This is a genomic window from Paradesulfitobacterium ferrireducens, assembly GCF_017310645.1.
Classification (GTDB): Bacteria; Bacillota; Desulfitobacteriia; order Desulfitobacteriales; family Desulfitobacteriaceae; genus Paradesulfitobacterium; species Paradesulfitobacterium ferrireducens.
Map to the genome: position 1 here is coordinate 57672 of NZ_JAFLRH010000002.1, position 57671 is coordinate 115342.

At 48.4% G+C, this 57671-nt stretch carries 61 protein-coding genes (2 of these 61 cut by a window edge); 59 read left to right on the forward strand and 2 right to left on the reverse strand.

Annotated features, from left to right (window positions below):
* The 24 genes from J0X21_RS00395 to J0X21_RS00510 form a co-directional block, all read left to right on the forward strand.
* On the forward strand, positions 1–468 hold the 3' portion of the coding sequence (locus J0X21_RS00395) for a branched-chain amino acid ABC transporter permease (RefSeq protein WP_206808523.1). Its footprint begins 420 nt before the window's first position; only the last 468 of its 888 coding nucleotides appear in the window; its start codon lies off the left edge, out of view; the stop codon is at positions 466–468.
* Positions 465–1475, forward strand: coding sequence for a branched-chain amino acid ABC transporter permease (locus J0X21_RS00400; RefSeq protein WP_206808525.1), 1011 nt, complete (start codon positions 465–467; stop codon positions 1473–1475). The genes J0X21_RS00395 and J0X21_RS00400 overlap by 4 nt, the downstream gene beginning before the upstream one ends.
* A complete protein-coding gene (locus J0X21_RS00405; RefSeq protein WP_206808528.1) occupies positions 1459–2181 on the forward strand; it encodes an ABC transporter ATP-binding protein in 723 nt (240 codons plus the stop codon). Before J0X21_RS00400 ends, J0X21_RS00405 begins: the two co-directional genes overlap by 17 nt.
* Positions 2174–2878, forward strand: a complete 705-nt coding sequence (locus J0X21_RS00410; RefSeq protein ID WP_206808530.1) for an ABC transporter ATP-binding protein — start codon at positions 2174–2176, stop codon at positions 2876–2878. The genes J0X21_RS00405 and J0X21_RS00410 overlap by 8 nt, the downstream gene beginning before the upstream one ends.
* A gap of 7 nt (positions 2879–2885) precedes the next feature.
* The gene (locus tag J0X21_RS00415; protein WP_206808532.1) at positions 2886–3887 is read left to right on the forward strand and encodes a zinc-dependent alcohol dehydrogenase; all 1002 of its coding nucleotides are present in this window, start codon (positions 2886–2888) and stop codon (positions 3885–3887) included.
* Between the two features lie 25 nt (positions 3888–3912).
* Positions 3913–4665, forward strand: coding sequence for an oxygen-insensitive NADPH nitroreductase (gene nfsA, locus J0X21_RS00420; RefSeq protein ID WP_206808533.1), 753 nt, complete (start codon positions 3913–3915; stop codon positions 4663–4665).
* A gap of 27 nt (positions 4666–4692) precedes the next feature.
* Positions 4693–5439, forward strand: a complete 747-nt coding sequence (locus J0X21_RS00425) for an SDR family oxidoreductase (protein ID WP_206808534.1) — start codon at positions 4693–4695, stop codon at positions 5437–5439.
* Between the two features lie 126 nt (positions 5440–5565).
* Positions 5566–6282 (forward strand): DUF3784 domain-containing protein, encoded by a 717-nt coding sequence (locus tag J0X21_RS00430; protein WP_206808541.1) that lies wholly within the window; start codon positions 5566–5568, stop codon positions 6280–6282.
* Between the two features lie 53 nt (positions 6283–6335).
* Positions 6336–6587, forward strand: coding sequence for a hypothetical protein (locus tag J0X21_RS00435; RefSeq protein WP_206808542.1), 252 nt, complete (start codon positions 6336–6338; stop codon positions 6585–6587).
* Between the two features lie 204 nt (positions 6588–6791).
* The gene (locus tag J0X21_RS00440) at positions 6792–8141 is read left to right on the forward strand and encodes an MFS transporter (RefSeq protein WP_328811925.1); all 1350 of its coding nucleotides are present in this window, start codon (positions 6792–6794) and stop codon (positions 8139–8141) included.
* Between the two features lie 324 nt (positions 8142–8465).
* Positions 8466–9107, forward strand: coding sequence for a TetR/AcrR family transcriptional regulator (locus J0X21_RS00445; RefSeq protein WP_206808543.1), 642 nt, complete (start codon positions 8466–8468; stop codon positions 9105–9107).
* Between the two features lie 158 nt (positions 9108–9265).
* Positions 9266–10498 carry a substrate-binding domain-containing protein gene (locus J0X21_RS00450; RefSeq protein ID WP_206808544.1) on the forward strand — a complete coding sequence of 411 codons (1233 nt, stop codon included), beginning with the start codon at positions 9266–9268 and terminating at the stop codon, positions 10496–10498.
* Positions 10499–10551: 53 nt separating this feature from the next.
* Entirely contained in the window at positions 10552–11307 is a 756-nt protein-coding gene (locus J0X21_RS00455; protein WP_206809368.1) for an ABC transporter ATP-binding protein, read from the forward strand.
* On the forward strand, positions 11304–12032 hold the full coding sequence (locus tag J0X21_RS00460; RefSeq protein ID WP_206808545.1) for an ABC transporter ATP-binding protein: 729 nt from the start codon (positions 11304–11306) through the stop codon (positions 12030–12032). Before J0X21_RS00455 ends, J0X21_RS00460 begins: the two co-directional genes overlap by 4 nt.
* Before the next feature lie 2 nt (positions 12033–12034).
* A complete protein-coding gene (locus tag J0X21_RS00465; protein ID WP_206808547.1) occupies positions 12035–12907 on the forward strand; it encodes a branched-chain amino acid ABC transporter permease in 873 nt (290 codons plus the stop codon).
* The gene (locus J0X21_RS00470) at positions 12900–13931 is read left to right on the forward strand and encodes a branched-chain amino acid ABC transporter permease (RefSeq protein WP_206808548.1); all 1032 of its coding nucleotides are present in this window, start codon (positions 12900–12902) and stop codon (positions 13929–13931) included. The genes J0X21_RS00465 and J0X21_RS00470 overlap by 8 nt, the downstream gene beginning before the upstream one ends.
* 34 nt (positions 13932–13965) lie before the next feature.
* The gene (gene fabG, locus J0X21_RS00475; RefSeq protein ID WP_206808549.1) at positions 13966–14706 is read left to right on the forward strand and encodes a 3-oxoacyl-[acyl-carrier-protein] reductase; all 741 of its coding nucleotides are present in this window, start codon (positions 13966–13968) and stop codon (positions 14704–14706) included.
* A 24-nt stretch (positions 14707–14730) separates the two neighbouring features.
* The gene (locus J0X21_RS00480; protein WP_206808553.1) at positions 14731–16314 is read left to right on the forward strand and encodes a class I adenylate-forming enzyme family protein; all 1584 of its coding nucleotides are present in this window, start codon (positions 14731–14733) and stop codon (positions 16312–16314) included.
* A gap of 34 nt (positions 16315–16348) precedes the next feature.
* Entirely contained in the window at positions 16349–17422 is a 1074-nt protein-coding gene (locus tag J0X21_RS00485; RefSeq protein ID WP_206808554.1) for a 3-oxoacyl-ACP synthase, read from the forward strand.
* A 14-nt stretch (positions 17423–17436) separates the two neighbouring features.
* Positions 17437–18051, forward strand: a complete 615-nt coding sequence (locus J0X21_RS00490) for a flavodoxin family protein (protein WP_206808556.1) — start codon at positions 17437–17439, stop codon at positions 18049–18051.
* 37 nt (positions 18052–18088) lie between these two features.
* Complete coding sequence (locus J0X21_RS00495; RefSeq protein WP_206808566.1) at positions 18089–18895, forward strand: alpha/beta fold hydrolase; 807 nt, start codon at positions 18089–18091, stop codon at positions 18893–18895.
* Between the two features lie 106 nt (positions 18896–19001).
* Positions 19002–20585: a class I adenylate-forming enzyme family protein gene (locus tag J0X21_RS00500; protein WP_206808567.1), complete on the forward strand. Its 1584-nt coding sequence runs from the start codon at positions 19002–19004 to the stop codon at positions 20583–20585.
* Positions 20586–20693: 108 nt separating this feature from the next.
* Positions 20694–22538 carry a 6-bladed beta-propeller gene (locus tag J0X21_RS00505; RefSeq protein WP_206808569.1) on the forward strand — a complete coding sequence of 615 codons (1845 nt, stop codon included), beginning with the start codon at positions 20694–20696 and terminating at the stop codon, positions 22536–22538.
* 207 nt (positions 22539–22745) lie between these two features.
* Entirely contained in the window at positions 22746–23666 is a 921-nt protein-coding gene (locus tag J0X21_RS00510) for a ketopantoate reductase family protein (protein ID WP_206808571.1), read from the forward strand.
* 19 nt (positions 23667–23685) lie between these two features.
* Here J0X21_RS00510 and J0X21_RS00515 read toward each other — a convergent pair whose 3' ends face one another.
* On the reverse strand, positions 23686–24513 hold the full coding sequence (locus tag J0X21_RS00515; RefSeq protein ID WP_206808573.1) for an anti-sigma factor family protein: 828 nt from the start codon (positions 24511–24513) through the stop codon (positions 23686–23688).
* 17 nt (positions 24514–24530) lie between these two features.
* A complete protein-coding gene (locus J0X21_RS00520; protein WP_206808575.1) occupies positions 24531–25055 on the reverse strand; it encodes an RNA polymerase sigma factor in 525 nt (174 codons plus the stop codon).
* Between the two features lie 210 nt (positions 25056–25265).
* On the opposite strand from J0X21_RS00520, the gene J0X21_RS00525 reads away from it, so the two are divergent.
* The 35 genes from J0X21_RS00525 to J0X21_RS00695 form a co-directional block, all read left to right on the forward strand.
* Positions 25266–25535, forward strand: a complete 270-nt coding sequence (locus J0X21_RS00525; protein ID WP_206808576.1) for a type II toxin-antitoxin system Phd/YefM family antitoxin — start codon at positions 25266–25268, stop codon at positions 25533–25535.
* On the forward strand, positions 25522–25827 hold the full coding sequence (locus J0X21_RS00530) for a type II toxin-antitoxin system RelE/ParE family toxin (RefSeq protein ID WP_206808578.1): 306 nt from the start codon (positions 25522–25524) through the stop codon (positions 25825–25827). The genes J0X21_RS00525 and J0X21_RS00530 overlap by 14 nt, the downstream gene beginning before the upstream one ends.
* Before the next feature lie 215 nt (positions 25828–26042).
* Positions 26043–27524, forward strand: coding sequence for a Mur ligase family protein (locus J0X21_RS00535; protein WP_206808580.1), 1482 nt, complete (start codon positions 26043–26045; stop codon positions 27522–27524).
* Between the two features lie 11 nt (positions 27525–27535).
* Positions 27536–28294, forward strand: a complete 759-nt coding sequence (locus J0X21_RS00540; RefSeq protein WP_206809370.1) for a type 1 glutamine amidotransferase — start codon at positions 27536–27538, stop codon at positions 28292–28294.
* 327 nt (positions 28295–28621) lie between these two features.
* Complete coding sequence (locus tag J0X21_RS00545) at positions 28622–28897, forward strand: CopG family ribbon-helix-helix protein (protein WP_206808582.1); 276 nt, start codon at positions 28622–28624, stop codon at positions 28895–28897.
* Positions 28897–29247, forward strand: coding sequence for a type II toxin-antitoxin system PemK/MazF family toxin (locus J0X21_RS00550; protein WP_206808583.1), 351 nt, complete (start codon positions 28897–28899; stop codon positions 29245–29247). The genes J0X21_RS00545 and J0X21_RS00550 overlap by 1 nt, the downstream gene beginning before the upstream one ends.
* 468 nt (positions 29248–29715) lie before the next feature.
* A complete protein-coding gene (locus J0X21_RS00555; protein WP_206808586.1) occupies positions 29716–30114 on the forward strand; it encodes a PaaI family thioesterase in 399 nt (132 codons plus the stop codon).
* Positions 30115–30171: 57 nt separating this feature from the next.
* Positions 30172–30879, forward strand: a complete 708-nt coding sequence (locus tag J0X21_RS00560) for a gamma-glutamyl-gamma-aminobutyrate hydrolase family protein (protein WP_206808587.1) — start codon at positions 30172–30174, stop codon at positions 30877–30879.
* Positions 30880–30931: 52 nt separating this feature from the next.
* On the forward strand, positions 30932–31132 hold the full coding sequence (locus J0X21_RS00565) for a hypothetical protein (protein WP_206808589.1): 201 nt from the start codon (positions 30932–30934) through the stop codon (positions 31130–31132).
* Between the two features lie 293 nt (positions 31133–31425).
* Positions 31426–32064 carry a GntR family transcriptional regulator gene (locus J0X21_RS00570; protein ID WP_206808591.1) on the forward strand — a complete coding sequence of 213 codons (639 nt, stop codon included), beginning with the start codon at positions 31426–31428 and terminating at the stop codon, positions 32062–32064.
* Positions 32065–32146: 82 nt separating this feature from the next.
* Positions 32147–33334 (forward strand): ABC transporter substrate-binding protein, encoded by a 1188-nt coding sequence (locus J0X21_RS00575; RefSeq protein WP_206808593.1) that lies wholly within the window; start codon positions 32147–32149, stop codon positions 33332–33334.
* A 122-nt stretch (positions 33335–33456) separates the two neighbouring features.
* Positions 33457–34329 carry a branched-chain amino acid ABC transporter permease gene (locus J0X21_RS00580; RefSeq protein ID WP_206808594.1) on the forward strand — a complete coding sequence of 291 codons (873 nt, stop codon included), beginning with the start codon at positions 33457–33459 and terminating at the stop codon, positions 34327–34329.
* Entirely contained in the window at positions 34326–35315 is a 990-nt protein-coding gene (locus tag J0X21_RS00585) for a branched-chain amino acid ABC transporter permease (protein WP_206808595.1), read from the forward strand. The genes J0X21_RS00580 and J0X21_RS00585 overlap by 4 nt, the downstream gene beginning before the upstream one ends.
* Positions 35312–36085 carry an ABC transporter ATP-binding protein gene (locus tag J0X21_RS00590; protein ID WP_206809372.1) on the forward strand — a complete coding sequence of 258 codons (774 nt, stop codon included), beginning with the start codon at positions 35312–35314 and terminating at the stop codon, positions 36083–36085. Before J0X21_RS00585 ends, J0X21_RS00590 begins: the two co-directional genes overlap by 4 nt.
* A complete protein-coding gene (locus J0X21_RS00595; protein ID WP_206808596.1) occupies positions 36078–36782 on the forward strand; it encodes an ABC transporter ATP-binding protein in 705 nt (234 codons plus the stop codon). Before J0X21_RS00590 ends, J0X21_RS00595 begins: the two co-directional genes overlap by 8 nt.
* A gap of 21 nt (positions 36783–36803) precedes the next feature.
* A complete protein-coding gene (locus tag J0X21_RS00600) occupies positions 36804–37766 on the forward strand; it encodes a D-2-hydroxyacid dehydrogenase (RefSeq protein ID WP_206808597.1) in 963 nt (320 codons plus the stop codon).
* Positions 37767–37832: 66 nt separating this feature from the next.
* Positions 37833–39488 carry a M20/M25/M40 family metallo-hydrolase gene (locus J0X21_RS00605; protein ID WP_206808598.1) on the forward strand — a complete coding sequence of 552 codons (1656 nt, stop codon included), beginning with the start codon at positions 37833–37835 and terminating at the stop codon, positions 39486–39488.
* 94 nt (positions 39489–39582) lie between these two features.
* Positions 39583–40866, forward strand: coding sequence for an aspartate aminotransferase family protein (locus J0X21_RS00610; protein ID WP_206808600.1), 1284 nt, complete (start codon positions 39583–39585; stop codon positions 40864–40866).
* A 166-nt stretch (positions 40867–41032) separates the two neighbouring features.
* Positions 41033–41743 carry a FadR/GntR family transcriptional regulator gene (locus J0X21_RS00615; protein ID WP_206808601.1) on the forward strand — a complete coding sequence of 237 codons (711 nt, stop codon included), beginning with the start codon at positions 41033–41035 and terminating at the stop codon, positions 41741–41743.
* 181 nt (positions 41744–41924) lie between these two features.
* The gene (locus J0X21_RS00620) at positions 41925–43187 is read left to right on the forward strand and encodes a Glu/Leu/Phe/Val family dehydrogenase (protein WP_206808603.1); all 1263 of its coding nucleotides are present in this window, start codon (positions 41925–41927) and stop codon (positions 43185–43187) included.
* On the forward strand, positions 43184–44572 hold the full coding sequence (locus J0X21_RS00625) for an FAD-binding oxidoreductase (protein WP_206808604.1): 1389 nt from the start codon (positions 43184–43186) through the stop codon (positions 44570–44572). The genes J0X21_RS00620 and J0X21_RS00625 overlap by 4 nt, the downstream gene beginning before the upstream one ends.
* A gap of 16 nt (positions 44573–44588) precedes the next feature.
* A complete protein-coding gene (locus tag J0X21_RS00630; RefSeq protein ID WP_206808606.1) occupies positions 44589–45803 on the forward strand; it encodes a (Fe-S)-binding protein in 1215 nt (404 codons plus the stop codon).
* 388 nt (positions 45804–46191) lie between these two features.
* A complete protein-coding gene (locus tag J0X21_RS00635; RefSeq protein WP_206808617.1) occupies positions 46192–47466 on the forward strand; it encodes a nickel pincer cofactor-dependent isomerase, group 22 in 1275 nt (424 codons plus the stop codon).
* A gap of 27 nt (positions 47467–47493) precedes the next feature.
* Positions 47494–47715, forward strand: a complete 222-nt coding sequence (locus tag J0X21_RS00640) for a 4Fe-4S binding protein (protein WP_206808634.1) — start codon at positions 47494–47496, stop codon at positions 47713–47715.
* Positions 47708–48886 carry a 2-oxoacid:acceptor oxidoreductase subunit alpha gene (locus J0X21_RS00645; protein ID WP_206808635.1) on the forward strand — a complete coding sequence of 393 codons (1179 nt, stop codon included), beginning with the start codon at positions 47708–47710 and terminating at the stop codon, positions 48884–48886. Before J0X21_RS00640 ends, J0X21_RS00645 begins: the two co-directional genes overlap by 8 nt.
* Positions 48887–49705: a 2-oxoacid:ferredoxin oxidoreductase subunit beta gene (locus J0X21_RS00650; protein WP_206808636.1), complete on the forward strand. Its 819-nt coding sequence runs from the start codon at positions 48887–48889 to the stop codon at positions 49703–49705.
* Positions 49686–50279 carry a 2-oxoacid:acceptor oxidoreductase family protein gene (locus J0X21_RS00655; RefSeq protein ID WP_328811939.1) on the forward strand — a complete coding sequence of 198 codons (594 nt, stop codon included), beginning with the start codon at positions 49686–49688 and terminating at the stop codon, positions 50277–50279. Before J0X21_RS00650 ends, J0X21_RS00655 begins: the two co-directional genes overlap by 20 nt.
* Before the next feature lie 90 nt (positions 50280–50369).
* Positions 50370–51095, forward strand: coding sequence for a GntR family transcriptional regulator (locus J0X21_RS00660; protein WP_206808637.1), 726 nt, complete (start codon positions 50370–50372; stop codon positions 51093–51095).
* A gap of 27 nt (positions 51096–51122) precedes the next feature.
* A complete protein-coding gene (gene sucC, locus J0X21_RS00665) occupies positions 51123–52244 on the forward strand; it encodes an ADP-forming succinate--CoA ligase subunit beta (protein ID WP_206808639.1) in 1122 nt (373 codons plus the stop codon).
* Positions 52244–53113 (forward strand): succinate--CoA ligase subunit alpha, encoded by an 870-nt coding sequence (gene sucD, locus J0X21_RS00670; RefSeq protein WP_206808641.1) that lies wholly within the window; start codon positions 52244–52246, stop codon positions 53111–53113. Before sucC ends, sucD begins: the two co-directional genes overlap by 1 nt.
* 104 nt (positions 53114–53217) lie before the next feature.
* Positions 53218–54633, forward strand: a complete 1416-nt coding sequence (locus J0X21_RS00675) for a sigma-54 interaction domain-containing protein (RefSeq protein ID WP_206808649.1) — start codon at positions 53218–53220, stop codon at positions 54631–54633.
* A gap of 214 nt (positions 54634–54847) precedes the next feature.
* Positions 54848–55501, forward strand: a complete 654-nt coding sequence (locus J0X21_RS00680; RefSeq protein ID WP_206808652.1) for an ABC transporter permease — start codon at positions 54848–54850, stop codon at positions 55499–55501.
* Between the two features lie 121 nt (positions 55502–55622).
* Entirely contained in the window at positions 55623–56744 is a 1122-nt protein-coding gene (locus J0X21_RS00685; protein ID WP_206808660.1) for an ABC transporter ATP-binding protein, read from the forward strand.
* Positions 56745–57395, forward strand: coding sequence for an ABC transporter permease (locus J0X21_RS00690; protein WP_236005988.1), 651 nt, complete (start codon positions 56745–56747; stop codon positions 57393–57395).
* Positions 57396–57494: 99 nt separating this feature from the next.
* Positions 57495–57671, forward strand: the 5' end (the start) of a protein-coding gene (locus J0X21_RS00695; RefSeq protein WP_206808662.1) for a glycine betaine ABC transporter substrate-binding protein. It continues 771 nt past the right edge of the window; only the first 177 of its 948 coding nucleotides appear in the window; its start codon is at positions 57495–57497; its stop codon lies off the right edge, out of view.

Sequence of the window (57671 nt, forward strand, 5' to 3'; positions counted from 1 at the left end):
AGGTTAATTGCGTTTATCGTGGCTATTATCGTGGCACTCGGAATGTATCTGTTTTTGAATAAAACATTGGTTGGGAAAGCCATTCGGGCTGTAGCAATGGAAAAAAGAGCAGCAGCTTTAATGGGCATAAACGTAAAGAGAATTTATCTGCTGGCCTTTGCAATTGGTTCGGCAATTGTAGGCTTAGCCGGTGCGTTATTAATACCGATTTACTACGTTTTCCCAACAGTCGGAACACTCTTTGTCTTGATATCTTTCGTAGTCGTTGTCCTGGGTGGAATGGGCAGCATGTTGGGAGCCTTTCTTGGAGGAATAATCATTGGTCTGGTGGAAGCGATAGCAGGTGTGGTAATTGCTCCGGGACTTAAAGAGGCAGTGTATTTTATCATCTTTATCTTAGTCCTTCTGTTTCGGCCCTCAGGGTTATTTAGCTTAGGGAAAGGTTCAGAGGAGGTAGGGTTGAAATGAGAGGATTATTATCTAAAAAATCAATCTTTCTGTTTATCTTACTGATTGCAGCCTTCGCTCTGCCCAATTTTCTTAAGAATAAATTTTATATGAATATTGTCATAATGGTTATTTTCTACGCAGCACTCAGTGGTTCATGGAATATTTTGGCAGGATATGCCGGTCAATTATCTTTGGGGCATTCGATTTTTTTCGGCCTCGGCGCGTATACCTCGACTCTCTTATTAGTAAAAATGGGAGTTTCACCTTGGCTGGGTATTATTGCTGCTTTAATCATGAGCATGGCTGTTGGCGCTCTGATCGGTTACCCTGCGTTTCGGTTAAAAGGGCCGTTCTTTACACTCGCAACCCTGGCGTTTTCCGAGGTAATTCGATATATAGCCTCTTTTTGGAAAGAGCTTACTAACGGTGCCATGGGTATCAACATACCGTTTAAGCCTGGTTTAGCCACGATGATGTTTCGTACGAAAGAACCTTATTATTTTATAGCTCTGGGGATGCTCCTGTTAATTATCTTAATTACCTTTTTCATCGACCGTTCAAAAATGGGATCCTATTTTATTGCTATCCGGGAAAACGAAGATGCGGCTGAAGTTTTGGGCATTCCTATCACTCGGTACAAGATGTATTCGATGCTGATCAGTTCCGGATTAGCTGCCTTAACCGGCGTATTTTATGCTCAATACATTTTGTTTATCGAACCGGAAGCAGTGTTCAATATTAACTTTTCGAGCCAAATCGCCTTAATGTCTATTATCGGAGGGATGGGCACTATCTTCGGGCCTATTGTGGGAGCGGTCCTTTTAGTTCCGTTAAACGAAATCATGAGATCGGCGTTTTCCAGCTTAAACGGACTTAACTTTTTTATCTACGGAATTGTCCTAATAATTGTGGTTTCCTGGATGCCCAACGGAATTCTGCCGACCATTACTAATCAAGTGAAAAAACGGGGCTTAAAAGTGAGTACGGACAGAAAGGGGGCTGGAAAAATTGATACTGCAAATTAACAGTGCCAGAAAAGATTTCGGAGGAGTTACAGCTGTTAATAATGTTAGCTTTGATGTGAAACAGCAAGAGATAGTGGGAATTATTGGACCTAACGGAGCAGGGAAGACCACACTCTTTAACCTTATTTCCGGAGCCCTTCCCCTTTCTGCCGGTAAGATCATATTTAAAGGTGAGGATATTACGAATCAAAAGCCAGATTTGATCTGCAAGAAAGGAGTTGGCAGGACATTTCAGGAGGTTAAACCTTTTGGGAACATCAGTGTTTTGGAAAATGTGCAGACCGGAGCTTATAATCGTCTTTCCCGCAGGAAAGAAGCCAGGGAATTCGCGGAACATGTCTTGGAAAAAGTGCGCTTAATCCATAGAAAGGACGTCACAGCCAAAAGTTTAACGATTGCGGACAAAAAGAGATTGGAAGTAGCCAGAGCCTTGGCGACAAAACCGGAACTTTTACTCTTGGATGAAGTGATGGCCGGCCTTAACACAAGTGAAATTCAAGAGATCATTCCGTTAATCAGAAGTTTGGCGGAAGAAGGAATTACCCTCATCGTAATCGAGCACATCATGGAAGTAATTATTCAATTGTCCCATCGGGTGATTGTGATTCAGCATGGAGAAAAGATTGCAGAAGGAACCCCAACGGAAGTTATAAATAACAAGAGAGTCATTGAAGCTTACCTCGGGGAGGAGATAACCATTGCTTAAGTGTGAATCGATGAATTTGTTTTATGGTGAAGTTCAAGCTCTCTGGGATGTTAATCTTGAAGTAAAAGAAGGAGAAATTGTCGCACTTTTGGGAGCAAACGCAGCCGGGAAGTCAACTACAATCAATGCCATATCGGGACTTGAAAAATTATCATCCGGCAAGATTCTTTTTGAAGGAACTGAAATCCAGAAAAAAGATCCTCATGAAATTGTTGAGATGGGTATCGTTCAGGTTCCGGAGGGACGCAAGCTATTTTCTTATATGACGATTGAAGAAAATTTAGAGTTAGGGGCCTATTCCAAAAGGGCAAGGGCTAACTTCAAGCAAAATCTCGAGACAGTTTTTGAACTTTTCCCAATCTTAAAGGAAAGAAGAAAACAGTTGGCCGGTTCAATGAGTGGGGGGCAGCAACAAATGTGTGCTGTTGCCAGGGGTTTAATGGGAAATCCCAAATTTTTAATGATAGATGAACTCTCACTAGGCCTCGCGCCGCTTGTAGTGAAGCAATTGTTTGAAGTGTTAACCCAGATTTCAAAACGGGGAATCACCATTTTGCTCGTGGAGCAAAATGTCAAGCAATCCCTGGCCATTGCAAATTCAGCCTTTGTTCTCAAGAACGGCCGGCTTGCTTTATCCGGGAAAGCTTCAGAAGTGGCGAATGATCCGACTTTGCATCAGGCTTATTTAGGAAAGTAGGTCAAACATGCAGGCATTAATAAAAACACCCAATGTTAAGGAATTGATCATTCAGGATGTAGCACTGCCTGAGCCGGCGCCAGGGGAGGCCCTGATAAAAGTTGGGTACTGCGGGGTTTGTGGAAGTGATCTGCATGCGTATCATCACGCCCCTGGATATGAATTCGTGGAGATGCCGCGTATCTTGGGTCATGAACTTGTTGGGACAGTTGTCTCAGCCTTAGGACAGGATTCAGGAAATTGGTTGAACAAAAAAGTGGTGGCAGAATCAATCCAACATTGTGGAACCTGCGCACAATGTCAGGAGCAAAGAACAAATATCTGCGAGCATACGCAAGTTATGGGATTGCACTTTGATGGGGGCATGGCCGAATATGTGAAGTGCAAGCTCAAATACTTGAAGGAGATCCCGGCAAACCTGCCGGATGCTATTGCTGTTCTCACTGAGCCGATGACGATTGCTGTGCACGCGGTAGAAACTGTTGGTCAGGTGAAAAATGGAGATGCTGTGCTGGTACAGGGGCCGGGTATAATCGGCTTTTTTGTGGCACTCGTTTGTAAAGCCCTAGGGGCAAAAGTCAGATTGTCCGGACTTAAACGGGATTACAAAGCCCGCTTAAGCCTTGCGCAAGATTTTGGGATTGAGACATTTACAGTGGATGAGGGTGAAAACCTTCGGGAACAAGTGGACATTCTGTTTGAATGTTCGGGATCCTCAAGAGCGGTCAATCCCGGATTGCAGAGTCTCAAAAAGGGAGGAAAGGCGGTGTTCGTGGCCCTCTACGAAAGCTCCACCGACCTTTTCCTTACGCAAGCGGTGCGCAATGAATGGGCACTGCTGACAAGCTATGGTTCGAAGCCGGAGGATTATACACGGGCATTTGAGATCTTAGACATGTTCAGCTCACAGCTGGAAAGTTTGGTATCCCTTTATGAATTGAATAATGCGAAAAATGCTTTTGAAGATGCAATGGAACAGAAAGTGCTTAAACCTGTTCTGGTGCTTTAGATTGCTAAAGTTGAGGTGGGGAGTCTTGGACAGCAACAACAAGACAGAGACAATAAAAATAATGCAGAATCATCGTTCGATCAGAAAGTTTACAAAGGATCCAATTCCTGAAAACGATTTAGTGGAGATAATCAAGGCCGGGCAAGGAGCTCCTTCATCTAATTTTGTCCAAGCCTATTCCGTAATTCACATCGCCAATGAGGATAGGAAGCAAAAAATCGGGGCTTTGGCAAATAACCTCGATACTGTTGCCGGAAGTGCAGTGTTTTTGCTTTTCTGTGTTGATATGAAGAGATTGGAAGTCGCGTGTACTAAACAAGGGGTCGAGATGCGCTATGATACGCTGGAAAATTTTATAGTAGGAATTATTGATGCGTCTTTGATTGCCCAAAATATCCTGACGGCTGCTGAATCTTTGGGCTACGGGGGCTGCTATATCGGAGGAGTGCGCAATAATCCTGAAGCAATCAGCGAAATTGTCGGTCTCCCGGATAAAGTGTTCCCGGTATTCGGTATGGCTTTAGGCATACCGGCCGAAGAACAAATAGTAAAACCCAGGTTACCGCTTGAAGGTGTTTTTCAAGTAGACGAATATGATCAGAAACAACATCCAGTCATCATTAACCAATATGACGAGATCATGGAGCAGTATTATATTTCTCGTTTAAGCAATAACAAGAAAAGCAACTGGTCGCAAGCCATGGCGGATTTTTATCGCGAAAACCGCAGAATGCATATGAAGAAATTCTTAGAAGACAAAGGATTTACCTTAAAATAAGGTTTGATGGGGTGGGGGGATACGCCAATGAGAAATTCGATAGCGATTGTTACGGGTGCGGGCAGGGGCATTGGCAAAGCAATCGCTAAAGGATTGGTTAATCAGGGAATCCATGTTATTGTTAATGACTTTGATGAAAACCTGGCACGGCAGGCCGTAGAGGAGATCGGACAATCTTCTTCTTACTATGTATGTGATGTTTCCGATTACAATTTGGTTTCCAGGTTTATTTCAGATGTCAAAACAGTTTATGGTCAAATTGATATACTCGTGAACAATGCCGGCATATCTCCTAAAAAGATGGGCAATAAAGTTCCGATATATGAGATGGACCCGGGTGAGTGGCAAAGAGTTGTAGAGATTAACCTGAATGGGGCGTTCTATATGACAAGGTTAGTTACCCCGCTCATGATCGAACAGAAATTCGGGCGGATTATCAACATGTCCTCAATTGCTGCCAAAAGCTATATTGATATTACAGGAAGCCATTATGCTGCGACCAAAGCAGGGTTAATCGGGCTGACGAAAGCTGCGGCGGGAGAGTTGGCCCCGTATGGGATAACTGTTAATGCGATTGCCCCGGGAAGAATAAGAACTGAAATGATGGAAGGGGTAAGCTCAAAGGACAATGAATTGATTTTAGCCCAGATAGCATCAGGTAAATTTGGAGAAGTGGAAGATGTCGCCGGAGTGGTCGAGTTCTTAGCCAGTGATAAGGCATCTTATATTACCGGGGCAGTCATTAATGTCGATGGTGGTTGGGTTATGGCGTAGGAATGTAAAAGAAGAGTGTTGAATTTCGATTACTACAGATGTAAAATATAGGAAATACCTGCTCTGGATATAACCGCTGGGAATTGATCTTAGCGGTTTCTGTTTTAATGAGAGGAGCGATATTTTATGTATATTATCCTAGGGGTTGCCCTGATCCTGATCGTCATCGGGATTTTAGTCAAATACCGAAAATGGTATTGGCTTATTTCAGGGTACAATACCTTGTCGGCAGCCGAGAAGGATAAAGTGGACATCAAACGTTTGGGCAATCTCACCGGTAATTTGCTGTTTGGGCTTGCCGGAATCTTTATCATTAGCTTTGTGCTAAGCCTAACGGGGTACCGCACCGCATCCATTGCAGTGATTCTGTTCGTGTTTCCGGCGGCCGTCTTCGGTACGATTAAAAGCCAAAGATACACTCCAAGTAGCGAGGGGCGTAAGGCAGCGCTAATCGTGGTCGGTATATCCAGTGTGATTTTCGTAGCCATTATCGGCCTACTCATCTGGGGCAGCCGTGAGCAAACCGTGATTGTCAGCGCCGAAAATATTAAGGTCACCGGAATGTATGGCACCCAAATTCCCCTTAACGAGATTAAAAATGTGAGTCTAAAAGAAGGAATTCCCAACGTCCTGCGCAAAACCAGCGGGCTGGATAACGGCAAAATCTTAAAAGGAAATTTTGATACCCTGCAGTACGGCAAGGTCAAGTTATTCCTTAATATCAAGCAGAATACATACGTTTTAATATACACCCGGGGAGGACAGTATTACCTGATAAATTTTAGCGATGGGCAGAGGACAAAGGATCTTTATCAAAATATCCTGCTGTTTTGGCACGGGTAACGTCTAAAACCTCCTCCCTCCTCATAAGATGTTCATGAGAGGGGGGAGGGGGCGTGCTCAATCTTACGACTTGGCTAACTTACGGGTTTTTCGTTTTGTGTCTGGTCTTAGGTTGGAGTGCCGCCGCTGTTCTGGACTATGATGGGATTTTACGCCGTTCAACGTCTCGCTGGGGCCGTCTCCTTCTCCGTCTCGGCGTAACCTTAGTCTTAGCGGAGGGTTTCCGCATTTTCTTAAGCTATGTCATAGGACCGCTCTTAGATCTCTTGGTCAATCGGAGTATTAATGGATTTCGGACGTTCTGATTTTTTGGCGATATAAAAGTAATATGGAACGAAACGAGACTGTTGACGCAGAGACCCGATGGGAATCTGTGTCATATTTTTTTACGCATATTTATTTTCTATAAAGAATTGAAAAAATACTTACTGTCCGTGTTGAGTTAAGAGGTAATAACGGTTAAAATATACACAAATTGTACATATTTGTGAATATGGGGGAGAGATCAAGTGAATATTTCACAACGGATTGACCGTTTGCCGGTTACAGGCATGCTCTGGCAGGTTCTCATCTTTACCGGGATTGGGTGGCTCTTTGACGCTATGGACCAAGGGATGGTTGCTGGGGTGATGGCTGCCATCGGAAGTGAGTGGCAGCTCCAGCCGTCGCAGCTGGGGCTTCTCGGGAGTGCCGGGGCCGTGGGCATGGCTATAGGGGCAGCACTGGCCGGCATGGCTTCAGATAAGTGGGGGCGGCGGACGGTGATCCTCTTAACGCTCGTTTTATATGGGGTAGCCAGCGGGCTTTCCGGATTGGCTCAAGGATTCGGCATGCTTTTGGTTTTCCGGTTTTTGACCGGTTTAGGCTTAGGGGGAGAACTTCCGGCAGCATCAACTTTAGTAAGCGAGTTTTCTCCGGCGACGGCCCGCGGGCGCATGGTTGTACTCTTAGAAAGTTTTTGGGCCTGGGGCTGGATTTTGGCCGCTTTGATTGCTTATATGGTCATTCCCGTTTATGGCTGGCGCGTTGCCTTTTTCTTAGGAGCAGTACCGGCCTTATACGCAGCTTACCTGAGACGGTCAGTTCCGGAATCTCCCCGGTATTTGGAGCAGACTGGAAATATCGGGGAAGCGGATGCAATCGTAAGCCGGATGGAGAGTCAAGCTGGACTGGCCCCTCTGAAAGCCCATGAAAAAAGTCCGGCTCCTCCCAAATCCCGCCGGCTCTCGTTGCTGGAATTATGGTCTCCAGCTTACCGGCGGCGCACCTTGGTGCTTTGGATCTTGTGGCTGGGGATCAATTTCGGGTATTACGGGTTTGTGCTTTGGATACCCACACTAATGATCGGGAAAGGCTTTGTGCTGATTAAGAGTTTGCAGTTTACTTTAATCATGAGCTTGGCCCAGCTTCCGGGGTATTACAGTGCGGCTTATTTGATTGAAAAAATCGGCCGCAAGGCGGTGCTGGTCATTTATTTGGCGGGGACCGCGCTGGCTGCTTATCTATTCGGGCAAAGTGTGACGATCAATCAGATCCTTATCTTTGGCTCGCTTCTTTATTTCTTTAGCCTGGGAGCATGGGGCGCAGTCTACGCCTACACACCGGAAATGTACCCGACGGTGGCCCGCGGGAGCGGTACCGGCTGGGCGGCTGCCGTAGGAAGAATCGGGATGATAGCCGCACCCTATGCAGTAGGGGTCATTTATCAGACGTATGGTAAGGTAACGGGATACACCTATGTGTTTGGGATGTTGACTGCCGTTTTTGCGGTGGTGGCAGTAGCAGTGCTTATTTTAGGCATCGAGACCAAAGGCAAGAGTTTGGAAGAGCTGGCGGAGACTTCGCAGGCAGCGAGATGATATTTTCTTTTCGCCGGCTTGCAGGATAGATCACGTCAGAGTATATATTAGAGGACTACATAATAAACAAGCATAAGATTACGATATTACACGTTGCTCGTGAGGACATGGCTGAAATCTAAAGACTACAATTAAAGGCCGCCGAATAATACTACGGCGGCCTTTCTGATTGGGTCAAGTTTCTGTTCAAGCAGCAATAACTTCAATTCAAGTACAAAATCCAACCGTTGAGGTTCAATTTATAGACTTCAATGTTATTTCCCAGTATATTGAAGTTGAGAGTTGATTCATGTTACAAGTTTTATTGCAAATGGAGTGAATAAAGTGTCAGGTAAGAATTGGGGTCTTGAAGAAGTGAATATTACAAGTAAGTCATTTCAGGCGAAAACGAGCAGAGGGGAAGCAACAAGGCAAAAATTGCTGGCGGCGGCGGAAGAAATTTTTGGGACCAAAGGTTACTTTCGCACATCTGTAGTGGATATTACCCTGAAAGCCGGAGTGGCCCAGGGAACATTCTATGTATATTTTCCGGGGAAGAAAGACATATTTGAGGAACTGGTTAAGGAATTGAGCCATAATTTGCGTCAAGAAATAAGTCAGGCAGTAACAAGTGTGAAAAACCGGATGGAAGCAGAAGAACGGGGGTTAGCCGCATTTTTTGCTTTTATCAAGGAACACCGCAATCTTTACCGGATTGTACAAGAGGCCCAGTTTGTAGACGAGGAATTATATAAATGGTATTATCGCCGCTTTGCCCAAGGGTACATTAAAGGGTTGGAAGGGGCAATGGCTTCAGGAGAATTTCGTAATTTAGATGCAGAAACTGTTGCTTATGCACTGATCGGGATGGCTGAGTTCTTAGGAAGACGCTGGGTATTGTGGGAAGAAAGAGAGATGCCGCAAGAGGCTTTGGAGACTGCCTTAACTTTGGCCATGCAAGGATTGCTGCCGCGGGTAAAGAGCTAACAAGAGGTAACAAAAGGGGGGGTGCTGCTTCATTATAGCCGCAGAGGCATTGCAGTGGGGTACGAAAATGAAAGGAGGTTGTTTTTCCCTGGAGTTTTCATGTACGGTCGGTTCAAAAATATAATATCCAGAATCTTATGAATTGGGAGGGTTATCGGATGAATCCTAAGAATCTCAAGCGAGTAAAAGTTGGCATCGTAAGCATACTTGGACTTACCCTGCTTCTATCCGGTTGTGGCTCGCAGCCGTCTGCCAACTCCGGTGGGCAAGGGGGAGCAGAGAAAGCACCTATAAAAATTGGAATTGTTACATCTCAGACCGGTGCTTTGGAGGGGTATGGAAAACAGCACATCAAGGGGTTTGAACTTGGTCTGGAATATGCAACAAAGGGCAGTAAGCAAGTAGGAGGACGGCCCATTCAAGTCATTGTCGAAGATACCCAAACCAAACCGGAAGTGGCGAAACAAAAAGCAATTAAACTTTTGGAAGAAGACAAAGTGGATCTGTTAGTAGGTAGTGCCAGTTCGACCGACGCCTTGGCCGTTGTGCCCCTGGCACAGGAGTACAAAAAGATCATGGTGGTCGAACCGGCTGTGGCTGATTCGATTACCGGTGCGCAGTGGAACCGGTACATTTTCCGCACTGCCCGGAACTCTTCCCAAGATGCGATAGCGGGAGCCGCTGCTATTGCTAAACCAGGAGGAAAGATTGCCATCTTGGCTCCGGACAGTGCTTACGGACGCGATGGGGCGAAAGCTTTCAAACCGGCGGCCGAAAAATTGGGCGCCAAAATTGTGCTCGAAGAGTATCAGGCTACTAATAATCCGGATTTTACGGCAATTTTACAGCGGATTATTGCTGAAAAACCAGATTATCTCTATGTTATTTGGGCAGGAGCCAATGCTCCTTGGCAACAGATTTCCGATCTGAAAGTGCCGGAGAAGGGTATTAAGGTTTCCACCGGAGTACCGGACATTGCTGCCCTAAAAACTATGTGGAGCATTGTCGGGATGGAAGGGCTTGGGTTGTACTATTATGAATTGCCCAAAAATTCGGTAAACGACTGGCTGGTTCAAGCACATCAAAAGAAATACAATGAGCCACCTGATCTTTTTACTGCGGGGGGTATGACTGCAGCCATGGCTATCGTGCAGGCCCTGGAAAAAACCGGTGGTGATGCCGATGCGGAAAAACTCATTGCCACCATGGAAGGAATGTCTTTTGATTCACCGAAAGGCAAAATGACTTTCCGCCAGGAAGATCATCAGGCTTTGCAGGCACTTTATGCTGTCCGGTTGGAGAAAAAAGAAGGTGTGGCCTGGCCGGTGCCGGTGCTCTTACGGGAAATGACTCCGGAAGAAACTGCGCCGCCAATACTTAATAAGAGATAAGAAATATAAAGTCGCAAGAAAAATTGATTCGATTTTTGTACAGGAGGAAAGCCATGGCTGAGCCGATTATACGCACTCAGGATTTAACCATCATGTTTGGGGGGCATACGGCAGTTGACCATGTTAACCTGGATATCATGCCTAACAAGTTTGTCTCGATTATTGGACCCAACGGCGCGGGTAAAACCACTTTTTTTAACTTGTTGAGCGGACAGTTTTTCCCGACCTCCGGCAGGATCCTCTTTAAGGGGCATGACGTAACTGATATTCCGGCTCACCTGAGGACAAGACTTGGAATGGGGCGCAACTTTCAAATCAGCAACATCTTTCCGGACCTAACAGTACTGGAAAATGTGCGTTTGGCTGTCCAGGCCCGCTCAGGGATACATTACCAGATTTTGCGCCATCATCGCAAGTACAGCCGGTTTTCGGATCAGGCCATGGCTCTTCTGGAATCTGTAAAGCTTAGCGGAAAGGCTGCCCAGCCTTCCCGTTTCCTCGCCCACGGAGAAAAACGCAAATTGGAAATAGCCATCATCCTTGCATTGGAGCCCGAGGTTTTGCTTCTGGATGAGCCGACCGCAGGGATGGCGGTGGAGGAAGTGCCTGCAATCCTGGAACTGCTTGCGCGTTTGAAGACGGACAAACGGACGATTCTACTGGTTGAACATAAGATCGATATGGTCATGTCCCTCTCGGATACGCTAGTGGTTTTAGCCAATGGGAGACTGCTGGCTCAAGGGAACCCAAGGCAAATTATGGAGAATGAACAGGTTCAGGCTGCCTATCTGGGAGGGATCGCCCCATGATATTATCTTTAGCTGCGGTTGAGACATTTATCGGGCAATTCCATATCTTGCAGGATATTAACCTGGAAGTGCCCGAAGGTGGGGTTACAGTTATTTTAGGTCGCAATGGGGCAGGTAAGACCACTACCCTGAGAACCATTATGGGGCTCACTCCTCCGTCCCGGGGCAGTATTACCTATCGAGGAAAAAGCATTAAGGGGTTGCCCCCTTACGCTATAGCCCGTAAAGGAATTGGGTTTATTCCGGAAGATCAGGGGATTTTTACTGATTTAACCGTGGAAGAAAATCTTCTATTGTCCACGCGTAAAAAGGATGATGAGACTAAATCCCGCTGGCACATGGTCATGGACATCTTTCCGGATCTAAAAGAGAAACTCAAGCAAAAAAGCGGTGGTTTAAGCGGGGGACAGAAACAAATGCTGGCAATCGCCAGGACTTTGCTTAATGATAATCAGCTGCTCCTCATTGACGAACCAAGCAAAGGATTGGCGCCGATCGTGGTCGCCAGGCTGGCGGACGTGATCCGCGAGCTTAAAAAGCATACAACCGTAGTGCTGGTGGAGCAAAACTTTGCGTTAGCTCTGGCTGTTGGGGAGAGATACATTATTATCGATGATGGAAGCACCGTAAAATCAGGGGTTATGAGTGAATTGGGGAAAAATAAAGAGCTTCAGCGCCGCTATTTAGGAATCACGGCTCCGAGCCACGGCGGGAAGGTGGTGTGAGGATGGATACTTTTGTTAATCTCACCTTAAACGGCCTGGCCACGGGTATGATGATATTTTTGGTAGCATCCGGCCTGTCTTTGATCTTTGGGCTTATGGGAGTCTTGAATTTTGCGCATGGCAGCATCTTTATGGCAGGTGCTTATTCCGGAGTATGGGCATACTCCAAAACCCAGAGTTTTACCCTTGCTCTGCTGGCAGGAATGGCTGTGGGGATAGTGGTCGGATATTTGGCTGAGTTAACGACCGTAAGGAGGGTCTATGGTAAGCCGGTGGCCCAGGTACTGATAACCACAGGGTTAATGTTAGTCTTAAATGAAGTACTTAAAGCAGTTTTTGGTCCTAATATCATTGCGGTATCTGTTCCGCCTCTTTTAGCCGGAAGTTGGGATCTAGGCGGTATTATTATTGTCAAGTACCGGATCTTTACGATTATTGTCGGTCTGGTGGTGGCAGTTGCAGGCCATTTCATTCTGACCCGCACACGCATCGGGATGATCGTACGGGCAGGAGTGCAGAATCAAGAAATGGTACAGGTGCTGGCAATCAACATTCGCCGTACGTTTAGCCTGGTCTTCGTAAGCGGGGCAGCGTTGGCTGCCTTGGGAGGAATTATGATGGCCCCGGCACTCGGAGCTGTAAATCCCAATATGGGTCTTGAGAATCAGATGCTGGCGTTTATCGTGGTCGTGATCGGCGGGATGGGAAGTTTTGTAGGTTCTGCTCTGGGAGGCATCTTAGTGGGTTTGGCGGGAGCATATACTGCCTGGGTTTTTCCGGAGGCTTCGCTGGCGGTAAATGTAATCCTTATGGCTATTGTGCTTTTGCTTAAACCGAATGGACTTTTCGGCATGGGAGGTGGGCGCAATGCCTGATGTTTCCTTGCCGACACGGATGCATAAAATACGCGGTCTTCTGTCCCTTCCCCGTTCATCCCGTACAGTTCCTATTCTCTTGCTGCTTATCTTGGTTGCTGTTCCACTCATTACACCGTCACGCAGTATGCTTAACCTTTTGACTGAAATCTTCATTATGGGTATTTTCGCTATGAGTTATGATATTCTGCTCGGGTATACCGGAATCGTTTCGTTTGGACACGCTTTGTTCTTCGGTACCGGAGCCTATATGACAGGGCTGATCTTTGCCCGCACAGGCCCCAAACTAGGCTATCTGTTCCTCGCAATTGGCGGCGGCATTTTGTTGGTGACGGTTATGGCACTGATCATCGGTTACTTGTCACTGCGCTTGAAAGATGTTTACTATGCCATGATCACGTTGGCTTTTGCCGAGCTGTTTTTTATCATCGCCGAGAAATGGCGCAGTGTGACCAACGGAGCCGATGGTTTCAGTTTCAACGTTCCGGCCGTTCTTCAGGACCGGGTAGTGTACTATTATGTTAGTTTGGTCTTGCTCGCATTAATTGTGGTTTTCCTGAGGCGTTTTATTGAATCTCCTACAGGGAAAGTCTTGCAAGCGATTAGGGAAAACGAAAAACGTGCGGAATTTCTGGGGTATGATGTCTTAAAGTTCAAACTGATCTCAAACGTAATTGCCGGAGTGGTTGCCAGCTTTGCCGGAGTAGCCTGGGCTCTGCAACAGCGCTTTGTCAGTACCGGGGTGATGACCGTGGACAAAACGATTGACGCTTTGCTCATGACGACTATCGGCGGTACCGGAACCCTCTATGGAGCATTGCTCGGCTCCGGTATCACCGGCATGGCCAAAAACTGGCTGTCTGAACTGGCGAAAGTGCATCCCATTTTCGAACGGTGGTACATCATTTTCGGACTGCTCTATATCGGTATTGTGCTCTTTTTTCCGGGAGGGATATTAGGAACGCTCATGCGTATCCGGAGTACCAAAAACAAGCCTTCCGTAACTATAAGTGCAGGCGACTAAAGCAAGTATCTGAGCAAAGGAGAGAAGGGAATTCATGCGTCTTAAGGATAAGGTTGCGATTATTACCGGCGGGGCCAAGGGAATCGGGAAAGAAACAGCGTGGCTTTTTCTCGATGAAGGGGCAAAGGTAGTTGTGGCAGATACCGAGCGGGTTGCGGGTGAAGCACTGGTGCAAGAAATGCAGGCGATGGGCGGGGCAAGTTTTTTCTGCTCAGTGGATGTAACGGATGAAAGGCAAACCCAGGATATGGTAGAGAGTGTCGTTCAAAGGTTTGGACAGGTTGATATTCTGATTAACAATGCCGGGATCACGAGCGATGCCTTACTCACTAAAATCAGCAGTGAACAATGGAAAAAGGTAATTGCGGTTAACCTGACGGGTGTATTCAACTGTACTAAGGCGATAGTGCCTGTGATGGCGGCCCAGGGATATGGGCGTATTATAAATGCTTCATCGGTTGTAGGATTATATGGAAATATCGGCCAAACCAATTATGCTGCTACCAAAGCCGGGGTTATCGGTCTGACAAAATCATGGGCCAAAGAACTAGGAAAAAGAGGAATTACCGTCAATGCGGTAGCCCCCGGTTTTATTGTGACAGATATGACGGCAAAGGTTCCGGAAAAGGTACTTAAACTAATGGAAGAAAAAACTCCTGTCGGGCGTTTGGGCCAGGTGCGTGATGTTGCCTATGCTTATCTTTTTCTGGCGTCTGAGGAAGCAGGCTATATTAACGGGACAGTATTAAGTGTTGATGGGGGTTTAGTGGTATAAGGCTTGGAGGAGGGAGGATATCAAGTGGTACATGAGGATTGGGAATGGCTGGGGGATTTGATTGGCCGCATGGCAATGCTAAATCCTAAACGGGAAGCATTAGTCGATCTGGATAGCGGTATCCCCTATACTTACAGGGACTTAAACGAGCGGGCCAACCGCCTGGCTAATTACTTGGCTGAACAGTTAGGGATTGAGAAAGGGGACAGAATCGCTTTCCTTTCCAGGAACCGGGTGGAAATGTTTGATGCCTTCTTCGCGTGCGGGAAACTAGGAGCAATTTTTGTCCCTTACAACATTCGGCTCACTCCCGGAGAATTGGCCAAACTTATGGAAAACGAAGAACCCAAAATCTTGTTTTATGAAGACTTTTTTGATCCGCTCGTACAAGAATTGAGAGAGAGCCTTCCCAGGTTGAAACATTACGCAGTATTAGCAGAGACAAGTGTGGATGGAAATCTTGCCTACACGGAAATCATGAATTATCCCAATACCAAACCCAGACGTTGCCAGGGACTGAAATTGGAGGATATCTATTTGCTGGTGCACACCGGCGGCACCACAGGACTCCCCAAAGGGGCTATGATTTCCCATAGGGCTGTGCTCTATAACCAATTGAATAATATTTTGGACTGGGAATTAGACTCGGATAAAACCTTTCATCTCTTATTGCCTTTATTCCATACCGGCGGCTGGAACTTACTGACTCTGGGAATGTTGGCGATAGGGGGGCGGGTGCTTATTAACCGCTCATTTGATCCCGGCCTCGCTTTGCGGGTTGTTGCAGAATATAAACCAAATTATGTTTTTGGAGCGGCTACTATTTTCCGTATGATCGCAGATCAAGCAGAGTTTGACATCACGGATTGGTCATCGGTGGAGTGGGTTATGTCCGGGGCTGCTTCCACACCCGTACAACTGATGGAGAAGTTCTGGGACAAAGGGATAAAAATGTGCCTTGGTTATGGTTTAACCGAGGGAGGCCCTACCAATTTGTGTGCGCCGGTTAAGTTTATGAATTTTGAACAACTCAAACTTAAACATGCTTCGGTGGGAAAACCTTTTTACTTTACCGTTGCCAAAATCGTTAATGAAGAAGGGGACGAAGTAGGTGCAGGGGAAGCAGGCGAACTTATTTTTAGCGGCCCTCAGATCTTCTCCGGTTATTGGCGCAATGAGCAAGAAACGAAGAAGACCTTAAAAAATGGCTGGGTCTATACCGGGGATATGGCTCAAAAGGACGAAGACGGCTTCTATTATATTGTCGGCAGGAAGAAAAACATGTTCATTAGCGGAGGTGAAAACGTATTCCCCCCGGAAATTGAGACTATTCTTTATGAAATTCCCGAAGTCCATGAGTGCTGCGTTATTGGAGTGCCTGATTCCAAGTGGGGAGAGGTCGGTAAGGCTATCATTGCCCCCAAGCCGGGTATGAGCATCTCTAAAGAGCAGGTAGTAAATTTTCTCAAGACAAAGCTTGCCCCGTATAAAGTCCCAAGATATGTGGCGTTTGTCCCTGAAGTGCCGAAAAACTCGGTGGGTAAAATTGTGGCCCAAGAAGCGGTGCGTCTATATGGACAGCCCCGGGATGAGGGCCTTCTGCCCTGAAGTCTGAATATTTGAATAGAAGAGGCTAAAAATCATGGCAAAGATAATTACAAAAGTGCCTATCGGGATTCGTAACATAGGAGTGTATTATCCGGATACTATCATTACCAGTTCGGAAATAGCTGAGCGCAGTGGAATTCCCGAAGATGTGATTAGGGATAAATTTGGCATAGAGTCCAAACGCAAGGCTGCGCCGGAGGATACGGTTTCCGAAATGTGTGTCAAGGCAGCCCGTGCCTGTATTAGGGATATTATTGAGCCTGAAGAGGTAGATCTTCTGATCTACCATGGCAGTGAATATCGTGACTATTATGTGTATAACTGTTCAGCCCAAATTCAACACAAACTGGGTGCCGTAAACGCCAAGTCTTTCGAACTGCATAACCTGTGCTCCTCCGGTCCGCTGGCCTTACAACTGGCTAAATCATTAATGCTGGTTCACCCGGAAATCAAAAATGCTCTCTTAGTTGTCGGAACGAGGGAATCTGACCTCATAGATTACCAAAACGAACGCGCCAGGTTTATGTTTAATTTTGCTGATGGGGCGGCGGCCTGCCTCCTCCAAAGAAACTATGAATGCAATGAAGTGCTGGAAACCGAAATGATCACGGACGGGAGCTTTGCTACGGATGTAGCGGTGTATGCTGTCGGTAATGTCTCCTACCCTCAAAACCTTCGGATAGAACAGGATTTCGGAAGATATGAAACCGAGAAAGCCCGCGGGTCCAAGGTTTCTTATTACGGTTTGGATGTGCTCGATCCGGTTTCCATGAAAGACCGCTTGGATGCGGTATCATTAACAAATTTTGTTAAGGTAATCCGGGGAGCTGCTGAGAAAAGCGGCTATAGCCCTGGCGAAATTAAATTTTTGGCCCCTATCTTCATGAAGAGTTCAATCCTAGATTATATTCTCAAACAGTTCGATATGACGCCGGAACAGTCCTTTATCCTTAAAAACTTCGGACATGTTCAATCTGCTGACGCTTATATTTCGCTATACGAGGGTTTAAAATTGGGGCGTATTCAGGACGGGGATTTAGCAATCATGCTGGGTGCCGGTACAGGATACTCCTGGGTCGCAACTGCCGTCAAATGGGGATCGAATTAAAGGAGGTATCATCTATGAAGGTAGTTGGTTTTTGTGGAAGTCCAAGGGTTAAAGGGAATACAGAGTTTTTAGTCGGGACGGCGCTTGAACAACTGCAGAAGCAAGGGATCGAGACAGAATTAATCCGTTTGGCAGATAAAAAAATTGACCAGTGCAGCGGTTGTTATGCTTGTGTTAACACGAAAGAATGCAGCATCGAGGATGACTTTCAAGAGCTGTTTCAGAAAATGATGGAGGCGGATGGGCTTATCCTAGGTTCCCCGGTATATCACTCTTCGATTACCCCTAAACTGAAGGCTTTGTTAGATCGGGCTGGGTTTCTGTGCCGCTGGGTTGCCAATGATATGAAATCAGGTAATTCGTCTTACCAGTGGAAAGGGACGGCATTTTCCGGAAAAGTAATGGCCCCCATTACAGTTGCCCGACGGGCCGGCCAAAACTTTGCCTTTGCCCAGTTGCTGCTCTGGGCGACTGTAAACGATATGATTGTGGTGGGATCTAACTACTGGAATGTGGGAGTGGCCGGAACGGGCGGGAAAGTAGATGCCGATCAGGATGCAGAAGGAATCGGTATCATCAGGCACATGTCCGATAATATGGGGTTTGTTCTGAAACAGTTAAAAAAATAAAATGACTACAACCATGATGGCGGAGATGATTTGGGTAATGCCGAAGGTTAGTGTAAACGGAGTGGAAGTGTACTATGAAGTTCATGGTTCCGGAGAACCCGTTCTACTCGTAGAAGGCTTAGGTTATGCGACGTGGCAGTGGTTTCGGCAGATTGAGGAATTTGCCGCGTCTTACCTGACCGTTATCTTTGATAACCGGGGAGTGGGAGAAAGCGACAAACCGGACACACCTTATTCGATCGATTTGCTGGCCGATGATGCCGCCGGTTTACTTAAGGCTTTAGGTTTAACGAGAGTCCATGTTTTAGGGACGTCCATGGGAGGGTTTGTTGCCCAGAAACTCGCCCTGCGTCATCCTGAGTTAGTGAGGAGCCTGGTTCTGGCTGGTACGTCTTTTGGCGGGCCGCACAGCCTACCTATGACAGAAGAAGCTCTGGCCAGTATGCATCAGGTCACAGGCTTAACACCTGAAGAAGCTATCCGTTGGGGTTTTGAGATTGCCTTGTCTCCGAAGTTTAGAGCTCAAGAACCGGAGATTATGACGCAATTGGTAAGGTGGCGCCTTGTAAAACCGACGCCACGGTTTGCCTGGGCAAGACAATTTCAGGCCGGGGTGGATTTTAATGCTGAAGGTGATCTTGCCCAAATTCAAGTGCCTACGCTCGTCCTTACGGGTTTGGAGGATATCGTGCTCCCACCGCAAAACTCCTCGTTATTAGCAAAGAGTATTCCGGGAGCTCAGTTAATTACGTTGCCAGGAGGACATCTCTTTTTCATTGAGAACGCGGCGGAGTTTAACCGGCATGTCCTGGATTTTTGGCAACGGGTTGCCCAGGTGCGCTAGGGCAAATATAGCAGAAATATGGTTGGTCATGTCGGAACAGCCCTTGGGGGAGAGGCTCCGGATTAGTGTTGCAAAGAGAGACCACATAGATAGGAGATGATGCGGGATGACACCGGAAAGTTGGGATTGGGTAGGAGATTTAATCGGACAAAGGGCAATGCTGAATCCCAGTCGGGAAGCAATTATCGATCTGGACTCGGGTATCCATTACACCTACGGAGACTTAAATAATCGCGCCAACAGGTTGGCTAATTATTTAGCGAATAAATTTAATATCCGAAAAGGTGACAGAGTTGCTTTTCTTTCCAGAAACCGGATTGAAATGTTTGACGGCATTTTTGCCTGCGGCAAGTTGGGAGCCATTTTTGTTCCTTATAACATAAGGCTTACCCCCGGTGAATTATCCAAGCTCTTAGAAAATGAAGAGCCGAAAGTTCTTTTTTATGAAGAAATATTTGAGCCCGCCGTCCTAAAATTAAAACATCCATCCTTTTCTATGTACTATGTCGTATTGACGGACGAAAAACTCCACCCTGAACAAGACCGGAATAACATGGATTACACTGAAATCATGAGTCATGCAAACAACAGTCCGCGCAAGTGCCGAGGCCTTGATTTAGAAGACATCTATCTTTTGCTCCATACCGGAGGGACCACCGGGCTTCCCAAAGGAGCTATGATTTCCTATAGGGCAGTTCTCTATAATCAATTAAATACTATCTTAGACACGGGAGTGAATTGGGATAAAACAGCTCATCTGTTTATGCCTTTATTTCATACCGGGGGTTGGAATTTCGTAACTCTGGCTATCTTAAAAGCTGGCGGTAGATTATTAATAAATAGAACTTTTGACCCGAAACTTGTCTTAAGGGTCATTAATGAGTACAAACCGAATTTTGTGTTTGCTGCTGCCACTATTTTGAGAATGATAATTGACCAGCCGGAATTCGAAACTACTGATTGGTCAACAGTTGAGTGGGTTATCTCCGGTGCTGCTCCTACTCCTGTGCAGCTCATGGAGAAGTTCTGGGAAAAAGGCATCAAGATAGGTCTTGCCTATGGCTTAACAGAGGGTGGGCCGACAAACTTAGTGATACCGGTCAATTTAATGAGCATAATGGAACTGCGAGAAAAACATGCATCTGTAGGAAAACCGTTTTCCTTTACCGTAGCGAAAATTGTGGATGATTATGGGAGAGAAGTGGGAGTAGAGGAAACGGGCGAAATAATTTTCAGCGGACCCCAAATATTTTCTGGATATTGGCGCAATGAAGAAGAGACCAAGAAAACTTTACGTGACGGTTGGGTTTATACCGGCGACATGGGCAAGCAGGATAAAGACGGCTTTTATTATATCGTAGGCAGAAAGAAAAATATGTTTATTAGCGGGGGTGAAAATGTATTTCCTTCGGAAATTGAAACTGAACTTTATCAAATTGCGGAAGTTCATGAGTGCTGCGTGATTGGGGTGCCTGATTCCAAATGGGGGGAAGTTGGCAAGGCCATTATCGCACTCAAACCAGTCCAGCATATCTCCAAGGAACAGGTGATCGCTTTTCTCAAAACACGGCTTGCTCCTTATAAGGTTCCTAAGTATGTAACCTTTGTGGACGAGATACCCAAGAATTCCGCCGGCAAGATAGTGGTCCAGGAAGCGGTGCGATTATACGGAAAGCCCCAGGATGATTAAGTCGTTGAAACACTTGTTTCTTCAGGACGAATTAAGAGGCAATAATTCGCGGCGGTTTCTAAGGAATTTGGCTCTGTTTCCTTATTTAAGAAAGGGGGAGACAATATTATGCGGAAGAAGAGAGTATTAAGCATCATTTTAATTGTCGCCTTGTCCATGCTGATGGCCCCTCTAGCTTCGGCTCATACTGCAGTTCAGATCTGGGGGACAGCCAACGAAGGGACCGGTTTGATCTTGAACACGCCGGTGTCCCTGGCTAAAGATTCTACAGGCAATATTTATGTTGCTGACATGGCTGATCACAGAATCGTTAAAATGGATCAAAGTGGCAATGTCTTAAGAAAGTTTGGATCCTTAGGTTCCGGCAATGGCCAGTTTAATACGCCCTTCGGGGTTGCTATCGACAACAAAGGCAATATTTTAGTAGCGGATACGGCAAATTATCGAATCCAGAAATTTGACTCCAATTGGAACTTTATTAGAGCCTGGGGGACGAAAGGTTCGAATCCGGGTCAATTCGGACTGGCCAGGGAAATCGGCATCGACAGCCAGAACCGTTACCATGTTGTAGATGAGTTCAATGACAGAATCCAGGTATTTGATGAAAACGGCACGTACCTTTATACCTACGGCGGCAGGGGTACGGCCAATGGGAAGTTTAGGCTTCCCCAGGGAATATCCATTAAGAAAAACGTGAACGGGGATAGGGTTTACATCTGTGACACCTTTAACAATAGGGTCCAGATCCTTGACGTAAACGGAAACTATATAACCCAGTTGGGAGACGGCATCCAAGGAGATAGTGGGACACAATTCCGTTATCCCAGGGGTGTAAATATTGATACGAATGGTGATGTATATATTGCTGACACTTATAACCACAAGATTAAGAAATATAACAGCAACCACGTCTACCAATGGTCTACTGACATTGGTATTGTTCGTCTGGAACCCGTTTTCCCTAATCAGGTAATACCGCTGGGTGACGGAGTACATTTTATAGTGACTGATACCGGTAACAGTCAGTTGCTTAAATATCATGGCTATTCTACTTATGCCTCGGTTGAACTGCACATCGGAACAGATAGGAAGGCCGATAAAGTATTTTCCGAGGCCGTTGGTGCTGCGGTAGACAGCGCAGGCAATGTTTATATATCAGATACCTTTAACCACAGGATTCAGAAATTTGACAGCAACGGAAATCTGCTCGCCAAATGGGGCGGCAACAGCGGGAATGGCGGACCAGATGCTTACGGGTACTACTACTGGCAGTTCACGACCCCCAAACAGGTGTGGTACGACAAGACGTATGACGATATTTACATTGCCGACACTGGAAATAACAGGATTCAGGTCTTCTCCCCCGACGGAACCTGGATCATGAACTTCGGTTATTACGACCTCTCATTGCCCATGGGTGTCTGTACTACCAGTGATGGCAACATTTACGTGGCAGATACGGGCCATAACAGGATAGTGAAATACAACGCTCTTGGTTACTATATGTACAGCTTTGGCAGCGAAGGCATGGGTGACGGCCAGTTCAGGCAGCCCAGCTATATCGCGGCCGACTCGCAGGATAATATCTATGTGGTTGACAGGATTAACAATAGGGTGCAAAAGTTTGACAAGTACGGTAATTTTATTACTAAATGGGGAACCAATGGCGGAGTTCCCCTGGAAGACCCGCTGGAAAACTGGGGTGAGGGTGACGGCGATCTTTTCCTGCCCATTGGTATTGCCGTGGATAAAGTTAATAATGTTTGGGTTTCCGATTCCTCCAACAACAGGATTCAAAAATTCACCAACAATGGAGTGTTCCTAGAGAAAATCGGCACCTTTAGCGGGACAGAGGGCAATTTCTTTTCACCCTGGGGGATAGCGTTCGGGAATAACGGAGAAATGTATGTGACGGATGCTTTATTGAACCGGGTCACTAAATTTGTTCCATAGAAATTCACGCTTTTGCATAGACTTATGGTTAAGGGACCGAAAGGTCCTCTTTTTTTGGAACACTTTAAGGGGCAGAATCAAGATGAAGCGAAGATGAAGATAACGAAAACACTTGAAAATGCTTGAATGTTGAATGACCAGGATTTATGATAAATTATTAAAAGTTAAACATTCAAGAGACTTTGAAAGGGAGGTAGTGATAACGGTATGAAAATTGTTATTATCGGGGCAGGCGCAGTTGGAGGATATTTTGGCGGCAGGTTGGCGGAGGCTGGCTTAGATGTCACTTTTCTCGTACGTGAAAAAAGGGCAAAGCAGTTGCAGAGTACAGGCTTGGTAATAAAAAGCTCATTGGGAGAGCTCACTATACACCCTAAGCTGGCCGTTGACATTCGTGAAATTGAAGCATGTGACTTAGTGTTACTGGCAATTAAGAATTATCAGCTGGCAGCGACACTTCCTCAACTTGGATATTTAGTGCGCTTAGGTGCTAAAATATTGCCGTTGTTGAATGGAGTTGAACATTTTGACATTCTTGCCAAGGAGTTTGGGCGGGAAAATGTTCTGGGTGGATTATGCAGGATTGTCTCGACCCTTGATAAGGAAGGGACAATAATCCATAGCGGCCAAATGCACGAAATAGTTTTTGGCCCATTACAACCTGCGCAGGAGTATTTTTGCAGCCAAGTTAATGAAGCTTTGACTAAAGCTACTTTTAAAATAAAACTAAGTCACGACATAATGATGGATATTTGGGTTAAATATGGTTTCATCACAGCGTTTGCCGGGGTTACAACAGCGGGCCGTCTCTCTACTGATGAAATAAACGAGATAGAGGCAACCAAGGAGATATTTGCGCAAGCGTTGAGGGAAATGTTCAATCTGGCCAGGGTAAGCGGGATTAAGATGCCGGATGACTTTGTGGAGCAACATGTCGAGGGAATCCGTTATTATGCCAAAGGTTCAACTTCTTCAATGAACCAGGATTTACGCAAAGGCTTGCCACTGGAAGTAGAGAGTCTTCAAGGTGCGGCAATTCGTATCGCCGGCCGCTTCGATGTCGAGGTGCCGACAATTCGAACGTTCTACGGATTAATAAAGCCTTATGAACAAGGGTTAAATAGTTAGCATTCACCAATAGACCTTCCTATTTATCCAGTTCTACTTCCTTAATCTTATACTCCCCATTCACTTTGACCAGAATAAAGTTCTCCTGGAATTCAGAATCATCGCGGCTGTCACTGATGCGGACAAAGACAAGGTAGGAGTCTTTATCTTGGGCGACATTGGTGATGCTGCCAAAGATGACGGCTCCATTATTGGTCCAGATATATTGGCTCTGACGGGCTAGGATTTTCTGATAGAATTCGGGCGTGGTGATGCTTTGAATTTTCTCCAGGTCGCCTTTATACTGGGCTTTAATAAAACTGAGCGCTAAAGCCTGGACTTCGGTGTTGTCGGTTGCGTCCAAGGCGGTGGCTGTTTCCACAACTTTAAGCTGAGTGCCGCCGATTTGCTTCATTTGCACTTTTAAGGCCTCAGCTTCGTTTTGAAGAGCAAGGGTTTGATCTTTAAGGGCAGCCGTTTCCGTTTTAAGGTTGTTCAAGTCCTGAACAATCGGCAGAGATGGGGTGTATTTTTCCGCCAGGGCAGGAAAGGCCAGCAGGGTACTGGACAAGGTAAAGAGGATGAAGAAGACGGCAGCCGCACCGAAAGCAAAGCGTGATCTGAGGTTAGATTTTTTGGATTGGGCTTCTTTCATAATTTTATTCTGCATTTGCACTTGTAACACATCCTTTAGCTTGATTTGACCTGGCAATTGGCGCAGGCCGGTGATTAGTTCTTTGGTCCGGAGATACTCCCGCCGGCAGTCCGGACAGGACTCGAGATGGCGTGCCAGTGAGCGGGCCGTTTCCGGTTCCAGTTCGGCGGAAATATAGGGTTCCAAGTTGTCCCGTACTTCTTGACAGTTCATCTTAGAGCACCTCCCCTTCATTCCTGGGAACCCAGGATTAGTTTGAGTTCCTGTAAGCCTTGACTTAAGCGGGATTTAACGGTTGCCTCCGAGCATTTAAGGAGGGCGGCAATGTCTTTGATGGTTAGATCCTGAAAATATCTTAAACTCAAGACCAGGCGGTATTTCGGCTCTATGTTATCTAAGGCATTGAGCAAATCGAGGTTGTCTTCATGCCCGGTTAGCTCGTACGGCTGTTCTCCGGCTTGGGCCATGGGAATCAGGTGTTTTTGTTTGCGCTGCAAATCATGGCATTTATTGATGAGGATGCGGGTCAGCCAAAACTTAAACGTGCGGTTGTCTTTTAGATTCGGCAGAGAAAGATAGGCTTGAAGCATGGTGTCCTGCAGGGCGTCATAGGCGTCCCAGCTCGAACCCAAGATGCTTAAAGCAGTACAGTATAGGGCTTGCTGATATTTTTCGATAAGCTCCATGAAAGCGAGATGGTTTCCTTGCTTGGCTCTGGCCACCAACTGTGGGTCGGCGACTTGCAGACCGGTCACTTGATCACCCCCACTATACTGTTCATTATAAAAGACGTTTTTCCTGTCGGAAATGGCTAGTCTGGCGAAAAAAACTTTTTTCTTGAAGATCTTGCGTGATTTTGGGCCAGAGAGATATTTGGATTGTGTTGTATTTTTTGAATATGCGTGCTAAACTTAATGCAAAATAAAAACATAATTAAATCAAAATAATGCATAGGAGTGTTGGAAATGATCATTAAACCAACTAGCGCTCTGAGAACGGAGCTTGGTGAAATAACAAGAATATGCAAAGAAAAGTCTGAGCCTGTTTATCTAACCAAAAACGGCGAGGGTGAGCTGGTTGTCATGAGCATTGCCGCGTATGAACGAAGGGAAGCGATGCTGAACCTAAGAGCCAAACTGCTGGAAGCGGAGCAGCAACGCCTTAGCGGAGCACCAATCTACACCACAGATGATGTGAGGGAGTATATCAGGAGCTTGCATAATGAGCAAGCTTAAGGTTACGATATTACAGATTGCTCGTGAGGATATTGCTGAAATATATTTTTATATCGCAGCAGACAATCCAAAATCGGCGTTGGCATTGACCGGTAAGATTGCTGACAAAATCGATACCCTTGCGGAATTTCCGTTTATCGGAAAAATCGTTCCGGACAATGAGTTGGCGAAACAGGAATACCGCATGCTGATTATAGAAAGTCATATTGTTTTTTATAAAGTGATGGGTGATGAGGTTATAGTGTACAGAGTGCTGCATGGAATGCGGGATTGCCCCGATTTGCTGGTTTGAACCAAGGCCTTTTTGGTTGATAATAGAGGAAAGGGGCGGTACAATCTAATTAGGAGACAGGAGACAGGAGACAGGAGACAGGAGACAGGAGACAGGAGACAGAATTCTGAGAACGGGGAAAAAACCTTTAAGGAATGCAATAAGATCTCCTGACTCCTGACTTCTGGGTACTGAGTACTGCTGCCTGAATAGCTTAAGATAATTAGGAGCTTTCAATGTCTGAAAAAAAAGACGTTCATAAGCATATAATCGATCAAAACTTGGCGGCGGAGGATCACGCCGGGAGCAAAAGCAGGCGCTCCCGGCGCTCTTGGCGTTTCTGGCCGGCTCTCTGGATTGGCAAACTGGCGGTGCTTGTCTTGAGGCTGCTGGGAAAGAAGGGGACGACCTTTCCGGGGGTGGTGGCAAACCGCATTGATCCGGACATTATCGGGCACTTAGGACAAGGATATCCGGATGGGATTGTAATCGTCACCGGGACCAATGGGAAGACGACCACAGCCAATCTCCTGGCTAAGGTGCTGAAGACTGCCGGTTTTAAGTTTGCCTTTAACCAAGCCGGGGCCAATCTGGTAAGCGGGATTGCCGGAGCTCTCCTCGAACAGGCGCGCTGGAGCGGTTCTTCCCGGGCCAGACTGGCGCTTCTGGAAGTGGATGAGGCCACGGTGCCCAAAGTATGCCGCCAGCTGGCTCCGAAAGCCGCAATTATTACGAACTTTTTCCGGGATCAGTTAGACCGCTATGGCGAGCTTGACACCACCATCCGCATGGTACAGGAGGCCTTGCCTAAAGAAACCCTTCTTATTATTAATGCCGATGATCCCTTGGTGGCTCAGTTCGGCCTCAATCATCATATGGTGATGTATTACGGAGTGGAGCGGACGCCGGAGAGCCGAACGGAAAGCCAGGAAACGCGCGAGGCCCGCTTTTGCCCCGTGTGTGGGGCAACTTTGTCATATTCTCTCTTTCATTACGGCCAGTTGGGGGTTTATCACTGTCCGGAATGTGATTTTGCCCGGCCGCAGGCTCAAGTTTTAGCTGAGAACGTGCATATGGAGGATGGGGATATCCGCTTTCGCGTTGGGGTTACGTCATATTCCTTGAGCTTAGAGGGCTACTATAATCTCTATAATGCGCTGGCCGCTTTGGCGGTTGCCCGGGTGTTGGGAGTTAATGAGAGGGAGATTGAGCGGGGGTTGAGAGAATTTGAAGCACAGGCCGGACGGATGGAGCGGTTCAACTTGTCTCAGGGCCGAGTGACCTTAACCTTAGTTAAAAATCCTACCGGGTTTAACCAAGTCCTGCGTACTGTTCTGGGATCGGACCGGGATATTTGTCTCATGATAGCAATTAATGACCTGGCGGCAGACGGCAGGGACATTTCCTGGCTTTGGGATGTCGATTTTGAGCTTCTGGGGGCTGAGGAGCACCGGATTCGCCGTATCGTGTGTTCGGGTCTGCGGGCGCAAGACATGGCCTTGCGTCTTAAATATGCCGGGGTCAAGCTGGAAAAGCTGATGTTGGAACCGTCCCTTGAGCAGGCAATGATGCTTTTGCAGCAAGAACGCCACGCGGAAGATACGGTGTTTGCGCTTCCGACCTATACCGCTCTTTTCCCGCTGCGTGAACTCTTGGTCAAGCAGAGCCGGGATGCGGCCGGTGGAGCTGAGCGGCAGACTCTGGAGGCGAGCGCATGAGCGAAAGGAGGATGAAAATCAACATTTGCCATCTATACCCGGACCTTCTTGACCTGTACGGTGACCGGGGGAATATCCTGGCTTTGGCGGCCCGTTGCCGTTGGCGGGGACTGGAGGCGGCGGTTGAACGTACTTCCTTGGGCGATGCGCTTGATTTTCGCTCCATGGACATCCTTTTTATCGGAGGCGGGTCTGACCGGGAACAGGGTTTACTGGTCGAGGATTTAATGAAGCGCCGGGAGGAACTGAAGGCTGCGATTGCCGATGGCCTGGTGGTCTTGGCTATTTGCGGGGGCTATCAGCTTCTGGGAGAGTATTACCAGACGAGTAATGGGGAGAAGATTCCGGGGCTGGGAATACTCGATGTCTGGACCGTGGCCGGAGACAAACGCCTGATTGGGAATGTGGCGGTTGAGTTAAAACCCAGAAATCCGGTAAACGTTTCAGATCTTCAAACGCTTCAAACGCTGGTCGGATTTGAAAATCATTCCGGGAAAACTTATTTAGGGAAAGATGTCTTGCCATTAGGCCGGATTTTGGCCGGACATGGCAATAACGGAGAAGACGGAACCGAAGGAGTGCGCTGGCATAATATTTTCGGCACCTATTTGCACGGGCCTTTACTGCCGAAAAACCCGCATCTGGCTGATTTGCTTTTGGAGCTTGCCTGTGAGCGGCGCGGTTATTTCCTGCCTTTGCCGGGGCTGGATGATCAGCTTGAGATTCTGGCTCACCGGACGATCTTAGAGCGGCTGGTTGGAACGAAATAACATTCAAAAAAGTGAATCGATAAGGATAAGCCATAACTAGTTATAAACTTTTTTTGCGTAAATGTATATCAAAGATGCTATACTCAAATACTAGATATAGAAATGAAGACAAACTGAATGAACGTCAATCATCGCTCTGATTTATTCTATCTGATTCCCTGACACGGCTGATAGCAAGCTATCAGAATAGCTTCCAATATTTACATGGTTAGAAACACCAATAAATCAGGTTATTCGCTTGTATCACCCACTCTATTCGTTGACACTTTTTCTCCTTGCCGTCTATAATAGAGTATAGCTTTGGCTAATTGATTTGGGGGTGCTAATGTGGCTGAGAGTAAGCGGATCATGATAAGCTTGCCGGAAAGCTTGCTGGCAGAAGTTGATGGTATTGTGACGCTCGAAAAAAGAAATCGGAGCGAATTCATTCGGGAAGCCATCAATAGTATATTGCATGAACGCCGGAAAAAAGGCATCCGCGAACAAATGCGTAAAGGTTACCTAGAAATGGCTCAGCTTAATTTGGCCATGGCCAAGGAGTTGTTTCCTACTGAACAAGAAGTGATACAATATTATGATGAAGAGAACGTGGAGTGTCGGTGATGATCATAAAGCGCGGGGAGATATACTATGCCGAACTTAACCCCGTCGTCGGCTCAGAGCAGGGTGGAACCCGGCCTGTTCTGGTCATTCAAAACGATATTGGGAACCAGTTTAGCCCGACGACAATAATCGCAGCTATAACTTCTCAGATCGCCAAAGCCAAGCTTCCTACACACGTTGAAGTACGGGCTAAACGGAGCGGTTTAGAAAGAGATTCGGTTATTTTGACGGAACAGATCCGAACCATTGACAAGAGCCGTCTTAAGGAAAAAGTGGCGGTACTGGATGAAGAGGTCATGCTGAGGGTAGACCAAGCAATCGAAATCAGTCTGGGGCTTGTAGATATTTAGGGAACGAGGAGTCAGGAGACAGAAGACAGGAGTCAGGAGACAATAACGGAGTAACGGATAGCTTAAGATAATGAATTTTTATTTTGAATACTGTTCCGTTCGGACGACAGAATTTCTCTTTGGTATGGCCGAACAGCGTCAGTCATCCTCAGGCGGTAAGTTTCTTCTCCAGAATCGCTTTCGGCGATGACATCCACCGGATATCATCGTCACCGGAGACTAACGTTTCTGACTACTGAATACTTTATCAAGCGACAGCGTACTGGGTTCATCATAGCAGACGCTGTTTTTGTTTGCATATCAGAATGTATAACTTTGAATGTGCATAAGTGCAACTAAACAAGTGCGTTAGTCCTTCACGGACTAACGGGCTTCCGCCTGCGCCTGAAAGGCAACAAGTGCGTTAGTCCCACCGGGACTAACGTGGCGCAAGCCAAGTTTTCTTTATGAATGGAAAGGAATTGCATAATGGAAGAGTATACATATGATGAGTGTTTTGTGTGCGGAGTCAATAATCCTTACGGGCTTAAGTTAACGTTTCGCTATGAAAATGGGGCTGCGCTGGCAGAAACCATGATTCCAGCGCACTTTGCGGGTTATCCCGGAGTTGTGCACGGGGGAATTGTGAGCGCGCTTTTAGATGAGATCATGGCTAAAGCGATTGAGCAAACCGGGGTTTGGAGTATGACAGCCAACTTAGAAGTCCGTTTTCGCAAACCCACCCCGACCGGGACAGGTTTATCGCTGCGGGGAGAAATCGTTAAAGGCGGAGGAAAAATCTTTCGTACCAAAGCTACGATTACTTTGGAAGACGGGACAGTGGCGGCGGAAGCAACCGGGGTTTTTGTCAGGCGGGACAACTTATAAGGAGCGGGCAAGGAATCTTGTCGGGTAGCTAGAGTATTAATTTGAGGAGTGAAGAAGATGAGTAAAAAACCGGTAATCGGCATCACGGTGGCCCATGGTACGGAGGAACTGAAAACTTTTCCCCGGGCTTATTATGTCGCGCGTGTGAAAGAAGCCGGAGGACTTCCGGTCTTACTGCCGCCGGTGGAATCTGAAACCGAAGCCCAAGAGGTACTTGATTTGCTTGATGGCCTCATTTTAACCGGGGGCGGGGATATTTCCCCCTACTATCTGGGGGAAGACCCGCTCCGGGGGATCGGGGACTGCCAGCCGGAACGCGATTTGGGAGAACTCATCTTAAGCAAAGCGGCTTTGAAGCGGGAGCTGCCGCTCCTGGGAATTTGCCGGGGAATCCAAGTGTTGGCTGTGGCCGCCGGAGGCAAAATTTATCAAGATATTTCCTCCCAGCATCCCGGAGCGATGTTGCACAGCCAGAAAGCGCCGCGTCAATATCCCTGGCATGAAGTGGAAGTAAAGGAGGATTCCTTGCTTCGACGTATTCTGGGAGAAAAACGGATTGCGGTCAATAGCTTTCATCACCAGGCGGTGTCGGTGATACCTGAGGGATTTGTCCTCAATGCCCTGGCTCCGGATGGCGTGATTGAGGGGATTGAAAAAGCCGGGGCGAAGTTTTGTATCGGAGTTCAGTGGCATCCGGAGAGTATGAGTGGAGAAGAACATAGCCGGGCTCTGTTCAAGGGTTTAATTGAGGCCTGTATCCATTGATCGTGCCAATCAATTTATGCCTTGAGAAGCCCGGAGTAAGGAGTGCTGAGCCATGCCTACAGAACAGATTCTCCGCGTAGAGAATCTAAGCAAGACATTTGGATCAAAGACAGCTCTGGCTGAGGTGAGTTTCACTCTGGAAGCGGGTGAAGTCATAGGTTTGCTGGGGCCGAACGGGTGGAGACCGGATGACGGAGGCTGGGATCATCCTGGCGGAAGTTCTCGTTGGAACCTTGCTGCTGCTTTTGTCTGACAAGATCTATGCCTTCGTTGAGATAAGGGAGTTTGGAGATTAGAAAAATTTTTGGGCAACCCCCTTGCAAAAAGGCCGAGAATCTATTATTATTTTGCTATAAGGAATGGGGCAATGAAGCCTTACTTGTGTGATAGGCACAGGTAAGGCTTTAAGTTTTTTTGCCGAAAACTATACAGAGCTAAAGTGCAATTAGCTGTAAAAATAAAACCAACATAGGCTCATTAATTAAATAATTTTTTTTAGAGATAACATTGTATACAAATACAAATACATACACAGGAGGTTCGGAAATGCTTCCCAAGATTGGCAGCGATGTTTCATTGTCTGAAAAAGCTTATTTGGTGATTAAAAATGCCATCCTCAACAACAAGTTGAAACCCAAGGAGATTCTTTCGGAAGAGGCTTTGGCCGCCGAGTTAGGAATAAGTCGCACCCCACTCCGCTCAGCTCTCAAAAAACTGTCTTTTGAAGGGTTGGTCGTCATCAATCCCGGTAGAAATGCCATGGTGGCGGATTTATCCTTTGAGGATGCCAAAAAAGTATTTACGGTTAGGATTGCGCTCGAACCCCTGGCGGCCAAAGCCGCCGCAACCAGCATCAAGCCGGAGGAATTGATGGATCTGCAAGAAATCCTGGAGAGCCAGGAGGAAGCCATCAAGATGAATGACTATGAACTCTTTCTTCAAAAAGATTATGAATTTCATACGGCGGTAGGCAAATACAGCGATAATGACTTGTTAGGAAATTTTATGCAGACCATCAATGTGCACGTTCATCGCTTTTTGATTCTTTCTGGGACTCTGAAGATCAATGCTCAGGAAGCCTTACGTGAACATAAAGAAGTTTTGGCAGCGATTAAAAATGGCGATGGCGATACTGCTGAGAAGATGATGAAGCAACATGTGAAAAACGTCTCCGGCCGTTTGTAAACAAAGGTTTAAGTTTCGAAGGGAGGTGACCTTAGACAACTTACGTTGAACCCTACTCACAATCACAAGAGGAGGAAAAAGTATGAAAAGAGAATTTAAAAAAATCACGGCGTTGTTAGGTACAGCGGTCTTGACGTTAAGTCTGGTGGCCGGTTGTGCCGCTCCCAAGGGAGCTGAGCAAACTTCTGGCACAGCAGCGAAAGACTCCGGTTCCGGACAAGAAATCAAAATTGGCTTTGTGGCCCAACTATCAGGGGGCGGTGCGTTATATGGCAAACAAATGGAACAGGGAGCGCAACTTGCTGTGGATGAAATCAATCAGGCCGGTGGCATCAATGGCAAAAAACTAAAATTACTTCCGCAGGACGATCAGGCAAATCCCAGTGAATCCGTGAAGGTGACCCAAAAGCTTATCACGGAAGATCACATCGATGCTTGGATGGGTACCTTGAAAAGCTCCGATACCTTAACGGATCTGGGAATAACCTCGAAACAGAATATTCCGAGTTTTGTGCCAATTGCGGTTGCCGATAATATCACCAATTCAGGGTATACCAATGTGTTCCGCAATGTTTCCAATAACAGTATGCAAGTGAAGGCACTGGTTGATTATATTCTGAAAAACCAGCCCCACAAACGGATCGCCTTAATTTCCGAGAATACTGATTACGGCCGGGGCTTGGCGGATACTTTTGAAAAGAACTTTACGGCCGGCGGAGGACAAATCACTAACAAAGAATTTTATAATGTCGGGCAAAAAGAGTTTAATGACCAGCTCACTAAGATTAAAGCTCAAAAACCGGATGCCATTGTAATTGGAGGCTTAGTCGCCGAGGGAGCGTTGATTGCAAAGCAAGCCCAGGAGCTTGGACTTAAATTCCAATTATACAGCTATGGGGGATTTATGGGATCGGCACCAATTAAACTGGCCGGGAACGCTGTCGAGGGACTAATTCACACCGAATATTTCACACCGATTAAAGGAGATAAAAAAATCGAGGACTTCGTTAACGCCTACCAAAAGAAATACGGAGAAATTCCGGACAGTTACTATTCAGCTGCCACTTATGACGCCGTCTACCTCTATGCCGAGGGCTTAAAAAAGGCAGGATCCAATGACCTCCAAAAAGTGAATGAGGCTTTGCACACCATTCAGAATTATCAAGGGGTCATGGGCAGTATATCTTTTGATGAAAAGGGGCAAGCCAGCACCAAGGTCTGGATCGGACAGATTAAAGACGGTAACCAAGTTGTCATCTACCGGCCGTAACTACTTATTTTAGCTATACGGAAAGTACGTCCTTCAAGAGGCTTCTGCGTGAGATGGGATGAGTAAGAAGACATCGACAGAAGCCTCTTTCCTTAGGAAAATTTACTGATGGAGTTGATAACATGGCAGAGTTTGCCCAAACGCTGGTCAACGGTCTGACGGTTGGCACTCTTTACTCCCTTGTCGCTTTAGGTTTGACGATTATTTACGGCGTTATGAATCTGGCCAATTTCGCCCAGGGTGAATTCGCGATGATTGGCGGATTTGCAGCCTTTTTTCTGATTCAAGCAGGGATACCTTACCCTCTGGCCGTGGTTATCGCTTTTGCTGCCGCGGGAATCATCGGCTTGATCATTCATCTGCTGGCGAACTACCCGTTGCGCCAAAGTGAACCTATTAATATGATGCTGAGTTCTCTGGGCGTTTCCTTGTTTTTGGTCAACCTCGCGCAGTATCTTTTTTCCCCGACACCCCAGGTGGTCGAGAGCCCGCTGTCCGGTAAGAGTCTTAATTTTTTTGGAATCTTTGTTTCCCAACAACGGCTCTTAATTGCCTTCGTGAGTATTGTGTTGTGTGTTGTAACTTATCTCTTACTCGAATATACAAGGTTCGGTCGGGCTGTGCGGGCGGCTTCCTTGGACCCGGATACGGCCGTAATCTACGGTGTTCCGACTAAGAAAATATCATTCCTAACTTTTGTGCTTGGAGTGGCGCTGACCGGAGTAGCCGGTGCCCTGGTGGCACCGGTGTATTATGTTTACCCTACGATGGGAATTTCTCTTACGCTTAAAGCCTTTGTAGTCGTTGTGCTCGGAGGTATGGGGAACGTGGTGGGTGCGATAGCCGGAGGACTGGTTATTGGCCTGATTGAAAGCCTTGCAGGTGGTTATATTTCAACCGGATTTCAGGACGCCATTGTGTTTGCAGTATTATTCCTGGTATTGGTATTTAGGCCTGAAGGCATACTTACGAAGGTTCAGGGGGAAAAGGTATGAATCTACAACGCCTTAAATTTTGGTCCGCAATCTTGCTTGGGCTGGGAAGCGTTCTGGCCAGCCTTTATGTGCAGAACATGTACCTGTTGAACGTCATAATTTTAGCCGTGATAAGCGCGATTTTGGCGGTCAGTGTCAATCTGTTGGTCGGGTATACCGGACAGATTTCCCTGGGGCATGCTGGGTTTTACGGAATCGGGGCGTATACGGTAGCTCTGCTGACCACCCGTTGGCATTGGTCGATTTGGTTAAGTTTTCTCGCGGCATTTGGTTTGTCTGGGTTGATGGGCTTAGTGCTGGGCTTGCCGACAACCAGGTTAAGAGGACATTTTTTAGGAATCGCCACTTTGGGTTTTGGAGTCATTGTTAATGTTGTGCTCAACAACTGGACTTCTTTGACGAATGGTCCGGTCGGTGTGCGCGGTATTCCTGCTCCGGCTTTATTTGGTATTTCCCTGGAATATAAGAATTTCTTTCTAGGATTCGCTTTGGCGTGCTTATTTGTCATTGTTTTGCTGGTATATTTGGTGGTTAATTCTGCAGTTGGGCGCGCTTGGAAATGCATCAGACGCGATGAGATTGCCGCTCAAGTCTCCGGTATCAATGTCTATGGCTACAAACTGTTGGCTTTTGCCTTCAGCGGGGGTATTGCCGGAATTGCCGGGGCACTCTATGCAGCGTTTATGACGCTTGTCAGTCCGGAAACCTTTGATTTGAACCAGTCAATAACAATTGTCACGACGACTATCCTTGGCGGCGCCGGCACCTTAGTGGGACCGCTGCTTGGGACCGGGATTCTTACTCTGATCAGTGAATGGCTGAGAAATTTCCACGAGTTGCGCTTAGTGCTCTATGGGCTCATTCTCGTGCTGTTCATCGTAGTCATGCCTCAAGGAATTTACCCGTTCGTGAAAAAGCACGTGCAGTTGTGGTTCACTCCGCGCAAGGTTAAAATTCAGAGGGGTTCGGAGGGGAGACATCTATGAGTGAGGCATTAATTGCTGCCAAGCAGATTTCCGTTCGCTTCGGTGGGTTATGGGCCATCAAAGATGTTGAGCTCCAGGTTAATTCTGGAGAAATTTTAGGAATCATCGGACCCAATGGAGCCGGAAAATCAACTTTCCTCAATGTTCTGTCAGGCTTGCAGCGTCCATCGGCCGGTCATTTAGTGATCGGGAAGGAAGAAACGGCTGATCCCAAAGCCTGGCGGATGGCCAAACTTGGGATTGCCAGAAGTTTTCAGACCATCCGGCTTATAGACGATATGAGTGTTCTGGAGAATGTTTTAATTGGCACGCATCTCTATGCGGTCAAAGGCTTTTTGCAGGTGGTGGGACGGTCACGGAGCTGGCATCAAACCGAACGTCAACTAAAAGAAGGGGCCCTGGAAACTCTCGCTTGGCTGGGCGTGGGTCATAAAGCGGAGTTGCCGGTCAGTATGTTGCCGTTGCAAGAGCGCAGACGGGTTGAAATTGCCCGGGCTTTAATGATTCGCCCCCGGGTGTTGTTGCTGGATGAGCCCTGTGCCGGTTTAAGCCAGCAGGAGTCACTGGCCTTGAGCAATCTCATGAGCGGGATCCGAACCCGCGGAGTTTCCATCGTGCTTGTTGAACACAACGTCAAGTTAGTTATGGCGCTTGCCGATCGTGTTGTCGTCCTGGACCACGGACAGAAAATCGCTGAAGGAACACCCACCGAGGTAGCGCACAATGAAACCGTTATTCAAGCTTATTTAGGGGGGGAAGTTCATGCTTGAGATCGAGGACTTAAAAAGCGGCTATGGCGAAATCATGGTGTTGCAAGGACTCAACTTGGTGGTAAATCAGGGCGAAATTGTCGGTCTTTTGGGAGCAAATGGTGTGGGTAAGACCACGCTGCTCAACACGATCTCGGGTTTAATAAAGTCGAGAGGAGGAACGGTCTCTTACCTGGGACAAAATTTGTTGCGCATAGCGCCGACGAAGCTGCTGAGTTTGGGCATAGCGCATGTCCGGCAGGGCCGGCATATTTTTGCCAAAATGACAGTCTTAGAAAATCTGCAGGTTGCTTTAGACAGTGTGCGCCATCGTGTGAATCCTCAGGAACGCATAGAATATGGCTTGCAGTTGTTCCCAAAACTGAAGGAACGGCTGCACCAGCAGGGTGGTACTTTAAGCGGCGGTGAACAGCAAATGTTGGCGATTGCCCGTGCATTGGTGACGCAACCGAAGTTGCTGATGTTGGATGAGCCCTCCATGGGTCTGGCCCCAATCGTAGTCCAAGGTGTCTTTACAGCAATCCGGCAAATTGCGCAAGACGGGACCACGATCTTATTGGTCGAGCAAAATGCGGTCGCAGCGAGTGATCTTGTAGACCGCTTGTATGTAATGGATATGGGGAAGATTGTGTACGAGACGGCGCAGGTCAATGAACAGGAATTGGAAAAGATTAAAGATGTTTACCTAGGGGCCTAGGGGAAAATAGGAGGGATGCAGTTGATTGTAGCAGCCACACAGGAGATTTTAGCGAGGCATCAGGCCAAGATCCTCGAGGATACCGGTGAGCAAGTGTATATTTATCCCTCGCTTGAGCAAATTCCGCAGCCAATTGCGGATAAGACAGAGATTTTAATAACTTATGGCATTACCTTAACGAAGGCCGAGCCGCAACCGCTGAACCTGGCCCGTTTCCCGAAGTTGTGCTGGATCCAAATTTTAAGCGCCGGCCTTGAAGGCCTGCCTGTAAGTGAAATTCAAAAGCGCGGGATTCTGGTGACGAATGCAGCCGGTGTTCATGGGGCGCCCATGAGTGAATTTGTGGTCTATTGCATGCTGCATTTTAGCAAAGACATGGAGCGTTACCAGCAACTAAAAAAGGAAAAAAGGTATGACCGGACCAAGCTGGTCGGAGAACTGGAAGGACTGGAAGTCTTAATCTATGGAACGGGCACCATCGGGCAAGCAGTTGCCCGCATGTTAACTTTATTTAAGGTGAAGGTTTTCGGGGTCAATACCACCGGGAGAGCGGTGGAGCCGTTTATTGAGACCTACACGCTCGCGCAAGCGGCCCGCAAATTAGCGACGGCTGATTACGTGATTTCGCTGCTGCCGTCAACCCCTAAGACCCGCGGTTTTTTTTCGCGGGAATATCTTGCCCGGATGAAGAACGAAGCAGTATTTATTAGTATAGGACGGGGCGATGTTGTGGATGAACAAAGTCTTGTCGAGATGCTGCAGCAGGGGAGATTGAAGGGGGCTGCTTTAGACGTATTTGAGCGCGAGCCGCTGCCCCCGGAGAGCCCGCTCTGGGACTGCGAGCATTTAATCTTGACACCGCATATGTCGGCCAAATCCATTTATTACATCGACCGCTGCGTGGATATCTTTATTCAAAACTTATTGGCTTTCCGCTCCGGCGGCTCCATGCTTAACGTGGTGGATTTTGCAAGAGGATATTGACCTGATGCTGCGGTAGTGGTATGGACAAAATTTTGAACTAAAGGTTTGGGCAAGGAGAGGAATATATTGTACCGCGAACTTAAAAATGTAGCTCTAGCTGAACAAGTCGAGAAGATCACCACGTCTCTCGTTCAGACACTGAGCATCAACGGAACGAAGGGAGAAGTGGAGATCGCTGATCGTATCGAAGCGATTCTTCGTAGTTATCCCTATTTTCAAAGTCATCCTGATCGAGTCTGGACTCAAGCATTGCCTCATGATCCTTTGGGTAGAAAAAATGTGTTTGCCCGCCTCAAAGGTGGCGGCAGTACGAAAAGAACGGTTATCTTTCACGCCCATCTGGATACCGTAGGAATTGAGGATTATGGTCATTTGCAAGGGCTGGCGCATAACCCTGAGCAATTGCTGCGGTTTTTTGAAAAGTGGGAGGAAAACAAAGAAATTCAAGTCCAAGCTTTATCAGGTGATTGGATGTTTGGGCGCGGGGCAGTCGATATGAAAAGCGGAATCGCGGTCCATCTGGCCAATGTGCTCTACTTTTCGGAACACAGGGAAGATTGGGCCGGGGAAATTATTTTCATGGCCAATCCGGTGGAAGAAAACCAGCATACCGGAATCATGGCTGCAGTGGATGAATTGTTGCGCCTGCGCCAGGAGGAAAAACTAGAATTCATTTGTGCCATCAACACTGACTATATTTCCCCCTTATTTCCCGGAGACAGGACTAAATATATCTATACAGGGGCAGGAGGCAAGCTTTTGCCTTGTTTTTACGTTTATGGCCGGGAAGCGCATGTGGGCCAGACGTTAACGGGTCTGGATCCCACTCTGGTTACCTCGGAGCTGAATCGCCTGATTGGCAATAATATGGACTTGACGGAACAGATGGAGGGTGAGCTGATCATACCGCCTTCCACCTTGCATCAGAGAGACAGCAAAGCTTTTTACAATGTCCAGACTGCGGTGACAGGCCTGCTCTATTTTAATTTCATGGTTTTGGCGGCCTCACCCAAAGATGTTTTAGCCAAACTAAAAAATGTGGCCTTACAAGCGGTGGCCAATGTCCAGCATTACTATGAAGAACAATACCGGAGTTTTGCTGAGACGAACGGTTTCCCGGCAGAGCTTCCTTCATGGAAGATGGAAGTCTATACTTATCAGGAATTTTGTGCGAAACTGGCCAAACAAGGGGTGAACGTCGCGGAAGTCACAGCGAGAGTCGTGGCTGAGCAGCCCGACCTGGAGCTGCGCCAGCTTTGTTTCCGCATCGTGGATACCCTGCGCCAACTGGATCAGAAGGCAAACCCCTGCACGGTTATGTTCTTTGCACCTCCCTATTGCCCGCATAATTATCTTAAGGGAGATAATGCGAGGGATGAAGAAGTTTTAGTTACGATCAAGCAAGTGCTCAAGCATTGGGAGCACACGTCAAATGAACAATTTGCGGTCAAACGTTTTTTTCCCTATCTCTCAGACAGCAGCTACTTATCCTTGCATGATACGGACGAAGAAGTGGCTGCTCTGATTGACAACTTCCCGGAATGGGAAAAAATCTATCCTGTCCCTGTTGCCAAAATACGGGAACTCAATATTCCGGCGATTAATGCCGGGGTCTACGGCTTGGATGCCCACCGCTGGACGGAAAGAGTCTACAAACCATATTCGTTTGGAATCGTACCCAGGCTGATCAGGGATATGAGCCTATCCTGGTTGCGCAAATGAGTATGCCGGGGGCAGCGTCGAAAATGAGGATATGAGCGGGAGCTAGCATTTGAACGAGAATATGAGCGGGAGAACACTAAAGGAGAGATGGAATATGGATGCTACAACGAAGTCACTCTATGAACGGGCTCAAGCTGTCATGCCTCCCGTTGCGGGGAGAGCAACCCAACTGGGCGTGGTTAAAGGGCAGGGTTCATATTTATGGGGAGAAGACGGCAAGAAGTATTTAGATTTTGCCAGCGGGGTTGCAGTTACCAATGTCGGTCATAATCATCCCCTGGTGATTGAGCGGGCTAAAGCTCAAATTGATACTTTAGTTCATGGCGGCCATAATGTCGTGTATTACCCGGTATATGTTGAACTGGCGGAAAAACTGAATGAACTGAATGGCGGCGGCTGCAAGGTTTATTTTTCCAACAGCGGGGCGGAAGTGAATGAAGGCGCTATTAAACTGGCTAAGAAGGTTACGCAGCGCCCCGGGATTATTTCTTTTAAACGCAGCTTTCATGGCCGGACCTTGGCCGCTACCACCTTAACTGCTTCCAATGCCCTCTACCGTAAAGATTACGAGGGTTTATTGCCCAGTGTTTATCACGCGGAGTATCCTTATGCCTTCCGAACCGGCTTAAGCGAGGAACTGGAAACGCAGCGTTGCCTCGCTGATCTGGACGATATTTTCCATTTTCTAATTGCGCCGGATCAGGTGGCAGCGATTATTATGGAACCGGTCCAAGGCGAGGGCGGATACATTGTTCCGCCGGTATCTTTTGTGAAGGCTATTCGTGAGATTTGCGATAAACATGGGATTATGTTAATATTTGATGAAATTCAAACAGGTTTTGGTCGTACCGGTAAAATGTTTGCTTGGCAGCATTTCGATGTGAAACCGGATATCTTAACGCTAGCCAAAGGGATTGCCAATGGATTTCCATTGAGCGCGATCGTGGCGCGTGCCGATCTAATGGACCAGTGGCCGGCAGGAACCCATGGCGGCACGTTTGGCGGCAATCCGGTCGCCTGTGCCGCTTCTTTAGCCGTGATTGAGCTCTTGGAAGGAGGTTTGCTGAATAACGCTTTGGCCATGGGCCAATACTTTAAGGACCAATTGAACGAACTGAAAGAATCTTATCCGGCAATCCGGGATATCCGCGGTTTGGGTCTGATGATCGGAATGGAGCTTATGACGGAGGACCGCAAACCGGATGCCCAAGCAGTCAGTCTGCTGAAGGAGAAAGCGTTGGAAAAGGGACTCATCTTACTAACTTGTGGGACGGATAAAAATGTTATTCGCTTTATTCCGCCGACGGCGGTGTCCAAACCGGAAATCGACCAAGCGGTAACTATTCTCCGTGCAGCTTTAGCTGAAATATTTGTTTAACCAGTGGTTGGCTAGTTTCCTCACATTTGCTCGGTGCAGCGGGGAAGGATTTGCTTCAATTGGGGAGAATAAGATAATCGAGAACTCCAATGATTTGTTTTAAGGCAAAGATAAAAGAACGGGTCAGGGAGATCGAAGAAGTTTAGCGTAACTAGGTGGGAAGCATATGATATCCAGACGCAAGGCATCCGAACAAATTGTTGAAGAATTGATGAGAATGATTCAGTATGGTCATTATGCCCAGGGAGACCGCTTGCCCTCGGAAAACGAATTGGCCAAGATGTTTGGGGTAAGCCGTTCCCCAGTGCGTGAAGCCTTGAGCGTCCTGACGACTTCTGGAATAATTGAGTCGCGCCAGGGTGGAGGAAGCTATGTCAAAGCTGCACTCGACAGTCCGGTTCTGCAGCCGCTCGTTGATAAGGTCATGGATCTGAAAGATACGCTTTATCTCTTGGAAATGCGGCAGATGATCGAGCCGGGGGCGGCAGCGCTTGCTGCCTTAAGATATGACAAGCGGGATTTGGAGAATATGGAAAGGGCGTTGAGCCGGGTTGAAGCCGTGAGCAGTAATGACCAAGCCGTTGGCGAAGGGGAAGACTTCTCTTTCCACCGGGCCATTGTTATCGCTGCCCACAATCCGATCATGTTGGATATTATCAATTATATTTCAGAACACTACCATAGAAGCCTTGCCCTTACTCTGACTCAAAATGTGGGCCGGCAACGCAAACGCCAGCAAGTCTATAAAGAGCACGTTGCCATTTTTGAAGCAATCAGAGACAGACACGCTGATTTGGCCAAAGTCCAAAGTGAAGTTCACTTGCAAAAAGTCAGGGAAAAAATTACGGGTACTGACCATACATCGCCAGCCGAATGAATAAAGGAAAATAGAACGGGGATATGCTCTACCGTTCTTTCTTTTACGAAAAAATTCTTATTGTCAAGCAAGAATGTATGGTGTTAAACTGTAGTTGTCATACAACATACATATACTCAGGAAAGAAAACATGATCGGGGAGGTAGTGACATCTTTATTTCAGTGAAGAGGAGGAGAATGCATGAGCAAATCGTACAATCCCTATAACAACATGTTGGAAGTTCTGGAACAGGCGGCAAAATTATTAGATCTAGAAGAAAATGACTATGTGACGATCAAGTATCCGGAAAGAGAATTGAAGGTAGCTGTACCGGTAGAGATGGACGACGGATCGATCAGGGTCTTTGAGGGCTACCGGGTACAGCACTCCAGTTCGAGAGGACCGTGTAAAGGCGGTATTCGGTATCACCAGGATGTTGATATCGATGAAGTGAAGGCACTGGCAGCTTGGATGTCTTTTAAATGCGCAGTCGTAAATATACCTTACGGTGGTGGTAAGGGTGCTGTAAAAGTAGATCCAAAAGAACTTTCTAAGAATGAATTAAAAAAACTCACAAGAAGATATACAGCCATGATCCTGCCCTTGATCGGCCCTGAACGGGATATTCCCGCACCTGATGTGAATACGGATGCCGAGGTAATGGGCTGGATTATGGACACCTACAGCATGTTTAAGGGTTATACCGTTCCCGGAGTTGTAACAGGTAAACCAATAGATATGGGCGGTTCCCTGGGGAGACGGGAAGCTACCGGACGCGGAGTTATGTTTATGACTCGCGAGATACTCCACCGCATAGGGATGCCCATCATTGGCACAAAAGTTGCCGTGCAGGGCATGGGGAATGTAGGTGGAACAGCAGCTAGGTTATTGCATCATGAAGGCTGCAAAATTGTCGCTGTGAGTGACGTATCGGGGGGAATCTATTGCAATACAGGTCTAAATGTTGAGGAAATCTTAAGTTTCCTAGCGCATAAAGACGGAAAAGTCCTAAGGGATTACGATGCCCCCGGTGTCGCCCATATTAGCAATCAAGATTTGCTGACGATCGAATGTGATGTGCTCATACCTGCTGCTTTAGAGAACCAGATCACAGAGCGGATTGCTGCTGATATCAAAGCAACGGTAATTGTTGAAGGCGCGAATGGTCCAACAACGGTGGAGGCGGATAAAATTCTCGAGAAGCACAATAAGATGATAGTCCCGGATATTTTGGCTAATGCCGGTGGTGTTGTTGTCTCATATTTCGAATGGGTACAAAACATTCAGTCTCTGATGTGGGATGAAGAAGAGGTTAACCGTGCTCTTGAGAAAATAATGATCAGGGCCTTTAACGAAGTATGGGATAAGAAAAATGAAAATAACACAACCATGCGCATGGGTGCTTATATGGTAGCCATTGACAGGATGGTCCGCGCCAAGAGGATTAGAGGCGTATTTCCATGATTGACGAGAAGGTTATAAACGAGTTTTCCCAAATCGTGGGGGCAAGAGGCTTATTGAACGAAAATTTAGACCTGTTTACGTATTCTTACGATGCTTCGTTCTTGCCGCTGCTTCCGGCGGCTAAACCGGACTTGGTGCTTAAGCCTCAGTCAACGCAAGAAGTTGCCGCCATCATGAAACTGGCGCATAAGTACAGGATACCGGTCGTGGCCAGGGGTTTGGGCACCGGCCGTACCGGGGGCAGCGTTCCGGCCGAGGGTGGTCTCGTGTTGTGTCTTGATGAGATGAATCAAATTCTTGAGCTCGATGACCAAAACCTGATGCTGACGGTTGAACCAGGGGTAAAGACACAGGATATCTACCAGTTCTGTGCCGAGCGGGGGTTGTTTTATCCGCCTGATCCTTCCAGTCTCAAACAGTCCACGATTGGGGGAAATATTGCGGAAAATGCCGGGGGGCCGAGGGCTGTCAAATACGGGGTGACAGGAGATTATGTGATGGGGCTTGAGGTCGTTCTGGCTGACGGGAGCGTGCTCCAAACCGGGGGCAAGATGATTAAAAATGTCACAGGGTATGATCTGACCCGGTTGTTTGTTGGCTCGGAAGGGACTTTGGGAATTATCACCCGGGCCATTCTGAGGCTGATTCCTATGCCCAAAATCCGGCGAACGGCACAGGCTTTGTTTGACTCCTTGGACGGAGCCTGTGCAGCGGTAAGCCGGTCCATTAAATCGGGGGCCATTCCGGCAGCCGCGGAACTGATGGATCAGATCAGCATTGAGGCCGTTGCCAAATTCAGGAATATTGAACTCGATCCGAGGGTTAAAGCCGGTGTTATCTTTGAGTTCGACGGGGACAGCGAGGCCGGTTTGGACGCCCAAATCGGGGAAGCGGAGAGATTATGCGCCGAGTGCGGCTCTGTGCAATTCCGGATTGCCAAGACCAAAGAGGAGGAAGATGAACTCTGGAGTTTGAGGAGGGGCATGAGTTCTGCAATTGCGGCCCTTGCTGCGAATCGAATAGCCGAAGATATTTCAGTGCCGCGGGCTGCTTTGCCGGAGATTGTCAAACGCTTGCGGGAAATTGCGGCCAGATATGGTTTGCAATTGGCGGTATTCGGTCACGCCGGGGACGGCAACTTGCATCCTTCCCTCCTGGCAGACCTGAACGCTCCGGGGGAAAAGGAAAAAGTGGAGCAAGCGGTGGGCGAGATTTTCCAAGCAGCCTTGGCGGTGGGCGGAACTCTGTCCGGCGAACACGGGATCGGGCTTACCAAAAAAGACTATCTTGCTGACGCTTTGGGAGAGACGGGTATGGCTGCGATCCGGAGCATTAAAAAGGCTCTGGATCCGGCAGGAATACTGAACCCGGGGAAGATCTTCTGAGAATGGATGAATGTGCGTGAACAAGACTGAAAAGATGTCTCTTGCTAAGATCCAAGCGATCGTTAACCAGTGTGACCGCTGCGGGGCCTGTTTAACTGTTTGTCCGGTGTATGACGTGGCTCACCGGGAGGCGGCAGTAGCCAGAGGCAGGCTCGCCACGGTCAGAGCCATGGCCGAGGGCGGATTAACTCCTGATTCCAAGATGGCGGAAGCCTTTGAATTTTGCCTGTTGTGCAAGGCGTGTACGGAGAATTGTCCGAGCAAAGTTAAAACGGACGAGGCAATGATTGAGGCCAGGCAATATATGGCTGTGAAGTTGGGGCGCCGGGCCAAGCACCGCCTGCTTGCAGGCTTTCTAGGAAATAACGTACTGATTAAATTGGCGGCTGGGACATTGAAGTTAAGCAAGAAAACCGGCTTAGGCGGACTGCTGCGGTGCGTGGTGCCGTTGGAGCACACTAAGGCCGGCTATCGGGAAATGGCTGCGGGACCCGCTGCCTTTCCTGCCCTCTCAAACATACCACATCCGGAAAGGCCGCATCCCGGTAAAATTGCCTATTTCCAGGGGTGCGCAATGAAGATGTTCTTTCCGGCGGCAGCCCAGGCAACAGTCAAATTGCTGAGCCGGACGGCTGAGGTCACCATTCCGGAGAGTGCCTGCTGCGGGATGCCCCATTTGGCTCATGGCATGGCGGATCAAGCTCAAGCATTGGCCAAGAAGAACATTGAAGCTTTTGCGGATGCGGATCGGATCATTACGGATTGTGCCAGTTGCGGCAGTTCCCTGAAAGAGTATGGGCACCGCCTGGCGGCTGATCCTCAGTGGGCCGCAAGGGCACAGGAGTTTAGCAGCAAAGTGATGGGCCTAAGTGAATATCTCTATGATGTCGGCTATCAGCCAAAGCAGAAAAACGCTTTGAGAGTAACTTATCATGATCCTTGTCATCTTGTGCGGGGGCAAGGAATTAAGAAACAGCCAAGGGACCTTTTGCAGCGTGCCGCCGAGTATGTGGAAATGCCCCGGGCTGACAAATGCTGCGGCGGGGCCGGCACCTTTTATCTGGATTTTCCGGAAGCATCCCGCAAAATTTTAAGCGAAAAAGTAAAGAACATCGAAAGCACGGATGCGGATGTTGTGGTGACAGAGTGTCCGGCTTGTTTAATGCAGCTGGCGAAAGGAGAGCAGCAAAGCGGCCGTTTCAAAGCAATGCACATTAGTCAGGTGTTATAAATAAGTTAATGTGATTAGCCAGGAGTCAGGAGACAGGAGTCAGGAGTCAGAATGTGAGACCCAGTGCCACGGGACTTGTCCACGGAAACAAGTGCGTTAGTCCGTTCAAGGACTAACGGGACTGATGCCGCGAGTGCCAGGACGGCACAGGAGCGGCGCACTTCAGGTATTACCCTAAGGTTTGGCGCTGTAGCTGAATCAACAAGCTCATCCTTCGGCGAACAGCTTCACGCTGTTCGAGCATCTGGCGCGTGGTACGATTGTCTCCGGTGGAGGCAATCGCCGAAGCCGCAAACCAGAGAGAACTACTTTCGCGGCGAAGGATGCGGGTAATGCACCTTGACTTTTTTCTTTCATCAGTAGTGCCGCTTGGAAGGGAGGATGGCACATGAGTTTAGAGCAGTTGCTTGCCCCGATCCAAATTCCCAGAATGGCAAGAATAAAGCAAAGTTTTCCTAGACCTATAGTGACAGACATTCCTAAAGCATTAAGAGAAAGCTTGGTGCATCCGCAAATTCTCGGCAGAATCAAAAGCGGGGACAGGGTGGCTGTCACGGCCGGAAGCCGAGGCATCGCGAACATAGCCCTGATCCTGCGCGAAGTCTTGGCGAATTTGAAGGCAGTGGGCGCAGAGCCATTTATCATTCCGGCCATGGGGAGTCATGGCGGGGCGACAGCAGAGGGACAAGTTGAAGTACTCCGCAGCTTGGGAATCAGCGAGGAGACGGTGGACGCTCCGATCCATGCCAGCATGGAAGTGGTGCAAATTGGAGAGACAGCCGCTGGGATACCGGTCTACTTTGACAAGTATGCAGCCACGATGGCGGATGCGACCGTGGTGGTTGGCCGGATCAAACCGCATACTACTTTCCGCGGGTCTTTTGAGAGCGGGTTGGCTAAGATGATCGCAATCGGGCTAGGCAAACAAAAAGGAGCAGAGTGCTGCCATGCCGCAGGCCCGGCGCAGATGTCCCAGAGAATAGAAGACATTGCCCGGGTGGCCCTTGAACGATCCAATGTCATTTTTGGCGTAGGCATTTTAGAGAATGCGTATGACGAGACCTGCAAGATTGTTGTCCTTCCCAAAGAAGAAATTTTAGCGTGTGAGCCGGAGCTCCTGGAGGAGGCTCGGAGCAATTTGCCGCATATCCTATTTTCAGAATTTGAAGTTCTCATTGTTGATGAGATTGGCAAGAACATCAGCGGTTTGGGTATGGATACGAATATTATCAACCGGTTTCCGACTGCGGCAGTTAAATGTAAGCCGAGTATGCAAAGAATCGCCGTTTTAGACTTGACCGAGGAAACCCATGGCAATTTTCACGGTCTGGGCTTGGCCGATGTATGTACCAGAAGGGTGTTGGATAAGCTTGATTTTAATCAAACTTACCCTAACCCTTTGACCTCCAGAGTGCCGGAAGCATCGAAGATCCCGGTGGTTATGCCTAATGATCTGCTGGCGATTAAAGCGGCTATCCAGACGTGTTCTGAGGTGGATTACACCAAGATTAGAATGGTTAGGATCAAAAATACCTTGAAATTGGATGAGATTTTTATTTCGGAGCACCTCATTCCTCAAGCACGGTTAGATTCCAGGATAGAGATCGTAGGGGATCTTCGGCCGCTGCATTTTACGGAGAGCGGGGAACTATTAGCAGATTAATCTTAGGGTTAGGAGGAGACTGGGATCATGATTCAGATCGAAACCAATAAAACTCCAAAATGTGAGCTTGAAATCAAAAAGCAATGGTGCAAAGGGTGCAACTTATGTGTCGCTGCCTGCCCGCGCTCGGTGTTGGCTTTAGATTTATTGGGCAAGATTAAAGTCGTGGAAGCTGAAAAATGCATTGCCTGCGGCCTGTGCGAGAGCACCTGCCCGGATTTTGCAATTAGGGTGATAAAAAATGCGTGAATTAGCAGAAGTTCGCTTAATGCAAGGCAATGAAGCCTGCGTCCAAGCGGCTCTCGATGCCGGAGTCCGCTTTTTCGGGGGTTACCCCATCACTCCCTCAACCGAAATCGCCGAAGGCATGGCCGAAAAGCTCCCGGCTCTCGGCGGCAAGTTCATTCAGATGGAAGACGAGATCGCGAGTATCGCATCCATCATCGGAGCTTCCCTGGCCGGAGTCAAATCCATGACCGCCACCAGTGGTCCCGGCTTTTCCCTGATGCAGGAAAACTTAGGCTATGCCTGCATGACCGAAGTCCCCTGTGTCATTGTTAATGTTCAGCGCGGCGGGCCGAGCACCGGCCGTCCCACCGCTCCTGCCCAAGGGGATGTCATGCAAGCCCGCTGGGGGACACACGGGGATCATCCGGCCATCGTCCTCTCTCCCTGGTCAGCCCAGGAAACCTACACCCTGACGGTGAAAGCCGTGAACTTATCCGAACGCTTCAGAACCCCGGTTATCCTCCTTATGGACGAAGTGGTGGCTCATCTGCGTGAAGGGGTAAGAATGCCGGACCCGCGCCAATTAAAACTGATTGAAAGACCGCGTCCCCAGGGCGGACGGGAAAATTACCGGCCGTTCGGCGGCGCGCTTGATGAGGTCCCAGCAGTGGCAGACTTCGGTATGGGCTACCGCTGTAATGTCACCGGACTCGTGCACGATGACGTCGGACACCCAAGCGGCAGTCCCCAAGTCACGAATGACCTTATCCGCAGGCTCAGCGGAAAGGTCGAAGCCCATCGGGATGAAATCATCGATTATGAACTGACTCAAACAGGGGATGCCGACATGGTCATTTTTGCATATGGCAGTACCGCCCGCACTTCTTTACGCGCCCTGAAGCTGGCACGGGCCCAAGGACTCAAAGTCGGCATGATCCGGCCCACCACCCTCTGGCCTTTCCCGGAAAAAGCCATCGAGGAAGTTGCAGAGAGAGGGATTCCAATCCTCGTACCGGAAATGAACCTGGGCCAGCTGGTTCTGGAAGTTGAGCGCATTGCTAAAGGCCGCTCCCTGGTGCAGCCTCTCAGCCGGGTGGATGGGGAACTGTTTAACCCGGATGAGATCCTGGAAGCAGTGAAGGAACTAAAGCCTGTTAAGTCTCGTAAATCCTCTAAGAAGGAGGGGATCTAAATGTCATTCGATGTTATGGACTACTTCCGGCAAGAAACCCTCCCGCATATTTGGTGTCCTGGCTGCGGCAACGGCATCATCCTGCGCGACTTCGCCGTCGCCCTGGAACGGTTAAACTACCCCCGGGACGAAGTCGTCATCGTCTCCGGCATCGGCTGTTCCTCACGGGCCGCAGGGTACCTCAACTTTGACACGGTCCACACTACTCACGGACGGGCTCTGCCCTTTGCCACCGGCATCAAACTTGCCAACCCCAACCTCAAAGTTTTTGTCATCATGGGTGACGGCGATTCCTCAGCCATCGGCGGCAACCATCTGATCCACGCCGCCCGCCGCAACATTGATTTAACAGCTATCATCTTTAACAACAACATCTACGGCATGACCGGGGGCCAGTTCTCGCCTTTAACCCCCCGTGACAAAAAAGCAACTACCGCGCCCTACGGCATGATTGAACAATCCTTTGACATCTGCCGCCTGGCTGAAGGGGCGGGAGCAACCTATGTCGGCCGCGCCACCACCTACCATAACCAGCTTTTAACCCAACTTATTATTGATGGAGCCCAAAACCCCGGCTTTTCCCTGATTGAAGCCGTCACCCACTGCCCCACTTCCTACGGGCGGCGCAATGGCATGGCTTCTCCCAGCGATATGGTGCGCTGGCAAAAAGACAATGCCGTTTGGATTGACAAAGTACGCGCCGGAAAAGCGGAAGTTAAAGACGGACAATTTACCATCGGGCTTTTGCACCGGCATGAAGCCCCGGAATTTACCCAAGCCTACATGGAGGTGATCAAACGTGCCCGCGGACAAGAGTGAACAGGTTCAACAAAATCCTGAACAAATGAAGCAAACTTGGCCTGACCCTCTCCAAATCCAGCTCTCAGGTTCAGGCGGGCAGGGTTTGATCCTGGCCGGAATCATTCTCGCCGATGCCGCTTTAAGCGAGGGCTATAATGCCATCCAGACCCAGGCCTATGGTCCGGAAGCCCGGGGAGGCGCCTCGCGCGCCGAAGTCATCCTCTCCAGCGACCTTATCGATTACCCGCATGTGCAACGTCCGGACATCCTGCTCGCCTTGACCCAGGAAGCCTGTGACAAATACCTGCCTTCTGTCTCAAAGGAAGCTTTGGTCATCGTGGACTCTCTGCTCGTGGAACGGGTGCCGGAGACCCAGGCCAATGTCTTACAACTGCCGATTATCCAAACAGCTAAACAAGACTTGGGCAAAGAAATGGTCGCCAACATCGTGGCTCTCGGTGCCTTGAACCGCGCCGCCGCTCTGGTAAGCCCGGAAGCTTTGGAAAAGGCTGTCCTTAAGCGGGTTCCTAAAGCTTACGCAGACTTGAATAAAAAGGCCCTGGAGGCTGGGGAAAAGCTCGTTAGATTATAGTAATCAGGAGTCAGAATGGAGAATGGTTGAGCCTAAGACTCAAATCCAAATTCCTAATCTCATAGCCTTATTTCAAGGAGGGAAAATCGAATGAAAGAAATGCTTGAGAAATACCGGGGCAATTTCAGGATGCCCAGTAAACCCATTCCGTTGGAAAAAGCGGAAAATAACGCGTCTGCCCAGCAAATGGTGTATGAAAACCTGCGCGATGCCATTCTTTCCGGCGTCTTGCCTCCTGAGCACCGCCTGTTGCAGGATGAAATCGCGGTTGAGCTCTCTGTGAACCGCATGGTGGTCAGGGAAGCGCTCTTGCGTCTTGAAGCGGATAGTCTGGTCGACTTTCACCCATACAAAGGCTTTTCGGTTGCAACCTTTACTCTGGATGACTTAAGAGAAATCTACTTCATGCGCGCCCTCTTAGAAGGAGCGGCCATCCAGCTCGCCTGCAACAACTTAACGTCTGACGAGCTCAAAGAACTGGGGCAAATCTGCGCCGGCATGGAGAAATGCCTCGAGACTACCGATTTAACCGAACTGTCCAAGCTCAATGTCTCTTTTCACCAAACCATATACACTGCCGCCAAATCCCCCCGCCTCTACAAAATGATCGTGCATCTTTGGAATGGCTTCTTAAAATCCAGCATCAGCTTCCTCACCCTGCGCGCCCCCATCATGGTTCAGGAACACAAAGCCATTTATGAAGCCCTGTTGGAGCGTGACTCTGCGAAGGCCAAAGAGAGAATCGAAGAACATTTAAACAGCGCCTTAAACGACCTGCTCGAATACTGGAGCCAACGCATAGGTTCTGTAGAATAAATAATTTTGTGAGAAAGGATCAAGCCCATGAAGCTTTACGAATACATGGCCAAAGACATCTTCCGCCTAAGTGGAATCCCCGTTCCCCAAGGGGCGGTCTTTACCCAAGCGGAAAAGGTTACAGAGTTTGTCAAAGAGCATGCCCCGGTGGCCTTGAAATCCCAAGTGCTTTCCGGCGGGCGGGGCAAGGCCGGCGGTATTAAATTTGCGGACACCCCCGAAGATGCTGCCGAACGGGTCCGAGAACTCCTAAACCTAAAAATTAAAGGTTTGCCGGTAGAAACCATCCTCATCGAAGAAAAATTAAAGATTGAGAAAGAACTCTATGTTGCCATCACCGTGGACAGCCAGGCCAAAGGTCCGCTCCTCCTTGCATCCGCTGCCGGAGGCGTGGAAATCGAAGAGGTTCCGGACGATAAGCTCATTAAACGTTTAATCGACGTCACGATTGGGCTGAGACCCTACGCCGCCCAAGACATCGCCCGCCGCTTAGGCTTAAGCGGAGAGGAAGCATACCAAGCCGCTGACATTATCCTTAAAATGTACCAAATCTTCCGTGCCTATGATGCCGAACTGGTGGAAATCAATCCTTTGGTGATATCCAAAGGCCAAGTCTTGGCTGCTGACGGCAAAATCACCCTTGATGATGAAGCCTTTTTTCGCTATCCGGCAGAGGTTCCTAACGTCGAAGAACGGACCGAGCGGGAAGTCAAAGCGCGGGAGCTTGGCATCTCCTACGTCGAACTCGACGGAGACATTGGAGTCATGGCCAACGGAGCGGGAATTACCATGGCCACTCTGGACATCATCAAGCATTTCGGCGGGGACCCGCGCAACTTCATGGACGCCGGCGGGGGCGCCGGCACCGAAGCCATGGCCCAGGCCCTGGAAATTCTCCTTTCCGCCAACCCCAAAGCGTTGCTTATCAATGTCTTTGGCGGAATCACCCGCTGTGATGATGTCGCCAAAGCCTATGTCCAAGTCAAGAATTCGCTCGACATCCAAATCCCGGTTGTCATCCGCCTGGTCGGAACCAACCAGGCGGAAGGGGTCGCCATCCTGCGCCAGCACGGCATCGACTCCTATGAAGAAGTTGCGGAAGCCGTCCAGCGCGTTGTAGCCCTAGCCGGTGAAGGGAGGCTAAACTAATGGCTATTATCCTGAATGAACACACCCATATCCTGGTCCAAGGCATCACCGGCAACCAAGGACAGTTCCACACTGCCCAGATGCTGGCCTACGGAAGCAAAATTACAGCCGGGGTCTCCCCCGGCAAAGGCGGGCAGGAAGTCCAAGGGGTTCCGGTCTATCATAGTGTTGCCGAAGCGGTCACTCATGAACGAATCGATGCCTCCGTCATCTTCATACCCGCCAGATTCGTCAAAGATGCCGCCTACGAAGCCATGGAGGCAGGGATAAAAACCCTGGTCATCATTACCGAGCACGTCCCCTTGCATGATGCCATAGATATCATGGCCTTCGCCCGTAAAGAAGGGGTGGAAATCGTCGGCCCCAACACCTTTGGCGTGATTTCTCCCGGAAAATCCAAAATCGGGATCATGCCCAACAGTATCTTCCTCCCCGGGCAAGTCGGAGTGGTGGCCCGCAGCGGCACCTTAAGCTATGAAATCGTGTCCCATCTCTCCAAAGCGGGGATCGGACAGTCTACGGTCGTCGGTTTAGGCGGGGATCGTATCGTCGGCTATTCCTTTGTCGACATCTTAAAGAAATTCGAAGCCGACCCTGAAACCCAAGCCGTGGTCTTAGTCGGGGAAATCGGAGGCAATGCGGAAGAAACCGCTGCCGACTATATCAAAGGTATGAGCAAGCCGGTGGTCGCCTTCCTCGCCGGGAAAAGCGCCCCTCCCGGGAAACGGATGGGCCATGCCGGGGCTATTATCGAGCGGGGGAAAGGGACGTTCCAGAGCAAGGTGGAAGCCCTGACAGATGCCGGGGCCAAGGTGGCTGCTTTGCCTTGGGAAGTAAGCCAGCTGCTTTCTGAAATAATGGGGAGTTAGCTATATTTTATATACAAAAAGCAGGAATTTTACAGAAATTCTCGAATTTACGAATGTTAGAGGAAAATTCTGCAGTGCATTGACATTAGGAGGAAAGGACCAAAATGTTAAGTCAAGTCCCGCTCGCTCAGATTTTGACAGCGGTCTTTGAATCCATCCATGAGGGTATTATTGTAACCGATCATACCGGTCAAATCATTTTCTACAACTCAGAACTGGGACGGTTAGAAGATTTAGATCCAGCCGATGTCATCGGGAAGCACCTAAGCGATGTTTATGATGCGGTAACTTTTGACACGAGCGAGCATCTCCATGTGATTACGACCGGAGAACCTATCCTGGAACAGAGAAGAACCTATTTTACGGCAAACGGCAAAGAGATTAACATCGTGGCCGGCACTTTTCCGGTTTGGGATCAAGGGAAAGTAGTGGCGGCCTACTCAGTGTGCCGCGATATTACTAAATTCAAAGAACTGTTGGACAAGACAATCCAACTTCAGGATCAAATTGGGCGGGATCGGGAGAATATTAAAAATAATGGCACCCGGTATACCTTTGACTCTTTGGTATATGCGAGTTCTGTGATGCAGAGCCTGCTTAATTCCGCTAAAAAAGCAGCTGAAGCGGACGGGTCATTGCTTATTTTCGGAGAGACCGGAACCGGGAAAGAATTGCTGGTACAAGCGATTCATAATTATAGCAGCCGCAAGGACGAACCTTTTGTAGCCATTAATTGCGCAGCCATTCCGGAAACATTATTAGAAAGTATCCTGTTTGGAACGGTGAAAGGGGCTTTTACCGGTGCAGTCGACGGGAAGGGGCTGTTCGAACAGGCCGGAAAAGGGACTCTGTTTTTAGATGAGTTGAATTCTATGAGCATCGGTCTCCAAGCTAAACTTCTGCGGGTATTGCAAGAGAGATCGATGCGCAGAGTGGGCGGAACTACGGAAATTCCGGTACGCTGCCGGGTTATTAGTTCAACCAATGTCGACCCGTGGGAATCCATCAATAACGGAAGTATGCGCAAAGACTTATTTTACCGTTTGGCGGTGATTTCCCTTTACATTCCACCCCTCAGGGAAAGGAAAGAGGACATCGGTGCCTTGCTCGGGTATTTTCTGCAGAAGTTTCAAAGGATTTATGGCCGCAAAGAAATTCGGATTTCCGCAGAACTCAAGGACGCATTTTATAGCTACACCTGGCCTGGCAATGTGCGGGAACTGGAACATGTGCTGGAAAGCGCAGTCAATATGCTGGATGGGGGACAGGTGATTAAAATTGAACATCTTCCGCCCTATTTAAAAACGAGATTTTCCGACCAGGAGCCGGCCTTATTAGGAAACGCGCTCAACGCTGAGGGCACTCTGGCCCAGATTCTGCACGATGTTGAGAAACAAGTGTTGACAGATGCGCTGAAAGCCCATGGGGGAAATATAACGAAAGCGGCCGAGTCTTTAGGAATCGCGCGTCAAAATCTGCAATACCGCATTCGGAAACTAAATTTGGATCAAACGGGATAACACGTGCAAAAAATATTGGCGGTGGCATGAAATTTTGCATCTGCCTTGAAAACCTGATTGCACTTAAGCTCAAAGCCCTCTTCTCCCTGCAACGGGTGCAAATAAAGTATGCACTGCCTTGTGAAGAAAGACCTTAGCTGCAACCTTTGCAATTATCTGAAAGTTGGTACGGGTTTTGCATGATTTTATTGGAATAACGAATCGAGGTGGGATTATGGACATCAATTTAGTGGATTTCTTCCAGCGCAATACCAGAACGATTATGGAATATACGGAAAATCACTTTACTCTGGTATTGTCAGCCGTAGTGATCTCACTCCTAATTTGGGTTCCGATTGGGCTTTTGCTGACTAAAAGCGATAAATGGGCAGCAAGGATCATGGCTCTGGCCAATACGATTTTCTGTATTCCGAGCTTGTCTTTGTTCGCGATCATGGTGACCATACCGGCGCTGGGTTTGGGCAGGAAGTCAGCCCTTCTGGCCTTGGTGCTGTATGCGATGATGCCTCTGATCCGCAATGTTTATGACGGGGTTAAGAACGTCGACCGCAATGTGATTGAGGCGGCCAAAGGCATGGGCATGAGTTCAGGCCGCATCATGCGGGAAATTCAGCTCCCGCTTGGACTGCCGGTCATCTTTGCCGGCTTTCGCATCACCGTGGTTATGACCACAGGAATTGCAGCCATTGCCACCTACATCGGGGAACGGAATCTCGGCCGCTTTATCCAGGAAGGCTTGGTCCGGTCCAATACATCCATGATTATCATGGGCGCGCTGATTATTTCAGTGATAGCCATTGCTTTAGACACGATTCTGGGCGGGATTGAAAAACTGGTAATCCCCAAAGGCCTGAGAGCTCGCAGGTAAAATTCGCAAGCTAAAACGATTCGAAAGTTATAAACAATTCCCTTAGATGCAGCACCATCCGTATAAATACCGGCGGGTTGATCCTGACCGGCGAACAACTTTCGTTAGAGGGGGATGCCGAGTGATTGAGCTCAAAAACGTAACCAAACAATATCCGGGTCAACCCCACCCAGCGGTTGATAGCCTGACTCTTACCGTCCCTGAAGGGGAAATCTGCGTCCTTGTCGGGCCGTCGGGCTGCGGCAAGAGCACGACCCTGCGCATGATTAACCGCATGATTGAACCGTCGGCCGGCAGCATTACCATTAACGGCCAAAGCGTTATGAATAATGACCCGGATCACCTGCGCATGGGGATCGGGTACGTCATTCAGCAAATTGGTCTTTTGCCCCACCGCACGATCGCAGAAAATATCGCCATTGTACCGAGATTATATAAATGGCCCAAGGAGAAAATTGTCCGCAGGGTTGACGAGCTCCTGGTTATGATGGGCTTGGATCCGGAAAAGACCAGGAGCAAATACCCGTCCCAGCTGAGCGGCGGCCAAATGCAAAGGGTCGGGGTGGCGCGCGCCATGGCCGTTGACCCTCCGATTATGTTGATGGATGAGCCGTTCGGAGCGGTTGACCCCATTGCCCGCACCCATTTGCAGGATGAGTTTTTGCGCCTGCAAAAGGAAATTCGCAAGACCATCGTTTTTGTGACCCATGACATCAATGAAGCCATTAAAATGGGAGACAAAATCGCCATCTTCGGCGAGGGGAAATTAGTTCAGTTTGGCACTCCGGAAGAGGTTCTGACCAACCCTGCCAATGAATTTGTAGAGAACTTTATCGGGTATGACCGGATCGTGAAAAAGCTGTTCCTGTATCAGGTGCAGGAGGCCTACCGGCCTGCGGTCTGCCGTCTCCGCCCGGAAGAAATCGGGAATGCTTTAAGCAAAATGCTGGCTGAAAAGGCGGAAGTGGCCTTTGTTCTGAATGAAGCGGACAAGCCTTGCGGTTACCTGACCCGGGAAGAGCTGGAACAAGAGGAAACAGCCCGTGACGCCGACGGATTGCAAAAGCTGGCCGCCCGCAGGAGCAAAGCCTTCGTTCAAACCACCACCCCGCTGCCGGATGCCTTGTCCGTCATGTTGGAGTATGATGCGGAGTATGTGGGCGTGCTGAAGAACGGGCTGCTTGAAGGTGTGATGTCATTCAAGGATATTCGCCGCCATGTTTACCGGAGAGAGGGTGAGTAAATGAAGATGTCCTGGGAACGCTTCCAGATCGCCCTCTTTGAGAAAGCCCCGGAAGCCGTGCTCACCCACCTGTTGATTGTAGTGATTACGGTCGCGCTGGCGATTCTCATCTCCGTTCCCCTGGGAGTACTGCTGACCCGGCCCAGATACCGCAAGTTCGGGGTGGTGGCCCTCAATATCTTAAATATTCTCAATGCCATTCCAGGGATGGCCGTGATTGCGCTCGCGCTTCCTATCCTCGGATTAGGGATTAAGCCAGCGGTAGTGGCGCTCCTGTTTCAGAGCTTGCTCCCGATCGTGCGCAATACCATCGCCGGGCTCCTGGAAGTCAGTGCCGATGTCAAGGAAGCGGCCGCCGGCATGGGCATGAACCAACGCCAAATTCTGCTGGAAGTGGAAATGCCGCTGGCAATGCCGATTATCCTTAGCGGGATCAGAACATCGACAGTATACGTCGTGAGTGTGGGCACCCTGGCCGCTTTGATCGGAGCAGGGGGTTTGGGCAATATGATTATCGGCGGCTTGGCGTTGTTTATGCCGGAATACCTGATCGTCGGTGCGGGGCTGGGCGCAATTATGTCCATTTTCTTCGACCGGGCGCTCAGTTATTTGGAATATAAAATCACTCCGCCCGGTGTCCGGGCCAACTGACTAACTTAATGGATTCAGCAGGAAGGAGGGGTTAGGAGCAGCGCAAAGACAGAAGATATACTTAAAAGTTAAGCACAATTGGGAAGGAGATTGAACTGGATGAAACTATTCAAGAAAAGATTGGCTCAAATCGGTGTTGTTTCTGCCCTGATTCTTACGCTGGCCCTGGGCGGCGTAGCCGGGTGCGGAACACAGTCCGGCGGCGGAGAAACAGCCAAAAAAGGCCCGACCATCAAGATTTCTTCTAAAACCTTTACCGAGGCTCAGTTGCTCGGA

Excerpts from the sequence above, each read along its gene's own strand:
- J0X21_RS00400 (WP_206808525.1), top strand. The coding sequence starts at position 465 with ATGAGAGGATTATTATCTAAAAAATCAATCTTTCTGTTTATCTTACTG.
- J0X21_RS00415 (WP_206808532.1), top strand. The coding sequence starts at position 2,886 with ATGCAGGCATTAATAAAAACACCCAATGTTAAGGAATTGATCATTCAG.
- J0X21_RS00425 (WP_206808534.1), top strand. The coding sequence starts at position 4,693 with ATGAGAAATTCGATAGCGATTGTTACGGGTGCGGGCAGGGGCATTGGC.
- J0X21_RS00430 (WP_206808541.1), top strand. The coding sequence starts at position 5,566 with ATGTATATTATCCTAGGGGTTGCCCTGATCCTGATCGTCATCGGGATT.
- J0X21_RS00450 (WP_206808544.1), top strand. The coding sequence starts at position 9,266 with ATGAATCCTAAGAATCTCAAGCGAGTAAAAGTTGGCATCGTAAGCATA.
- J0X21_RS00455 (WP_206809368.1), top strand. The coding sequence starts at position 10,552 with ATGGCTGAGCCGATTATACGCACTCAGGATTTAACCATCATGTTTGGG.
- J0X21_RS00460 (WP_206808545.1), top strand. The coding sequence starts at position 11,304 with ATGATATTATCTTTAGCTGCGGTTGAGACATTTATCGGGCAATTCCAT.
- J0X21_RS00465 (WP_206808547.1), top strand. The coding sequence starts at position 12,035 with ATGGATACTTTTGTTAATCTCACCTTAAACGGCCTGGCCACGGGTATG.
- J0X21_RS00470 (WP_206808548.1), top strand. The coding sequence starts at position 12,900 with ATGCCTGATGTTTCCTTGCCGACACGGATGCATAAAATACGCGGTCTT.
- fabG (WP_206808549.1), top strand. The coding sequence starts at position 13,966 with ATGCGTCTTAAGGATAAGGTTGCGATTATTACCGGCGGGGCCAAGGGA.
- J0X21_RS00485 (WP_206808554.1), top strand. The coding sequence starts at position 16,349 with ATGGCAAAGATAATTACAAAAGTGCCTATCGGGATTCGTAACATAGGA.
- J0X21_RS00490 (WP_206808556.1), top strand. The coding sequence starts at position 17,437 with ATGAAGGTAGTTGGTTTTTGTGGAAGTCCAAGGGTTAAAGGGAATACA.
- J0X21_RS00495 (WP_206808566.1), top strand. The coding sequence starts at position 18,089 with ATGCCGAAGGTTAGTGTAAACGGAGTGGAAGTGTACTATGAAGTTCAT.
- J0X21_RS00500 (WP_206808567.1), top strand. The coding sequence starts at position 19,002 with ATGACACCGGAAAGTTGGGATTGGGTAGGAGATTTAATCGGACAAAGG.
- J0X21_RS00505 (WP_206808569.1), top strand. The coding sequence starts at position 20,694 with ATGCGGAAGAAGAGAGTATTAAGCATCATTTTAATTGTCGCCTTGTCC.
- J0X21_RS00510 (WP_206808571.1), top strand. The coding sequence starts at position 22,746 with ATGAAAATTGTTATTATCGGGGCAGGCGCAGTTGGAGGATATTTTGGC.
- J0X21_RS00515 (WP_206808573.1), bottom strand. The coding sequence starts at position 24,513 with ATGAACTGTCAAGAAGTACGGGACAACTTGGAACCCTATATTTCCGCC.
- J0X21_RS00525 (WP_206808576.1), top strand. The coding sequence starts at position 25,266 with ATGATCATTAAACCAACTAGCGCTCTGAGAACGGAGCTTGGTGAAATA.
- J0X21_RS00530 (WP_206808578.1), top strand. The coding sequence starts at position 25,522 with ATGAGCAAGCTTAAGGTTACGATATTACAGATTGCTCGTGAGGATATT.
- J0X21_RS00535 (WP_206808580.1), top strand. The coding sequence starts at position 26,043 with ATGTCTGAAAAAAAAGACGTTCATAAGCATATAATCGATCAAAACTTG.
- J0X21_RS00540 (WP_206809370.1), top strand. The coding sequence starts at position 27,536 with ATGAAAATCAACATTTGCCATCTATACCCGGACCTTCTTGACCTGTAC.
- J0X21_RS00550 (WP_206808583.1), top strand. The coding sequence starts at position 28,897 with ATGATCATAAAGCGCGGGGAGATATACTATGCCGAACTTAACCCCGTC.
- J0X21_RS00555 (WP_206808586.1), top strand. The coding sequence starts at position 29,716 with ATGGAAGAGTATACATATGATGAGTGTTTTGTGTGCGGAGTCAATAAT.
- J0X21_RS00560 (WP_206808587.1), top strand. The coding sequence starts at position 30,172 with ATGAGTAAAAAACCGGTAATCGGCATCACGGTGGCCCATGGTACGGAG.
- J0X21_RS00565 (WP_206808589.1), top strand. The coding sequence starts at position 30,932 with ATGCCTACAGAACAGATTCTCCGCGTAGAGAATCTAAGCAAGACATTT.
- J0X21_RS00570 (WP_206808591.1), top strand. The coding sequence starts at position 31,426 with ATGCTTCCCAAGATTGGCAGCGATGTTTCATTGTCTGAAAAAGCTTAT.
- J0X21_RS00575 (WP_206808593.1), top strand. The coding sequence starts at position 32,147 with ATGAAAAGAGAATTTAAAAAAATCACGGCGTTGTTAGGTACAGCGGTC.
- J0X21_RS00580 (WP_206808594.1), top strand. The coding sequence starts at position 33,457 with ATGGCAGAGTTTGCCCAAACGCTGGTCAACGGTCTGACGGTTGGCACT.
- J0X21_RS00585 (WP_206808595.1), top strand. The coding sequence starts at position 34,326 with ATGAATCTACAACGCCTTAAATTTTGGTCCGCAATCTTGCTTGGGCTG.
- J0X21_RS00590 (WP_206809372.1), top strand. The coding sequence starts at position 35,312 with ATGAGTGAGGCATTAATTGCTGCCAAGCAGATTTCCGTTCGCTTCGGT.
- J0X21_RS00595 (WP_206808596.1), top strand. The coding sequence starts at position 36,078 with ATGCTTGAGATCGAGGACTTAAAAAGCGGCTATGGCGAAATCATGGTG.
- J0X21_RS00610 (WP_206808600.1), top strand. The coding sequence starts at position 39,583 with ATGGATGCTACAACGAAGTCACTCTATGAACGGGCTCAAGCTGTCATG.
- J0X21_RS00615 (WP_206808601.1), top strand. The coding sequence starts at position 41,033 with ATGATATCCAGACGCAAGGCATCCGAACAAATTGTTGAAGAATTGATG.
- J0X21_RS00620 (WP_206808603.1), top strand. The coding sequence starts at position 41,925 with ATGAGCAAATCGTACAATCCCTATAACAACATGTTGGAAGTTCTGGAA.
- J0X21_RS00625 (WP_206808604.1), top strand. The coding sequence starts at position 43,184 with ATGATTGACGAGAAGGTTATAAACGAGTTTTCCCAAATCGTGGGGGCA.
- J0X21_RS00635 (WP_206808617.1), top strand. The coding sequence starts at position 46,192 with ATGAGTTTAGAGCAGTTGCTTGCCCCGATCCAAATTCCCAGAATGGCA.
- J0X21_RS00640 (WP_206808634.1), top strand. The coding sequence starts at position 47,494 with ATGATTCAGATCGAAACCAATAAAACTCCAAAATGTGAGCTTGAAATC.
- J0X21_RS00645 (WP_206808635.1), top strand. The coding sequence starts at position 47,708 with ATGCGTGAATTAGCAGAAGTTCGCTTAATGCAAGGCAATGAAGCCTGC.
- J0X21_RS00650 (WP_206808636.1), top strand. The coding sequence starts at position 48,887 with ATGTCATTCGATGTTATGGACTACTTCCGGCAAGAAACCCTCCCGCAT.
- J0X21_RS00660 (WP_206808637.1), top strand. The coding sequence starts at position 50,370 with ATGAAAGAAATGCTTGAGAAATACCGGGGCAATTTCAGGATGCCCAGT.
- sucC (WP_206808639.1), top strand. The coding sequence starts at position 51,123 with ATGAAGCTTTACGAATACATGGCCAAAGACATCTTCCGCCTAAGTGGA.
- sucD (WP_206808641.1), top strand. The coding sequence starts at position 52,244 with ATGGCTATTATCCTGAATGAACACACCCATATCCTGGTCCAAGGCATC.
- J0X21_RS00675 (WP_206808649.1), top strand. The coding sequence starts at position 53,218 with ATGTTAAGTCAAGTCCCGCTCGCTCAGATTTTGACAGCGGTCTTTGAA.
- J0X21_RS00680 (WP_206808652.1), top strand. The coding sequence starts at position 54,848 with ATGGACATCAATTTAGTGGATTTCTTCCAGCGCAATACCAGAACGATT.
- J0X21_RS00690 (WP_236005988.1), top strand. The coding sequence starts at position 56,745 with ATGAAGATGTCCTGGGAACGCTTCCAGATCGCCCTCTTTGAGAAAGCC.